Source organism: Pseudomonas sp. B707, assembly GCF_022496685.1.
Classification (GTDB): Bacteria; Pseudomonadota; Gammaproteobacteria; order Pseudomonadales; family Pseudomonadaceae; genus Aquipseudomonas; species Aquipseudomonas paraglycinae.
In genome coordinates, this window is the sequence record NZ_WTVE01000004.1 from 227,916 (window position 1) to 285,122 (window position 57,207).

Genomic DNA, 57,207 nt, shown 5'->3' on the forward strand with positions numbered 1-57,207 from the left:
CAGGCGTGGCAGCGAATGGCCGATGAGCTTGAACGACGCCGGCGGCATCGAGGGCGACTCGGATTTTGCATAGTGGTGCAGATCGACATGCTGCACGGCGTCGGCGTAGGACATGCGTTGCCCGGTCGGGCCGAGAATGCTGCCGTCGCGAGTCGTCAGCAGCGCCGGCGCAACGTTCCAGCTGCGCCCGGCCGACTCCAGCAGCATCTCGCGCACTTGCGCCGCCGCGTTGAACAGCGCCGTGCCGCTGTCGAAAATCGTGTGGCTGCCGGCGGTGTAGCCTTCGTTCGGCGTCAGTGCGGTGTCGGCGGTGAGCAGGTTGATCGCGGTCGGGGCGACCTCCAGGCGTTCAGCGGCAATTTGCAGTAACGCGGTTTTGACCCCGGTGCCCAGTTCGACCTTGCCGGTGTAGACGGTGATGCCGTCGGGGCCGACGCGGATCCAGGCATCGAGCCAGGGGTTGGTGCGCAGGCTGCCGGGCAGGTCCGGTGCCAGCACCACAGTGCCCAAGGTATCGACTTCGGTGTCGGCCAGGGCGCGGCGTGAGACCGGCACCAAAGCAAACGCTACCAGCAGGGCGCCCCCGCGCAGGAACGCACGGCGACTCTGATCGACCTCATTGATCGTTGTCATTGCGCACTCCCGTTTTGCCGGGCGACAAGGTTGATCGCCTCGATGATGCGCAAATGCGTGCCGCAGCGGCACAGGTTGACGGACATGTGTTCGCGAATGGTCTGCTCATCGGGATGCGGATTGCTTTCGAGCAGTGACTGCGCACGCATCAACATGCCGGCGATGCAGTAACCGCATTGAGCGGCCTGTTTGTCGATGAACGCTTGCTGCAGGGCGCCGGGGCGTTCGGCGGTTCCCAGACTCTCGACCGTCCGCACCTTTTTGCCTTCAAGGCCGGCGCAGGGTGTCAGGCAGGAAAACACCGGTTGGTCATCGACGATGACGGTGCAGGCACCGCATTGGCCCAGACCACACCCGTACTTGGCGCCGTTGAGGCCCAGGTGATTGCGCAGCGCATAGAGCAGCGGCATGTCGGGTTCCAGCTCGAGAGCCCGGGAAGATCCGTTGACGTTGAGGGTGATCTGAGTCATTTCGTCTCCTTACGTAGCGCTTCGAGGGTGGCGGAAAGGTCGGTCCACGGTTGATCGGGGCTGGCCTGATGGCGCAGGTAGACGGCCAGGGCGTTGAGTTGGGTGTTATCGAGACTGGCGGCGAACGAGGGCATCACCGGTCCCGGTTGGCCGGGTTCTGCCGGGATGCCTTCGAGTACGGTTTTCACAAAGTTGCGCGGGCTGGCGGCCTGCAGCGCCGAGGTGCCATCCAGTGCCGGGCGGCCGTCGATGTCACGCATCGGCGCGCCTTCGGCATGGCAGCCGGCGCAGGCACTGGCGAACAGCAGCGCGCCAGAGGATCGATCCGCAGATTCAGCGCTGGCGCTCGGAATTTCGTTGATCGCGGTTTTCGCCGGCAGACTCAGCAGGTATTCGGCAATCGCCTGTGCATCTTCCACGGGCAAGCGCGCCAGACCGAGACTGACCGGGCGCATCGGGCCCGCTGCCGTGCCGTGTCCGTCGACCACTTCGGCCCGCAGGTAACTCACCAGTTGCTCGCTGCTCCACGGGTTTGCCCGGTGCGCCATGCCCAGCAGTGACGGCGCGTCCCAGCCATCCACGCCGCCGCCGGCCAGGTTTTCGCCGGATTTCTCGGCGCCGATCAGGTTTAACGGCGAATGACAGCCCGCGCAGTGACCGGGCCCCTCGACCAGGTAACGCCCGCGATTCCACATCTGCGATTGCTCCGCCAGTGGCGTCAGCGGTTTTCCATGCAGGAACAGCAGGTTCCAGAACGACACCAGTGGCCGGATGTTCATCGGGAAGTTCATGCGGTTCTGTTGTGGCGGCGAGTCCACCGCCGGGCCGCTCATCAGGTACGCATAGGCGTCGGCGATGTCGTCTTCGCTCATGCGCCGGTAATGAACGTAAGGGAAGGCCGGGTACAGGAAGTGGCCATCGCGGGAGATCCCTTCACGCATCGCCCGCTCGAAGGCCGGCAGCGACCATTGGCCGATGCCGGTCTGTGGATCCGGGGTGATGTTGGTGCTGTAGAGGGTGCCGAACGGCGTCACCAGCGGCAGTCCACCGGCCAGGTATTGGCCACCGGGCCGCGTGTGACACACCGCACAGTCGCCAGCCTCGACCACTCGTGCGCCGCGTTGCAGTTGCGCGGAGTCGAAGGTTTGCGGGCGTTCGACCGGCGCAATTGCCGGCCGCCACATCAGCGCCAGGGCAGCGATTGCACCGATCGACGCGAGGGCTGCCGCGCTGATCCACAGCGCTCTGGATCTCATGAAATGACCGTTCATGAGCGGCTGCCCAAGCGGCACGCGGTGGGCGTGAGGGACGGATTCGGCATCTTCGACAACTCCTTGAACGACCGGGGAAGGGCGCCGATGCAAAGCCCTGCGCCTGGTGCCCAAGGGTAGAGAAGGTGCAAACGTCCGAGTATTGCTGGACCGCGCAATAGCACGTTGCGCCAAGTGCAACGCCGAGGGTCGTTGCATTTGGCGCATCACTCAATTGCCCGAGGGATGGATACTCGAACGCCCGCACAGCCCCTAGCCTTGGCGTCACTTTCCCAACTCATTGAGGTGTCATCATGCTTACGGGCAATCCGGCAGCGGCGGCCAAGGCCGAACCATCCGCTTCTCTTTCCGGCCTGATGGTCGCGTTCCTGGCATTCTGCTGCGGCGCGGTCGTGGCCAACCTTTATTACGCTCAGCCGATCGTCGAACTGATCGCGCCGCAGATCGGCCTGTCCAGTGCCAATGCCAGTCTCATCGTTTCACTCACGCAGTTCGGTTATGCATTGGGCCTGCTGTTGCTGGTGCCGCTGGCCGACCTGATGGAAAACCGCCGGCTGGTGGTGGGCTTCACCCTGGCGGCGAGCGTGACGCTGTTGTGCGCCGGTCTGACGCATTCGCCGTCGATGTTCCTGGTCCTGTCGTTGCTGATCGGCCTGACTTCGGTGGCGGTGCAGATTCTGGTGCCGTTGGCCGCGCATCTGGCGCCCGAGGCAACCCGTGGCCGGGTGGTGGGCAACATCATGAGCGGCCTGTTGCTGGGCATTCTGCTGTCGCGGCCACTGTCGAGTCTGCTGGTGGAAGTGTTCGGCTGGCGCGGGGTGTTTTTCAGCGCAGCGGCGCTGATGGCTGTCATCGCCCTGATCATGGCGATTGCCTTGCCGCGCCGCGTCCCGAGCCATCAGGCGACGTACGCTGCGCTGATTGGCTCGGTGTTTGCGCTGGCCCGTCGGCACGCGGTTCTGCGTCAGCGTTCGCTGTATCAGGGCTTGCTGTTCGCCAGCTTCAGCCTGTTCTGGACCCTCGCACCGATCGAGTTGATGCGGCACCACGGTTTCAGTCAGGCACAGGTGGCGATATTTGCCCTGGTCGGCGCCGTCGGCGCGGTCGCAGCGCCGATTGCCGGGCGGCTGGCCGATGCCGGGCACGGTCGGCGCGGGACGCTCGTGGCACTGTTGCTGGCGCCGGCCTCGTTGCTGATCGCCGCGCTGCCGGGCAGCAGCTATATCTGGCTGGTGGTTTGCGCGGTGCTGCTGGATTTCGCCGTGCAACTGAACATGGTGCTGGGCCAGCGCGAGGTGTACGCCATCGACCCGCACAGCCGGGCTCGCCTGAATGCCGTGTACATGACCAGCATCTTCGTCGGCGGTGCTCTGGGATCGCTGGTCGCCAGTCCGCTCTACGAGCATTTCGGCTGGAACCTGTCCGCCGTGACCGTGGCGTTGCTGCCGGCCCTGGCTCTGGCGCTGTTCCTGAGCCGCAAGGCCGATGCCTGAACCTCAGGCACCGCTGAGTCCGATGAAGCACGGTCTTACAAGACGATCGGCGAACGGTGATGCACAATCATCACCGTTTCCTTTCGATCGGGCTCCACTTATGGACAAGTTGCTGGCACTGAAGATGTTCGTTGAAACCGTCCGTTGCGGTGGTTACTCCTCGGCGGCGCGCAAACTCGGCATCTCCACCTCTTCGGTGACGCGCCAGGTGGCGGGGCTGGAACACGAGTTGGGCGCGAGCCTGCTCAACCGCACCACACGCAACACCAGCGTGACGGTCGCCGGCCAAACCTATTTCGAGAAAGCGGTGGCCATTCTCGATGCCATCGATGAGGCCGACGCGGTGGTTGCCGACCGTGGCAGCGAGGCGCAAGGACGCCTGCGCATCAGCGTGCCGGTGGAATTCGGCCGACAGATCATTGCGCCGCAACTGGGGGTATTGCTCGACCGCCATCCGGGGCTTGAAATCAGTGTGTCGTTGAGCGATCAGGTCAGCGATCTGCTGAGCGAGCAGATCGATGTCTCGGTGCGCCTGGGATCGTCGGTGGTCAGTGACGATATCGTCAGCAAACGCGTGGGCGGCTTCCAGCGCTGGGTGGTGGCGAGTCCGGATTACCTGAGCGGTCACGCTGTGCCGGCGCATCCACGTGACTTGCTTGAGCATCAATGCCTGCGCTTCGACTACGGTGGTTCGCACCAGCACTGGACGTTCCAGGGCGACGAGGAAACCATCCAGCTCAATGTCCATGGCCGCCTGCAAAGCAACAATGCCGATATCCTGCGCGAAGCGGCGGTGGCGGGGCGCGGGGTGGCCCTGCTGGCGGACTGGCTGGTGCGCGCTGATGTTGAGGCGGGTCGGTTGATGCGGCTGCTGGAGGGGTATGAAGTCAACCCCGGTAATGCGAGCTGCTGCATCAATGCGTTGTATCTGCCCAATCACCGTGGCTCCAGTCGTATCAATGTGTTCATTGATTTTCTGGAAGACATTCTGGCGCGTCCCTGCGCTCAGAAGACCTAGAAGGTGTACTTGGCCGTCAGCATCATGTTGCGCGGCGTGCCATAGCTGTCGCCGCCGTAGCTGACGGAGTTGGCGATGGTGGAGTAGTACTTGCGGTCGAAGATGTTGTTGGCGTTGAGTTGCAGGTCGAGGTTGTCATTGACCCGGTAGCCGGCCATCAGGTCGGTCACGGCGTACGCGCCTTGCTTGAGGCGGTAGTTGCCGCCATCGAGCAGTTCGATGTCGTTGTACATGCGGCTCTGCCAGGAGATGTTGCCGCCCACACGCAGTTTTTCCAGCGGGCCCTGGAAGTTATAGCGGGTGGTGAGCTTGAACAGGTGCTCCGGGGTGTCGGTGTCGAACTGCTTGTTGACGTTCTGCGGGTTCGCCTCGTCTTTGATGGTGTGCGTGCGGGCGTAGGTGTAGCCGCCGCCGATCTGCCAGTTGTCGGTGAGCGCGCCTTGCAGCTCGAGGTCGATACCCTGGCTGCGGATCTCGCCGGAGGCGTCATAGCAGGAAGACTGCGGGCAGTTCGGCACGAACACCTGCACCGCGCGGTTTTCCTGATCGACACGGAACACGGCGAGGCTGGCATTCAGCGCGCCGCCCAGGTATTCGCCCTTGATGCCGACCTCGTAGTTCTTGCCCACGATCGGCTTGACCGGGTTACCGGAGGTGCCCTTGTTGCTCTGCGGGGTGAAGATGTCGCTGTAGCTGGCGTACACCGAATGATGGTCGTCCAGCTCGTAGATCAGGCCGGCATAGCGGGTGACGTTGCGGGTGACTTTGTAATCGCCGTCGCCATCGCGGTTGTCGTAGTCGTACCAGTCCAGACGCCCGCCGAGGATCAGCTTCAATGGGTCGGCCAGGCTCAGGCGGGTGGTCAGGTACACGCCGTCCTGAGTGGTGACTTCACGTGTGTTGTTGGTGTGGACGAAGTCCGGCTTGCCGGCGTTGATCGGCCAGTTGGTGTCGTACGGCGAGTAGTTGTGGGTGGTCAGGTCGTAGATGCGTTTGCTGGCGCCGACCACCAGTTCATGGCTGCGTCCGAAGGCTTCGAACGGGCCGCTGAAGAAGGCGTCGAGACCTGCCTGGTTTTCATCGGCCTTGGACTGGTAAACCGTGCGGGCCAGGGTGTCGTTGACCCAGCGCGACTGGTACGAGCCGGAGAACAGCGCGTTCTGCTCGGAATAGTTGGCGTTGACCTGCAGCTTCCAGTCGTTGGCCAGTTGCTGACGGATCTCGGCGAAGACGGTGTTGATTTCCTGATCCTTGTCCTCCCAGGAAGTGCCGGGGTTATACGAGCGCGGCAGATCAAGGTGATGGCCGTCGAGGCCGATCATCGACGAGCCCCAGAAGTAGTTGGTCCTGTCCTTCTGGTGCGAGAAACCGAGGGTCAGGGTGGTGTCGTCGCTCAGATCGGCTTCGGTGACGGCGTAGAACAGGTTGTGTTGCTCGTCGACGTCATCGATGAAGCTGTTGGCGTCGTGGTAGGACGTGACCACCCGGCCGCGCAGGGTGCCGCTGTCGTTGAGCGGGCTGGAAGCATCGAGCTCGCCGCGATAGTTGTCCCAGGTTCCGGCGGCGCCGGTCAGGGTGACGCGCTGCTCGGCCAATGGCCGTTTGCGCACCAGGTTGATCGCCGCCGAAGGGTTGCCGGCGCCGGTGACCAGACCGGTCGCACCGCGGACCACCTCGACCCGATCGAACATCGCCAGATTCGGCTGGGACCCGACGTTCACGCCGTCGTAGCCGCTTGGAATGCCGTCGTACATCAGGTTGTCGATGTTGAAACCCCGGGCTTTATAGGCCTGTCGGCCTGGGCCGTTGGAGTAGTCGAGGAACAGCCCAGGCGTGGCGTTGACCACGTCGTTGATGCTGGTCATCGCCTGATCGTCCATGCGCTGGCGGGTGATGACGGTCACGGCTTGCGGTGTTTCGCGCAGGGTCAACGGCAGTTTGGTGGCGGTGGCCATGGTGCCGGTGGTGTACGACTCCGAGCCTTCGGTGGTACTGCCCAGTTGGGTGGATGTGATTGCAGTCGCGCCGAGTTCGAGGGTGGCGGGTGGGGCAGAGTCCTGCAGCTCGCGGGTTTCTTCGGCCAGCGCCGGGGTCATGACTGCCATGCAGATGGCCATGGACAGGAGGTTGCGTGACGGGTTGAAACGATGCGGCGAGGTTGGGCGCGACATTGAGGCTTCCTGATTTTAAATAGCAAACAAAGAGCAGTTGAGAATCATTGACAATAATTGTGTCAGGGTTTTTTACCGCAACAAAGCGCTTCGTGAAAAAAATGTGAAATTGCGCAATGGGAGAGGGCGGTAGGCTTGAGTCATTACCGAACCGCTCAAGCACGGACGTTGCAGCACAGCCAACCGAAAAGCCGTTTGTCAGCTTCCTATGCAATCCAGCAGGTTGGCGTCTACTTTTGTGGCCGGGTCAGCCAAATGACAGGCGAAATTCTGAAGTCATTGAAGCGAATTCGAACTGGCCCCGTGACGTTGATTTCAGGATGGATCTTGAATGAGGCGCGGAGCGTCGCTCCGGCGATGCTTAACGGAAACCCGCGCCTTTGAACTCGTTAAGGAGAACGCAGATGGCAATCAGCCGAGTCACCGAAACAACCGATAAAACAGCGCTGGTGCAAGCCGAGGTGTACCGCTGGTACAACCTCTTTTTCCCGTGGTCGCGCGGCGTGGCTTCCCAGTCGGAAGAGGCGATCAAGCCTTTGTACGATGCCCTGGCGAATGATTTCCGGGTGGTGCTCACGGACGGTCAGATCATGGACCGCGAGAACTACTGGGAACGCCTTTGGGGGCTGCACGGCAAACGTGCCGGAAGCCCCGAATCACACATCATCAATCTCTCGATCACGCCACTTCCCGGTGACTGCTTCCTGACGGTTTTCGACCTGGTCAAGAACGGGATCACCAAGAAGAAAGTCGACTCGGCGCTGATGCGCCTCGACCCGGATTCGCCATCGGGAATCTCGTGGATTTACGTCCACGAAAGCGAGCACGAGACGTCGTTTGCGTAAATCGTTGAATGACCGTTTCGCTCCTCTGGTTGTTTGAACCGGAGGAACGGCATCGCTCCAACCCTGTAAAAAGAACCGCCCGAAGCCGTGCATCGGGCGGTTTGTCGGATCAAACAGGGCTGATTCAGATCAGCCGCAGGGTGACGTCGATGTTGCCGCGAGTGGCCTTTGAGTAAGGGCAGGTCTGATGCGCAGCGTCCACCAGCGCCTGAGCGACCGAAGGCTCCAGCCCCGGCAGGCTGACACTCAAGCGCGCTTGAAGAAAGAATGCATCGCCGGCCTTGCCCAGATCGATTTCGGTTTCGACCGCCACATCCGCCGGAAGCCTGATCTTCTGTGCCGCGGCTGCCTTGCCCATGGCGCCGATGAAGCAGGCCGACCAACCGGCTGCCAACAGCTGTTCGGGATTGGTGCCGCTGCCATTTGAACCGGGTGGCGAGAGCTTGATGTCCAGGTTGCCGTCCGAACTGCGCGATGCGCCATCGCGCCCGCCGGTGGTGCGGGTCTTGCCGGTGTACAGCACGGTGTCGAGTTGATTGATCATGGAAATACCTGCCTGAGTGATGGGGGATGTCGGACAGCGGAGGTTCCGATGGCTCACACTTTTGCATTGGCATGTACCCGAGATGTGTCGTGCAGCGGAGTTTTTGTATCGCTCTGTAGCCTGTATCGGCGTGGAAGGGGTCAAGGGCGCAACCAGGCTGGATGCATGTGGGAGAGGACTTGCAGGTGGCGTTAGTCCAGAGTGAAACAGATAGAGTTGACTGGCGGTTGATCTCGTATTCACACCTGGCCGTTTTTAACCGGGTGCAGCGCAGGGGGGGAGCCGAAAGCCCGGACCTTGCCGGGCGGATGATGGACATATTCAGCGCGAATCGGCATTTCGCGTACGTTGCGTTGCAGATGCTTCGCGGGGCCTGCGAAGCCACGTGATGACAGCATGTACCGGGTGGAGGACGGCGACGAGAACGCCAAGCAGCATGATGGTGAAGATGATGATCAGCGGGATGCTTTCATGCGAGAACATGGTGGGTAACTCCTGTAGTCACTATGTCGGAACCCGCAGACTAGACGCTTGGAGCGATGTTTTAGATGAATGTATGTTCATTCGACGAGGTGTGGAATGTGGTACGGCGCAAGGGCGTTTCCACACGCAAGTCGATGGCTCTCGTCGGGTTTTCCTCTTAACGCATCTGCAGGATGATCGGACTGCTGCTGGCCGGATCGGTGTGCTCACGCAGTTTGCCAACCGTGTTCGCATCCACAGCGTTGCCGTGATTGCCCCAGGTGCTGCGCATAAAAGTCAGCACCTCGGCGATCTGCTGATCCGACAGCTGCTCACGGAAGGCCGGCATGCGATAGGCATCCGGTACGCCGGCCGCCACCACTCGTTGCGAACCATTAAGAGTGATGTTGATTGCCGAGGCACTTTCCTTGGCCAATGCCGAGGTGGCGCCCGCCAGCGGCGGCATCCATTGCGATTGACCCTTGCCGTCCAGACCGTGGCACGACGCACAGCGCGTCACGTAGGTATGCGCACCGGGCGAGTCCAGACGTTGCGCTGCCGAAACCGCTTGATACTGCCAGGGTGCGCCATCCCGTTCGCGATCCCCGGGAAGCGACTTCAGGTAATGGGCAATGGCCGTCAGATCGTCATCGCTCATGAACTGCGTGGAGTTGTTGAACGCCTCGGTCATCGAGCCGTAGACCACCGCGTGCTGGTTGCGACCGGTCTTGAGGAACTGCACGATCTCTTGCTCGCTCCAGCGGCCCAGCCCGGTGTTGTGGTCATCGCGCAGGCTCGGTGCGTACCAGCCATCGAGCAAGGCGCCGGCGAGGTATGGTTTGCCGGACTCATCCAGTGCTTTTTCGTTGAACGCCAAGCCACGCGGCGTATGGCAGCTGCCGCAGTGTCCGGCGCCCTGAACGAGGTAAGCGCCACGGTTCCACTGTTCATCCTGCGACGGTTTAGTCACATAAGGTTCGGCGTCAACAAATACGCCGTTCCACAGCGCAATCGGCCAACGCAGGTTCAGCGGAAACGGAATCGCACTGGGGATATTCGCCTGTTTGACCGGCGCTACGCCTTTCATGAAAAACGCATACAGCGCTCGTACGTCTTCATCACTGAGCTTGGCGTAGGACGGGTAGGGCATCGCCGGGTACAGACGGCGACTGTCGGGCGCCACGCCGTGGCGCACGGCACGGTCGAAGTCCGCCAGGCTGTAGTGGCCGATGCCGGTTTCCGTGTCCGGGGTGATATTGGTCGCATGGATCGCGCCCAGCGGCGTGGCCATTTCCAGCCCACCGGCGAATGGCGCACCGCCCGGCACGCTGTGACAGGCTACGCAATCGCTGAGCCTGGCGACGTATTCGCCACGGGCGACCAGCGCCGGGTCGATGTCGGCCACGGCGATCTGATGGTTCTCCAGGCGCGAGACTGGCTCGCGGGTGACGTACCAGGCCAGGAGGCCTGCCGCGAGCAGGCACGGCACCGCCAGCCAGCCAGCGGTTCTTGCAAATCGGCTGTTATTCATGAACGCTCCGGCGCTGATCAGGTGAAGGTGTGTCGGCTCATGGGCAGGCTGCGCACCCGCTGACCGGTCAGCGCTGCCACCGCATTGGCGACAGCAGGTGCGACGGCAGGCAACGGCGGCTCACCGATGCCACCCATTTTTTCCCCGCTCTCGACCACGCGCACATGGACCCGTGCCATTCGCGCAGGCGGCAGGATCGGATACAAGTCGTAGTTGCGCGCCCGGGGTTTGCCATCGATCCACACGGCTTCTTCCACCAGCGTCTGCGACAGTCCCAACGCCACGGCGCCGTTCACCTGAGCCTCGACAATCGCCGGGTTGACGATGCTACCCGGATCAATCGCTTGCCAGATGTCATGCACCTTGACCTGGCCGTTCTCGATGGACACCTCGGCGATCACCGCCGTCTCCGTACCAAACGGCGAAGCCATGGCCACGCCGCGCGCACGTTTGCTGCCATCCTCGGCGGTAAACGGCCCACGTTTCCAGCCGCCCGACAGTTCACCCACGGCTTGCAGCAGTGTGGTCAGCCGTTGGTTGTCACGCAGCAAATGCAGGCGCAGGTCGAACGGGTCTTTGCCGCCCTTGTCGGCCAGTTCATCGAGGAACGATTCATAGAAGAAGTCGTTGAGGGAATTGCCCACCGAACGCCAGTAGCCGAGCATCGCCGGACCCTTGACGTAGATCTGTGCGATGCGCTTGTTGGGGATCGCATAGGACTTGCCCGACAAGCCTTCAAGCGCCGTCGGATCGAGCTTTTCACCTTGCTTGCCGGCGAGGGCTTCGGTCGGGCCTTCGGTGGCACTGATCGCTTCGATTGCCAGCGGCCAGCCGTCGTTGTCCAGCGCGGCACGGAAATTCACCGCCGCCACCGGTCGAAGCACGTCACGCAGGAACTCTTCTTCGCGACTCCAGATCAGTTTGACCGGGCGCCCAACCGCTTTGGCCAGCGCGATGGCCTGAGGGTAGGGACTGGCCGAGTCGTAGAGGAAATGCCGACCGAAGAACCCACCCAACAACGGCGAATGCAAGGTGATGCGTGACGGATCGAGCCCGGTGCGTTTGGCGATGTCGGCACGGAACATGTCCGGCGCCTGATTCGGCAGCCAGACTTCCAGCGAACCGTCCGGATTGAATCGGGCCAATGCCGACGGAGGCTCCAGTTGGCCGTGGTTCAAATACTGGTTGTGGTAAGTGGCATCGATCAGGGTTTTGCTTCCCTTGAGCATCGCAGCCACGTCGCCTTCGTTTTCATCATCTTTGGCCGGGCCCTTGTCTTCGGCGAGGCGCTTGAACCAGGCATCGCTGGAAAAGTCGGCGGGCATCGGCCGCACTTTGCTGTCGGCCGTCGGCTCTTGCCAGTCCACCTGGATCGCCTCGACGGCACGTTTGGCGTGCCACCAGCGCTCGGCAACCACCGCCACGGCACCCGGCAGACGATGCACGGAATGCACGCCTTTCATCGCCTTGACCTGATCTTCGTTGCGCAGGTTGCCCACGGTCATCCCCAGGCGCGGGGCATGTTGAACGGCGGCATGCAGCATGTCGTCGACTTTCAGATCGATGCTGTACAGCGCCTTGCCCGTGGATTTGTCGTAAGCGTCGAGACGCTTCACCGGTTTGCCGATCCAGCGGAACTGACTCGGATCGCGCAGCTTCACCGAGGCCGGATCGGGTACCGGCAGATCCATCGCGCGCTCGGCCAGTTCACCGTAGGCCAGCGAGCGGCCCGACTTGGCGTGCACGACTTTGCCAGGCTCGGTGGTCAATTCACTTACCGGCACGCCCAGTTGCTGCGCGCCGGCCTGCAACAGCATGGCGCGGGCAAGGGCGCCGAGGCGACGCATGACCGGGTAACTCATGCGCACCGACATACTGCCGCCGGTGATGCGCATGCCGTTCTCCATGACTACGTAGGCCTCGCCGGGCGGGGCGGCTTCGACCAGGAAGGTCGCCGGATCGGCATCCAGTTCTTCACCGACGATCTGCGCCATGGCGGTGAACGTCCCTTGTCCGCCTTCCATGAACGGGCAGAGCAGACGCACGCGGTTGTCCGGACGGATCTCGAGAAACGCCGGGACCTGCGTGCCACGCTCGGCCGTCGTCGCCGCTGCAGCTTGCACGCGTGTCGAACCGAGTGGGAGACCGAAGCCGAGCACCAGCGCGCCGACGGCGGTACCGGTCAGGAAGCGTCTGCGCGACACATTGATCGGTTCGTGCAGATCCAGTAGTGAAGCGTGTTGTGAAGGGTCGATACGAACGTTCATCACGCGTCCCCCTTGCCGGCAAGTTCATGCACGGCGGCATGAATGGCGTTGTAAGTACCGCAGCGGCACAGATTGACCATCGCCGCCTCGATCTGCGCATCACTCGGTTTGGGGTTCTGCTTGAGCAGCGCGGTGGCAGCCATCACCTGCCCGGACTGGCAGTAGCCGCACTGGGCGACCTGCAGATCGACCCAGGTCGAGACGACTCGTTTGCCCACGTCGTCGGTTTCGATGGCTTCAATGGTGGTGACCTCGCGACCAACCACACCCGCCACCGGCGTGACGCACGAGCGCACGACGTTGCCGTCCACCAGCACCGAGCAGGCGCCGCATTGCGCCAGTCCGCAGCCGTACTTGGTGCCGGTCATGCCCAGATCATCGCGGATCACCCACAGCAGGGGCGTATCGGCGTCGGCATCGACCTGATAGGTCTTCTGGTTGATTCGTAGTTCCATGGTTCACCCGCTTGATCATCGGTTGACGTGCATTGTTATGAGCGGTGACACGCGGCGAGGCGCATCACCGGTTTTCGTTCAATTCGCGACTGTGCCGAGCGCTTCTGCCTCGAAGGGCTGCCCGCGCAAAAGGGCCATGTCACGACTCGGCGCGGTGCCGAACAGACGGCCGTATTCGCGGCTGAACTGCGAAGGGCTTTCATAGCCGACCGCAAACGCCGCGCGCGAAACGTCCAGGCGCTCGACCAGCATCAGTCGGCGCGCTTCGTTGAGCCGCAGCCATTTCTGGTACTGCAGCGGACTGATGCCGGTGAGCTGGCGGAAATGATGGTGAAAGGTCGGCGCGCTCATCTGCACCCGCGCGGCCAGATCATCGATGCGCAGGGCATCGGTGTAGTTGACCTTGAGCCAGTCGATGGCCTTGGCGATGCGATAACCCTGACCGTCGACGGCAGTGATCTGCCGCAGTCGCGGGCCTTGGTCGGTGTGGAGCAGCCGATAGTGGATTTCTCGCAGAATCAGCGGCGCCAGGACCGGGATCGCCTCGGGTTCATCGAGTAATGCCAGCAGGCGATCGAGCGCGTCCTCCAACGCTGACGACAGGCTGCCAATCGCAGCGCCCGTACCCGTTGATGGCTGGCGTTTCGAGGGCAAGCCGCTCTTGGTAATGACCTCGGCAAGCATGCTGACATCCAGTTTCAGCACAAGGCCGACACAGGGCCATTCGGGAGTGGCGAGCATCACTTCGGAGTTGGCGGGCAGGTCCAGCGACGTGACCAGAAACCGCGACGGGTCATAGCTGTAGCCCTCACCGCCGACCCACAAGCGCTTTTCGCCACGACCCACGAGAATCAGGCTGGGTTCGATCATGCACACAACGGGGGGCGCCGGCTGGTCGCGACGAAACAGCGACAGCCCGGGTATCGACGTGGCGAAGTCACCCGGCGCGTTCACACGCGGGTCGATGTGCCGCGCCAAAGGTGATTCCTGGGGCAGAGGGGTCGGGATCATGTGGGCTCACTCCTTTGACCGGACTCTAATGCGCGCGCGCGACGTTTCCTATCCATCACCCTGCATCCCCAGAGGATCAGGCAAGCATTCAAGAGGAATGCACTAGGGAAGCACCGGATTGACCGGGAGAATGTGTCTATCTGTTACAGGGGCAGTGCCCGGACGGGCGACAAACTGCTTGCCCCTGCGCATCACCCCCCTACGTTTTTTCGCACCACAGGTAGTTTTCATGACGTTACCTTCTACAAAACCTTCTAAAAGAACGGGCGGCTGGAGCGCCGTGCTGGCCATGTCGTTGGCCGCATTCGCCCTGGTCGCTTCAGAGTTCATGCCCGTCAGTCTGCTGACGCCTATCGCGGCGGACCTGCATATCACCGAAGGTCAGGCCGGGCAGGGGATTTCCGTGTCCGGTGCCTTTGCCTTGATCACCAGTCTGTTGATTGCCTCGGTCGCCGCTCGCATCGAACGCAAGAAGCTTCTGCTTTGCCTGACCTTGTTGATGATCGTCTCCGGAACGGTCGTCGCACTCGCCCCGGGCTACCCGTCGTTCATGTTCGGACGTGCGTTGATCGGGATTGCGATTGGTGGTTTCTGGTCGCTGTCGGCGGCGACTGCCATGCGCCTGGTGAAGCCTGAACAGGTTTCCCGTGCGCTGGCCATCGTCAATGGCGGCAACGCTTTGGCCACGGTCATCGCCGCTCCGGCGGGCAGCTTTCTCGGCTCGTTGATCGGCTGGCGCGGTGCATTCTTCTGTGTGGTTCCGGTCGCGGTGCTTGCCGCCGTGTGGCTGCTGATCAGCCTGCCGTCCTTCAAGGCCGAACGCCAGGCAGGTAGCGGCAACGTTCTGCGTCTGATGAAGCAATTGCCAGTAGCTTTGGGCATGGTCGCCGTCAGCGTCTTTTTCATGGGCCAGTTCATGCTGTTCACCTACCTGCGACCATTTCTTGAGGGCGTGACGGGCGTCAGTGTCTCAACCTTGTCGTTCATGCTGCTGGGGCTTGGAGTGGCAGGTTTTATCGGCACCTTTCTGATCGAACGGTTTGTGGGGCGCGGCCTCTACCGCACGTTGACCGCCATTCCGCTGATCATGGCGGTGATCGCGCTGGCGTTGGTCAGCTTCGGCAAATCGCCGGTGCTGACCGCCGTGCTGCTCGGACTCTGGGGGCTGGTTGCCACGGCCGCGCCGGTCGGCTGGTGGACGTGGCTGGCGCAGACGCTCCCGGATGATGCGGAAGCCGGAGGCGGCTTGCTGGTAGCCATCGTCCAACTGGCGATCGCAGGCGGCGCAATCATTGGCGGTCTGGCCTTTGATTTGAGCGGTTACAAAGCCACCTTCGAGCTTAGCGCCGCTGTCCTGGTCGCCGCTTCCGTGCTGGCCTGGCTGGCCGGACGCAATGCCACGCAAATTCATCTTGTCGAGTCGAGCGCGACAGCCTGACGAGATCACCTGCAACCTTCCTTATGGCTCAAGCATCAAACTGCGCCAAACGATAACGGGCGGTTGAACCTGCACATCATCCGGTTGAAGCGCTTGCTGCTCCTCTGGCGAAATCACTTCGGCTGAGGGCCGCTCCAGCAGTAAAGGGTGTGCAGTGTCTACGTTCGATTCAGGAACAGGCGGCGTGGTCATTTGAGCGCAACAACGACCTTGCCCTTGGCGCGTCCCCGCTCAACGTACTTCAATGCCTCGGCCGTTGATTCAAAGGGGAAGGAGCGATCAACCACAGGTTTGATGATTCCGTCCTCAACGAGCGCGGTGATGCGTTGCAGTTGAGCGCCATTGGCCCGCATGAACACGAACGCATAGCTGACGTCCTGCTTGCGCGCTTTGCGACGAATGCCAAGGCTCAGCAGGCGCATGACTTGCTGCAATGGCCAGGACAATCCTTGCTCCCTCGCGAACTGCACAGTGGGTGGGCCCGAGATGGAAATGAGTTGGCCGCCGGGCTTGAGGACCTTGAGTGACTTCTCCAGCACGTCGGCGCCGAGGCTGTTAAGCACCACGTCGTAGTCTTGCAGCACATTTTCGAAGTCCTGCTGTGTGTAGTCGATCACCAGATCGGCCCCCAGCGCCTTGACCCATTCGACATTGGCGGTGCTGGTGGTTGTGGCGACAAACGCACCGAGGTGTTTGGCAAGCTGAATGGCAATGGTGCCGACGCCGCCTGAGCCTGCGTGAATCAGCACTTTCTGGCCCTTTTGCAGCCGGGCGGTTTCAACCAGTACTTGCCAGGCGGTCAGTGCAACCAAGGGCAGGGATGCGGCTTGCGCCATGTCGGTATTGGCGGGTTTCAGGGCAACCGCGTTTTCGTTCACGGCGATCAATTGGGCGAACGTCCCGATCCGCGCTTCGGGCGGGCGAGCGTATACCTCGTCTCCCGGTTTGAAGCGTGTCACCTGCGGGCCGACTTCAACCACGACACCCGCCAGGTCATTGCCCAATATCAACGGAAAGGCGTAGGGCAGGATCAGCTTGAACTCGCCTTTGCTGATCTTCGAATCCAGCACGTTGACACTGCTCGCATGGACCTCGATCAAGATGTCGTGGGCACCGACTGCAGGGGCGGGTGCTTCGCCAATGCGTCCGGGGTTCTTGCCATAGCCATCAATCAGAAATGCTTTCATCGTGGTGCGGCTCTTGCTGGTTGTACGGAGGGTAGTCGGTGGGTTGCCGTGTTGCTGCGTGACGTGATCAAGCATCGAGAAACGCCTGCGCCTTGGCCACAAAGTCGGCGTGATGCTGGAAAATCCCGCCGTGCCCGGCATCCTCATAAATCACCAACTGTGCGTCGGGGATAAGCCTGGCCAGTTCAAACGAGTTAACGCTGGGCACCATGATGTCGTTGTCGCCGTTGACGACCAGCGTCGGTGTGCGCAAGCGTCCAAGCGCTTGCCGCGGTTGTTTGCCCCACGCCGTGATGGCTTTCAATTGCCGCAGGAAGGCGCGTGGCGTCGGGCCCTTGTCGCGATTGTTCTTGCGTGCCTTGAGGCGCCTTAAATACTGCGAGGCAGACCGTCGTCCATTGGCCGACGAGGTGAAGAAAAGGTAGAACTTGGGATCGCGCAGGGTCAGCAAGCCTTTGAGGATCAATGGCCATGACACTGTGCCGACCTTGTCGATGCCGGTGCCGCCCGCCGGTCCAGTACCGGTCAGAATCAACCGGCGTAACAAGTCAGGCGCCTTGAGGGCAATGTCCTGAGCGACGAAACCTCCGAGGGAGAAACCGAGCACATCCACGGTTTTCAGCCCCAGCGCCCTGATCAGCTGGATGGCATCGTCGGCCATTTCACCCACCGTCAGTGGCGCGGTGCCGCCCGAGTTGCCGATGCCGCGATAGTCGGTGGTGATGACGCGTCTGGTTTGCGCCAGGCCATCGATGATCGCGGGGTCGAAGTTGTCCAGCACCGCGCCCCAATGATTGAACAGCACGAGGGGCACGCCGGTTGCGGGCCCGGTGTCGCGGTAGGCGAAGGGAATGCCGTTGACCGTGATCGACTGGTTCGCCGCGTCGATGAATGACGTCGGCGAACCCGAGCGGGAATTTGTCTGTATTGAACTCATTGTCACTCCGGCAAGCCAGCAGGATTCGATGCAATGCCCTGTGCCTGCATCGAATCCGGCGCGAATGCTCGCTAGCAAAAAATCACTGTGGCGTCTGATAGCGCTGGGCAACCGCAGACTGACGGATTTGCCCCAGCAGGCCCTGACGTGCGCCCTGCAGTTCATCCCAGCGCTCGGCTTCGTGCAGCGGCGGGATGGTCACAGGTTCGCGACGATCAAAACCGACCAGTGCAGCATCCACCAGATCACCCACTTCCATGATTTCGCTCAGGGTGTTGATGTCGACGCCGGAGCGATCCCAGATTTCCGTGCGAGTGGCGGCGGGTAGCACGGCTTGCACATAGACGCCCTGCGGCGACAGTTCCAGGCTCAGGCCCTGGGACAGGAACAGCACGAAGGCCTTGGTCGCACCGTAGACGCTCATGCCGAACTCCGGCGCCAGGCCCACCACCGAACCGATGTTGATGATTGCGCCGTCGCCGGCCTTGGCCAGGCGTGGGGCGATGGCGCTGGCGAGCCGCACCAGCGCCGTGGTGTTGAGGGCAACCAGTTGCGCGACGCTGTCGGTGCTTTGGTCGACGAAGTGGCCGGACAGCGCGGCGCCGGCGTTATTGACGAGAATGCCGATGCGGGCGTCGTCGCGCAGGCGGCTTTCAACGGTGGTCAGATCGGCGAGTTGGGTCAGGTCCGCCGGGATAACATCGACGGCGACGTCGTGCTCGCTGCGCAAGCGCGCTGCCAGTGCGTCCAGGCGAGCCTGATCGCGGGCGACCAGTACCAGATCGTGACCACGTTTGGCGAAGCGTTCGGCATAGACGGCGCCAATGCCGGTGGAGGCGCCAGTGATGAGAACAGTAGGGCGAGTGCTCATGGGGTATCTCTCTTTCAGGAGGTGAGAAACGGAACGCGCTCAGCTTGCGCTGACGCTCGATTCAGCCAGCGTCGGGTAGTCGATGTAGCCCGCCGCGTCGCCGCCGTAGAGGGTGGCGGGATTGAACGCGGACAGCGGCGCACCCTGCTTGAGGCGCTCCACCAGATCCGGGTTGGCAATGAACGGGCGACCGAAGGCAATCAGATCGGCCTGGTCTTCGGCCAGCCGCGCAGTCGCCAGGTCCAGGTCATAGCCGTTGTTGGCGATATAGGTGTTTTTGAAGCGCTGGCGCAGGGCGTCGAAATTGAAGGGCGCCACGTCGCGCGGGCCGCCGGTCGCGCCTTCGACCACGTGCAGGTAAACCACGCCGAGGGCATCGAGTTGCTCGACGACGTAATTGAATTGCGCCTGCGGATCGCTGCTGGCCACGCCGTTGGCCGGCGACACGGGAGACAGACGCACACCGGTGCGATCTGCGCCGATCTCATTGACGACCGCCGCCGTCACTTCGAGCAACAGACGCGCACGGTTTTCAATCGAACCGCCGTAAGCGTCGGTGCGCAGATTGGCGTTGTCCTTGAGGAATTGATCCAGCAAATAGCCGTTTGCACCGTGAATCTCCACGCCGTCGAACCCGGCAGCGACCGCGTTGGCCGCGGCCTGGCGGAAATCGGAGACGATCCCCGGCAGTTCGTCGAGTTCCAGCGCGCGGGGTTCCGAGACGTCTTCAAAGCGGTTGTTGACGAACACTTTGGTCGCGGCACGCAGCGCAGAAGGGGCCACCGGTGCGGCGCCGTTTTCTTGCAGGTCAACGTGTGAGACGCGGCCGACATGCCACAGCTGCAGGAAGATTTTTCCGCCCTTGGCGTGGACGGCATCAGTGACTGTGCGCCAACCGTCAATCTGTGCCTGGGTGTAGATCCCGGGGGTGTCCTGATAACCCTGGCCCTGTCGGGAAATCTGCGTCGCTTCGCTGATCAGCAAACCGGCGCTGGCGCGCTGGCTGTAATAGACGGCCGCGAATTCGCTGGGGACAAAGCCCTGGCCTGCGCGGTTGCGTGTCAGCGGTGCGAGAACAACGCGGTTCGACAACGTGAGACTGCCTAGCGTGTAAGGGGTGAACAGAGTCTGTTTGGTCATCTGATGAATCTTCCGTGCCCGTTGATGGAGATCGGTGGGGTGTGAAATTAGGATGATGATCGAAATCTAAACTGTCAACGGTTTTGATTATGGCCGACATCTATGTATCATCGGACGCAGGAATTACCGCTAAACGCGAGGTATTGCACGTGAGAGTGACCAAGGCCCAGGCGCAGGCCAATCGAGAACACATCGTTGAGACGGCCTCAGAGCTGTTCCGTGAGCGTGGCTTTGACGGCGTCGGTGTGGCCGATCTCATGGCGGCTGCCGGGTTCACCCATGGAGGCTTCTACAAGCACTTCGGCTCGAAGGCTGACCTGATGGCCGAAGCCTCGGCCTGCAGTCTTGGCAAATCGTTGACCGGCGCCCAGGCGCTCGACGTGCCCGGTTTCATCAACGTCTACGTGAATCGAGAACATCGCGACGGACGCGGCAGCGGTTGCACGATGGCCGCACTGTGTGGCGACGCGGCGCGTCAGTCGGACGATGTGAAAGCCACGTTTGCCGAAGGCATTGAACGCACCCTGCAAACTCTGGGGGAAAAATATCCGACAGGGCCGGATGCCGCGGAGGGTGAGGGAAGAAGGAAAATGATCGACTTGCTGTCGCGTGCGGTCGGCGCAATCATCCTGTCGCGCGCCTGTCCGGATGATTCCGCCTTGGCGGATGAAATCCTTGAGGTATGCCGCGCCGAAATGTTTGCTTCATTGCCGGTGTTGCCGGTCGATGAAGTGGAAACGCCGTAGAAGGGCCGATCCACCCTGTTCGATGACTTGAACGTCAGCCCGTTTCAGACAGCCGTTTTTCGTGAATATGTAGTCTATTGGTCACGATTTGTAAGACCTCGACAGGGTGAGTAAGCTACGCCCATGAATCAGCCATCCATATCTTCGCCCGGCCCACGTGGCCCAGTCGATCACGAGATTCGTGATCAGATTGTCGCGGCAGCCAATGAACACTTCAGCCAAAACGGCTATGGCAAAACCACGGTTTCCGATCTGGCCAGGGCCATCGGTTTTTCCAAGGCGTACATCTATAAGTTCTTTGATTCCAAGCAGGCGATCGGCGAAGCGATCTGCTCGAATTGTCTGGGGCAAATGGTTGCAGCGGTCGAACAGGCTGTTAACGCAGAGGGGATTTCGCCGACCGAGCGTTTCCGCCGGCTGGTGAAGACCGTGATTGCCACGGGTGTGGACCTGTTCTTCAATGATCGCAAGCTCTACGACATCGCGGCATTCTCGGCAGCGGAGCGTTGGCCATGTGCTCAGGTGTATGAGGAGCAGATCAAGCGCTTTATCTTCGACATCGTGCGTGAAGGGCGAGAGCTCGGAGAGTTCGAGCGCAAGACCCCGCTGGACGAGACCGTCGAAGCGATTCATCTGGCCCTGCGTCCCTTCGTCAATCCGTTGTTGCTGCAGCACAATCTGGGTTTTATCGAGGTAGCGCCCACGCTGACCTCCAACCTCATTCTGCGCAGCCTGATGCCCTGACCTGAAAGCGATCTGGTGGTGCTGCTCAGCGTGCCGCTACAGGTTGTGATTCAGTGGGTTGCCAGCCCCCGCCCAGCGACTTGAATACCGCCACCGCCGCACGGGCCGATTCGGTCCGCGCCTGCGCTCTGGCGTCGGAGGCCTGCAACAGTGTTTCGTCGGCGTGCAGGACATCGATCAGGCTGGCGGTGCCTTTTTCATAGGCGGTGAACGAGGACTGGCGAGCTTGAGTCAGCGCGGCTTCGCCGCCGGTAAGGGTGGTGGTCTGAGTTTGCCGATTCACCAGTGAGGAAAGCGCGTTCTCTACATCTTCGGTGGCGCGCAGTACCGACTGGCGATAGGCGGCCAATGCTTCAGATTCCTGGCCTTTGGCCTGATCGATCCGGGCGTTGATGCGTCCGAAGTCGAATAGCCTCCAGCGCAGACCCAGGACAGCGCTCGACTGGCTCGCGCCGCTGGTGAAAAGATTGCCGCCGGAGACGGCGGTCGCGCTGCCGAGCAAGGCGCTGAGGGAAAATTTCGGGTAGTACTCGGCAATCGCTTCGCCTATACGCGCGTTAGAGGCCGCAAGGCGGCGTTCGGCGACGATCAGGTCCGGTCTGCGCCGCAGCAGATCTGCCGGTGTGCCCAGCGCAGTCAGCGACGGCACATCGGGAATCTCGCCCTCACGTGCCAGTTGCGTGCGGTGAGTGCCGGGAGGCGTGCCGAGCAGCACGTCCATCGCATTCATGGCCGCCTCCAGACCGCTTTGCAGTACCGGAACGCTCGCCTGGACTTGCGACAACTCACCCTCGGCCTGGCGCACCTGATACTCCGCGGCCAGCCCTTTGCCGTAAAGCAACTGAACCTTCTCCAGCAATGCGCGCCGGGTGTCGACTTGCCGGTTGGCGATGTCCAGCCGCGCCTGTAATCCGCGCAGGGTGATGTAGATATCGGCTGTTTGCGCAGCGATTGCCAGCCTCGTCGCCGTGAAACCGGCTGCTGAGGCCTGATACTCAGCCAGTGCCGCCTCACGCCCGCGGCGCAGTCCGCCAAAGACATCGACTTCCCAGCCCGCCTCGAGATTGGCCTCGTAGGCATTGCCGTAACGGTCGTAGCCGGGTGTTGAATTCAAGACTTGGCCCAGTGGTGTCTCGACGGACTGATAAGCGCGTGCCGCCTGTGCGCTGATATTCGCCGAGGGCAGCAGTGCTGCATTGGCGGCGCCCAGGCCGGCCCTGGCCTGGGTGACGCGCGCTGATGCCTGTGCAAGGTCCAGATTCTGCTGCAAGGCCTGGTCGATGAGGTTGCTCAGTAGCGGATCGTTAAAGCTTTCCCACCAGGCGGCAAGGCTGTCCGGTGTCGATCCTGATCGCGGTTCGACAGCAGACTGCCCGAGGTAATGATCTGAAAGCGGGGCGTCCGGACGATGGTAATCCGGACCCACCGCACAACCTGCCATGAGGCTGGCGGTAACCAAAAGAGCAATCGGGCGCAGGGGAGGCATCGGCGTTCCTTAACGAGATTTTCGTGACCATATTACGTAATGGTCACAACGTGTCAATTAAGGCTTGAAAAGGCAATCACGGTATTAATGAAAAAAATGGAGCGTCGAATATCTCATGGAATGTGACTGTTGACGATATTGGTCACAAAGATGAGAATATGATGGTCATCCTATTTCAGTAAGTGAACCTATGCGCCGGCTTCGAATTTCCCCTATTGCCGCATGCCTGTTGCCACTCGCCCTGGCGGCGTGCGGTGATTCCTCATCCGTTGCAGACCCGCGCACACAGGCGCCTCTGGTCAGGTTCACCGCCGTTCAGGCTGCGGGCGACGGTTCCCGATCTTTTACGGGGGTGGTGACGGTGCGCATTCAGGGCGATCTGGGGTTTCGCGTTTCGGGCAAGGTGCTCGAGCGTCTGGTTGACACGGGGCAGAGCGTCAAACGCGGTCAGCCGCTGATGCGGCTCGACCCCATCGACCTGGGGTTGCAGGCACGCGCGCAGCAGGAGTCGGTCATCGCCGCACGGGCCCGGGCCAGGCAGACAGCCGATGACGAAGCCCGCTATCGCACTCTGGTCAGCGCCGGCGCCATTTCCGCATCGGCCTACGATCAGATCAAAGCCGCCGCAGATACCGCCAAGGCGCAACTCAGCGCCGCTGAAGCGCAGGCGGACGTTGCCCGCAACGCTTCCGGTTATGCGGTGCTGGTTGCCGATGCCGACGGCGTTGTGGTGGAAACACTCGCCGAACCCGGACAAGTCGTCAGCCCTGGACAACCGGTGGTTCGGCTGGCGCGGGCAGGGCAGCGCGAGGCCATCGTGCACTTGCCCGAGACGTTGCGCCCCGCAGCAGGATCCACCGCGCAAGCCACGCTCTATGGCGACGCCTCGGGTGCTGTTACCGCGAAACTGAGGTTGCTTTCGGATTCGGCGGACCGCACGACGCGTACGTTCGAGGCGCGCTATGTACTGGAAGGCGCGTTGGCCAATGCGCCGATAGGTTCGACAGTCACCCTCAGAATCGCCGAGGGTTCGACACCTGCCGCATCCTTGCAAGTGCCCATCGCTGCGCTTTACGACGCCGGTAAAGGTCCTGGCGTGTGGGTCATCGCCGGTACACCGCCAACCGTGACCTGGCGACCGGTTCAGGTGTTGGGGTTGAGCGACGATTCGGCACGAGTCGCTGGCGATCTCCGGGTCGGCGAACAGATTGTGGCGCTGGGCGCTCACCTGTTGCGCGAAGGCGAAGCAGTAAGAATGCCCGTGCCTGATGCGGCGACCGTTGCCGGGAGTCGTCCATGAGCGAGGGACGATTCAACCTTTCTGCCATCGCCGTTCGCGAGCGTTCGATCACGGTCTTTCTGATTTTCCTGATCGCCGTTGCCGGCACCCTGGCATTCTTCCAGCTGGGGCGTGCTGAAGATCCTCCGTTTACGGTCAAGCAGTTGACCGTCATCACGGCTTGGCCGGGGGCGACCGCACAGGAGATGCAGGATCAGGTCGCGGAGCCACTGGAAAAACGCCTGCAAGAACTCAAATGGTACGACCGCTCGGAAACCTATACGCGGCCAGGGCTCGCTTTCACGATGGTCTCGTTGCTCGATAGCACGCCGCCCTCGCAAGTGCAGGAAGAGTTCTATCAGGCGCGTAAAAAACTCGACGATGAAGCGATCAAGTTGCCAGCGGGCGTCATCGGGCCGATGGTCAACGACGAGTATTCGGACGTGACCTTTGCGCTGTTCGCCCTGAAAGCCAAGGGCGAGCCGCAGCGTCTGCTGGTCCGCGATGCGGAGTCCATGCGCCAGCGCCTGTTGCATGTGCCGGGGGTGAAGAAGGTCAACATCATCGGCGAACAAGCCGAACGGATATTTGTTTCTTTCTCGCATGACCGGTTGGCGACCTTGGGCTTGTCACCGCAGGACATTTTCGCCGCGCTGAACAGTCAGAACGCACTGACCCCGGCCGGATCAATCGACACCAGCGGGCCACAGGTTTTTCTGCGCCTCGATGGTGCGTTCGACAAGCTGCAGAAAATCCGTGACACCCCTGTAGTCGTGCAAGGGCGGACACTCAAGCTGTCTGATGTGGCGACTGTCGCACGCGGTTATGAAGACCCGGCTACCTTCCTGGTGCGCAATAACGGCGAAGAGGCGCTGTTGCTCGGTGTGGTGATGCGTGAGGGCTGGAACGGTCTTGATCTGGGCAAGGCGCTGGATGCCGAGACCGTCAGGATCAACGAGGAAATGCCCTTGGGTATGACCCTCTCGAAAGTCACCGACCAGGCGGTGAATATCGACTCCGCCGTTGGCGAGTTCATGGTCAAGTTCTTTGTCGCGCTGCTGGTGGTCATGCTCGTCTGCTTTCTGAGCATGGGCTGGCGCGTTGGCGTGGTGGTCGCCGCTGCGGTGCCGTTGACCCTGGCGATCGTGTTTGTGGTGATGGCGGCCACCGGCAAAAACTTTGACCGTATTACCCTGGGGTCGTTGATTCTGGCGCTCGGGCTGCTGGTCGATGACGCGATCATTGCCATTGAAATGATGGTGGTGAAAATGGAGGAGGGCTACGATCGCATCAAGGCCTCTGCCTATGCCTGGAGCCACACGGCAGCGCCGATGCTGTCCGGAACCCTGGTGACGGCGATCGGTTTTTTGCCGAACGGTTTTGCTCAGTCCACGGCCGGCGAATACACCAGCAACATGTTCTGGATCGTGGGCATCGCTCTCATCGCTTCGTGGGTCGTGGCAGTGGCGTTCACCCCTTATCTGGGCGTGAAACTGTTGCCGGACATCAAGGCAGTCGAGGGTGGACATGCGGCGATCTACAACACGCCGCGATACAACCGCTTCCGTAGGATTCTGACTCGGGTCATTGCGCGCAAATGGTGGGTCGCGGGTATGGTTATTACGCTGTTCTTCGTTGCGGCGGCAGGCATGGGCCTGGTGAAAAAACAGTTCTTCCCGACCTCTGACCGTCCTGAAGTCATGATCGAGGTGCAAATGCCCTACGGCACCTCCATCGAGCAGACCAGCGCCACGGCCGCCAAGGTCGAAGCCTGGCTGCGCCAGCAGGATGAGGCAAAAATCGTCACGGCCTATATCGGCCAGGGTGCACCGCGTTTCTTCCTGGCGATGGCACCGGAACTGCCCGATCCGTCGTTCGCCAAGATCGTTGTACTGACCGACAGTCAGGAAGCACGGGAAACCCTCAAATTGCGTTTTCGTGACGCGGTGGCTCAAGGGCTCGCCCCGGAAGCGCGCCTCAGGGCATCGCAAATCGTGTTTGGTCCTTATTCACCTTTTCCGGTGGCCTACCGGGTGATGGGGCCTGATCCGGCAAAGTTGCGCGTGATCGCCGAGCAGGTGCGGGGTGTGATGCAGGACAGCCCGATGATGAGAACCGTGAACACCGATTGGGGGCCGCTGACTCCGTCGTTGCATTTCAACCTGGATCAAGATCGTCTGCAGGCAGTGGGGCTGACATCGACTGCGGTTGCACAACAATTGCAGTTCCTGCTCAGCGGAGTACCGATCACGGCGGTGCGTGAGGATATTCGTTCAGTACAGGTCATGGGGCGGGCAGCGGGCGATGTCCGGCTCGATCCACAGCAAATCGAAGGCTTCACCTTGGTCGGAGCCTCGGGGCAGCGGGTCCCGTTGTCGCAGATAGGCGAGGTCGATGTGCGCATGGAGGATCCGATCCTGCGCCGGCGTGATCGCACCCCGACCATCACCGTGCGCGGCGACATTGCCGAAGACTTGCAGCCACCGGATGTTTCCAGTGCGCTGCTGAAGCAACTGCAGCCGATCATCGAGAAGCTGCCTTCCGGTTACCGGATCGAGCAGGCGGGCGCGATTGAAGAGTCCGGCAAGGCCGGCAAGGCGATCCTGCCGTTGTTGCCGATCATGATCGCCATGACCCTGGTCATCCTCATTGTGCAGGTCCGTTCGATCTCGGCGATGATCATGGTGTTCCTGACCTCGCCGTTAGGCTTGATTGGCGTGGTGCCGACATTGCTCATCTTCAATCAGCCGTTTGGCATCAATGCGCTGGTCGGGTTGATTGCACTGTCGGGGATCCTGATGCGCAATACGCTGATTTTGATCGGCCAGATTCATCACAACGCGCAAGAAGGGCTGGATCCGTTTCACGCGGTCGTCGAAGCCACGGTGCAACGTGCGCGACCGGTCCTGTTGACGGCCCTGGCGGCGATCCTGGCGTTTATTCCCCTGACACACTCGGTGTTCTGGGGGACGCTGGCCTATACCCTGATTGGCGGCACGCTCGTCGGCACCATCATGACGCTGGTGTTCCTGCCCGCGATGTACTCGATCTGGTTCAAAATCGGTCCTGACGCCAGGCCGCCGGCTGCAACAGTCAAACCGGAGTAGCCATCAGTGCTGAAAATCGAGGCCTGGGTTCACCTGGCAGATCGATGCAGACATTCATGTGATGTGAGCGCCTACCGCCTTCGTTGGGCTTTCAAGAACGGCCCTGAGTGATTACTGGTCGACCCAGGTGCTTTTCATAATGACGAAGAAAGTGTTGCCACTCCGGTTCGCTCCAATAGGAATGGCGTCTGAGTTGCAAAATGTCGTGCCGAGCTGCCCGCAATGAGCTGATTCGCCCATGGGACTTCTCGAGATCGAGCAGCGCAAGCTCGAACTCGGGATCGCTCGACGAATTGCGAACTTTGATAAAAATGTGCTTTGAGCGCATGCAGCCATGTTGCCAGCGGCCGAGATGCATTCGTGCCATCAATGACGCGAGTATTTCGAGCACATTGTCCAGTTGCTTGGGCGTGTATTGGTTTTTTGCACCTTCGTTGTACCAGGATTCCAAATCCTGGAAACCGTTCAAGTCCTTGGTGACCAAGATGCCGTGCCAGACCCCTTTGATTTTTTGCGCACCGTAGTAAACCGGTTGAGGGGCGTTGACCCCAAGGTGGAGTAACTTTGTGAGCGCGCGGCCTTCGCGCAAGGTAGTGGGGCGCCCCAGAGGATATCTCAGGCTGCGAAACAAATGACCCGTCTGACGCTTAACGTACACAGTCGCACCGTTATGCAGAACTCGCTGCACTCCGCTCGTGCCACTCCTGCGTACGTTGGGTTCTTCTACCCAAGGGCCTGATGTATTCCACCAATAGGAAAAAATTTGGTCGGTTTGGCTCATCGCGCACTCCATTCTTGTGTTGTTATCAGCTGCGCCATCGGCCTTTTTGCTGGCTGGCATCATGCCGTTATTCAAACAGACGTTTCAATAATGGGCTAGTTCCTTTGATGACGCGCTTATCCATTATTGAGCGGCAGCTACGGTCCAAAGGCAGTCGTGAGAGATGAAATGGTTTCGGCCAGAACAGTCGACGGCTTTCAAGTCCGAAGATTAATCCATATATTTCAATGCCTTAACTTGTATTCGTTTCCGCTAGGCAGTATTGATTAATGCTCTGGAAGCCTCTGAAATCAAGGGGTGGATACTTATTTGCGGAAACGAAGTTGTCCGGTTATCTGGCGTTCTGGGTAGGCTCATGATCGCCCTGAATTTCATAGCTGCAATCGAGTGGTTGCGCTTGATGGAAAAGCGACTTTCATCTGAATTGGGATTTTCGCAGCCAACCTGGTCAGTCGTGACAGGCAGGACACGTCCAAAAGCAGACGATCGCTGGAACGCTACAGACTAGATGCTTTTCCAATCATGCTGAAATTATGATCATCGTCGCTGTTCAGGCGGCGTTGGAGGCTCATTGCGTCTTGGCATGTCGCTGCTTTGAGGTCTGAATCCCTCCCGACCTTTCAATAACATTCGATGCGGTTGCGCCCGGCACGCTTTGCGCAATAGAGCGCCTTGTCGCTGCGCGACAGGCTGGCCTCAGCGCTGACATCGGCTGAATGGAGGGCGGCGATACCTACGCTGACCGCCAGTGTCAGACGTTCGTCTCCGTGGTCTAGTGGCGCACTGGCCAGCTCATCCTGGACTCGTTGGGCGAAGATTTTGGCCTCGTCGACGGAAGCATCGCTCAACACCACTGCGAACTCTTCGCCGCCCATGCGACCGGCAGCATCGGTTCTGCGCAGCTGTGTGCAGAGAATGGCCGAGAAGTGCTGAAGCGCGAGATCACCTACCGAATGTCCCCAGCGATCATTAATGGCTTTGAAGTGGTCAAGGTCGAACATCAGGATTACCGCGGGATAGCCGGCAGAGCGCTGCACACGCGCCAACTCGCTTTCGAGGTGCTGCATGAAGTGGCGACGATTGGACAGTTGCGTCAAGGAATCCGTGCTGGCGAGCACCTGCAGTTCTGCTTCGATTAGCTTGCGCTCGGTGACATCGGTGATGATGCCGTGCCAGAGCACACTCCCGTCCGCCAGTGCCCTGGGACGCGCAGCACCATGACGCCAAGCGGCGCCCCCACCGGGCAGCAGTACCCGGTATTCTAGGTTCCAGGGATTGAGATCCGTCGCAGACGCTTCCAGGGAGCCGAGGTAGGCAGTCAGATCGTCCGGATGGATGATCATGTGCAGCATGTCGGCATCCTGCATCAGTTGCTCCGGCGTCACTCCATAAATGTCGCGGGCCCCGATGCTGACGAAGGAAAAGCTGTACTGTCCATGCAACTGCCGCAGACTCTGGAAAACCATGCCGGGGATTTCGTTGGTCAGGTCGGTCAGCAGAGCGGCGTTCAGCTGTATCTGTTCCGACAGGGCGTACATTGCAGTGACGTCAGTGGTGGTTCCGACCATGCGCGAGGGTTTGCCGGCACCGTCAAATTCGACCACCTTGCCGCGACTGCAGACCCACTTGTAACTGCCGTCCCGGCAACGTAATCGGTGCTCGACTTCGAAAACCTCGGTGCGCCCGTCGATGGCCTCCTGGTAGACGGCCAGCACGTATGCGAAGTCGGCAGGATGGATGCGGGTGTAGGCCTCGGCAGGGTCGCTGCCGATCTCGTTGTTGGTGTAGCCCAGCAAGGCCTTCCAACTATCGGAATAGTTGACTTTGCCGGTGAGCATGTTTCGGTCCCAAACACCGGTGCCGCTAGTGGCGATGGCCAGCGCCTTACGTCGATCGTTTTCGCTTGGAAGCTCAAACTCCGCTCGATCCGAATCCTTCAGCAGCAGCGCCCCAACTGCCAATTGAGCGAACTCCTGCAACCCTTTTTGTTGCTCGGCATCGAGCTCGCGCGGTTGGTCGTGAAGCAGACAGAGAAGGCCGAGCTGCCCTCCACCTGGCGCCTGCAGTGGGCAGGCGGCGAGAAAGCGCAGCGAGGGAAACGTTTTTGTCAGTGGGTGATTGCGCAGATGCTCGTCGCGGCTGATATCGGGTACAAGCAGAAGTGTATGGGCATTGGCATCGGAGGGAAGCGGCATGCGGAGGTCTGGCAGTGTGTCGCGCACAATCGGGCCGGCGCCAGCGCAAAAGCGCTGTAGATCCTGTGCGCCGGTTGTCAGCAGGACGGCCACGACACCGAACTGCCGCCTGACCATATGGAGCAGGCCGTCGAAGCGCTCGTCTCGGGAATCTTCTGACGACTTGGATCTGCTGGACAACATTCGGACTTCTCCACTCCGGGGTACGAGTTGTGCCTCCCGGCGATTATCGGCTTGGGGTTGGAAAACTTAACAATAATAGCTTTCTGCCGTCATCATTTCGTTAAACCGTGACGAATTGGCTGGCAGCCCCTGCCGTTGTCTCAGTGGAACCGAAAAGGGACGGACTCGAGTCCCTATATTCGCTGGCGATGGCCAACCCTCATCCGGTGAATAAATAGCTCTGGTTTACCTACTCCGTCAGCCCGACTCGGGTCATGACGAGCCAGCTGCTGGTTACAGACTTATGTTTACGATTTGACTGGCTGCTGGAGGTAAGGGGCCGAGTCGTCTGCCTCTGGTCGGTTTCTGCTTGTCGTAACGGGCAGCCGTTGTCGTCCAGAAAGCAGATGTAGATTTGTCTGAAGTGGCGAAATAGCTGCCAAAATCATCGTGTTAAAGCGCCGCCTGAAATGGCAGCTAGATAAGCGCGTAAGTGTTGTTGGCACTTGAGGGTACCGAAAATTCGTTCAGCGACTACGGCAAGCGTCATCAACGACTATAGTCATTGGTGAGCCAGAGCGAATCTGACCATTCCCCTGCCAACCTGGCCTAATCCAATTCCGCGATTACACGGCGGATCTTCTTGTGTTCCTTGATGCGGAACGTGAATGTTTCGCTGCCGAAATCACTCAGGCTCAGGCTGAGATCGAGGCAGCGTTGTCTTTTTTTGAACCCCTTGATGGTGGATGGAGTTATCCCGTCGGGCACGTCGCATCCCACTGAGCACGTCCCAACCACCCATCTATCAAGGTTCAAGCAATGAATACTTTAGAGTTCGATGATGCACAAAAAACCAATGGCGACCTGGTTCAGGGTCCGCTGCCGGCCGGCACTGTCGCGCCCGACTTCACTCTTCACGCAACCCCTGATCAACAGTTGTCGCTGCGTGAGCTAAAGGGAAATCCCGTGATACTGGCGTTTTATCCCGCTGACTGGACTTCGGTGTGTGGTGACCAACTGACCTTGTACAACCAGTTGTTACCCACCTTCAGAGAATACGGTGCGGTGCTATTGGGTATCTCGGTTGACAGCGCCTGGTGTCATCAGGCCTTTGCCAAAGATCGAAATTTCCACTTCAGCCTGCTGGCCGATTTCGAGCCCAAAGGGGCGGTGGCACGACAGTATGGAGCGTACGAGTCCCAGCTCGGAGTTTGTAAGAGGGCACTGTTCGTGATTGACAAGGAGGGGGTGGTTGCCTGGAGCTACGTCTCACCAATGGCAATCAACCCTGGGGCGGACGGCATTCTGGATGCGCTGGATGCTCTGGTGAATTCGCCACAAAGCACGCCAACCAAAAATTAACAGGTGATTACATGGCCACTCTCAAAGTCCCGGTAAGTGCCAACGACCATCGCCAGGGAAGTGCGCATGCCAAGGTCACCTTGGTGGAATTTGGCGACTATGAATGTCCCTATTGCGGTGAAGCTTATTGGATGGTCAAGAATCTGCAGCAGCATTTTCGCGATGATTTGCTGTTCGTGTTCCGTAACTTTCCTCTGACCACCGCTCACCCGCATGCATTGGGTGCAGCGGTCACCGCGGAGTATGCCGGGAGTCGAGGGTTCTTCTGGGAGGCCCACGACGAATTGTACGAAAATCAGGATCGATTGGGCCTGCCGCTGTATCGCGCGATCGTTCTCAAACACGGCCTTCCCAAGGAGGAATTCGATCTTGCAATGCAAGAGGATACTTACATTCCCAAAATACAAGCCGATTTCAACGGCGGTGTACGCAGCGGCGTGAATGGCACCCCAGCGTTTTACATTGACGGGCTTCGCTATGACGGAGTTCCAGAGTTCATCGGGATGAGTCAGATGATTGAGCTTTTGTTAGTGCGTGGACGAAATCGCTAGAGAGCCAAATCGGCTTGGCATCACCCACATCGGAGCCGAGGAAAAACCAACGTTAGCTTCCTTTTACATTAAAGAGGTGGACACGGAGCCGGCAACTAATGAAATCTTTGAAGTATTATGAAGAAAATCGACACGCCACATGGTTGGAGTTGTTTTTTGACCTGACTTTCGTTGTTACGATAGGCCAGGTTACGCACACTCTCGGACATGTTCATGACGGCCACTTTGAACACAAGCAATTATGGACATTCTTACTGCTTTTTGTACCGTTGTGGTGGATCTGGTCCAGTCACACGATTTACTCCAACAGGTTCGATACAGACAGCAATCTTCACCGTTTGGCAACATTATTCATAATGCTCCTGCTCATTGTGCTATCGGCACGGATCGGAGAAGACCTGGAAGTGAACTACCCGCTTATTATTGCCTGCTATTTTGGAATACGAGCGATCATCAGTGTTATGTATATTTCATCCATTAGTAAACTCGATTCTCGCGGCGAACTTTCCTCAAGGCTTGGTTTTGCCCTATTAGTTAGCGCAGTTATTAGCCTTTCATCCGTTATTTTTGACCCGCCCTTGCGTTACCTTGTTGCTTATATTGGGATTATTCTTGATATTCTGTTTCCTGTATTTTTCTGGACTAAACTAAAACCGTTGCCAGCACACACGGAACACTTGGTTGAGCGCATAGGTCTACTCACCCTAATCTTATTGGGGGAGTCAATTATTAGCCTTTCCGGAGGCCTGTCTAACATTCAATGGGGTTATTATAATGTGATGGCGGCCATCACCGGATTTATCATGATTTGCAGTATCTGGTGGATCTATTTTGATAGTTTTTACTTATTGAACAAACATCAAAGCAGTATGAGTGGGCACGCCTTAATCTACTCGCACCTTTTTCTTTTTATGGGGCTGGCACTTCTGGCAAATTTGATCAGGCATGCGATCCTGAACGACATTGCGATGCGCGATTTCCAGATTATGTCGATCACCGGCATGGTCTTGTTTTTCCTGGGGAAGCAATATGGCTATTTCATAGCTGTGAGTCGAATAAGGAAATACATACTGCAAAACACCTTGATCGTGTTTTCTTTAGGTGGGTTAGTTATATTTCTACCGCGTGTCGAGTACATATTGGTCGGCTTGACAGTCACCATGATCTGTTATGTTCTCCTGAATTTCAGATATCGTTGAGTCTTGATTATCAGGCCACAGCTCGGGAAAAGTGATCAAGCGGCTGGTCTGCGGTTTGCGCGCTGCCTACTACGTCATTCTCAGTGTCCAAGCGACATGCGACGCTACCCTTGGTCTCTTTGGGTTTGTAATCCTGGTGTCGTCGACCATAGTTAATTGCCGGATGCCCCTTTTAGCTATTGCGACCAGATAGCACCAGCCGCATCGTAACAACAGGAGCCACGTCATGGTCAAAGTAGCGTTGTTCGTTCGTCTGGAAGCAAAACCTGGGAAAGAGAAAGAGGTGGAGCGCTTTCTCTTGAGCGGCCTTCCTTTAGTGGAGGAGGAGCCAGGCACTACAGCCTGGTTTGGAATCCGCTTGGGGCCGTCTACCTTTGGCATCTTTGACGCATTCCCGGATGAAGCGGGCCGGCAGGCTCATCTTTCGGGCAAGGTCGCGGCGGCGCTTATGACAAACGCTGCCGAGCTGTTTGCCGAACCGCCATCAATCGAGAAGGTTGACGTCCTTGCGGCCAAGCTACCCTGAAAGGATACGCGCGCAAATCGTGTCCATGGACGGCGTGGAAGCCGCACAGAATCTGCAAGGCAATGTGCTCATCACGGGTTTAGGCTGGGTAGGGTAGATTGCTTGCCGGGCACCGGTCGCTCATGGCGCGAAGATCTCCATCATTGATGTAGATCCGGAGGTCATCCGCGCCGTGACACCTTATGGTTTCGTCAAGTGAGCATTCGTCGGCGTAGCAGTGACCGATGTTCAATGCGCTGCCGGACGCGGCTGCACTCCGAACTGCGCAACGATGTGCGTACCCAATTCCTCGATAACCTCCGCCGCAGGGCGCTTGCCATATTTGAGATTGAGAATGACGTGGTCCACGCCGATTTCCTCAAGCGACTCCAGCAAAAACCGTAGATGGTAACGTCCCAGTCTGAAACCCAAATGGATACGTGTGGGGGGCGTGGACGGATTTTCATCGAGATCGATGTACAGCGACTGAGTAAAGGGCTTGTACACAGAGCCACATTGTTTCGTGACCTCCAGTCGCCAATCTTCCACGACCAGCCGCTGCATGTTCGGAATGCGTGGATAGTTGATCCATCCGTTGCTCTCACGCGCGATCCAATCCAGTGACTGGCGACTGTTGCCGGTCACGAGCATTGGAATGAATTGGGTGGTAGGTTTCGGAATCAGGTCTGCGCCTTGCATTTCACCAGTGCTCCAGTGGATGGGCTCAAAACTGGTGCTGTGGGCGCGGCGAATCACTTCGTAGTGTTCTCGAAAGATCTCTCCACGCCTTTCGGGATCGACGCCAAACGCCGAAAACTCCACTGGCCGATCTCCCGAAGCAACCCCCAGAATCAAGCGACCAGTGCTCAACTGATCGACGCTGGCTGACGCCTTGGCCGTGTGCAGGGGATGGTGCAGCGGGATGGCGATGGAGGCGGTGCCAAGTGCAATCTCCGAGGTATGGGCGGCCATATAACCCAGGTAAACCCAGGGGTCGAAGACTTGGCCGACATCGCCGAAGCCAGGGTCGCGAAGCGGCACGTCGCGAAACCAGAGCGCGCAGAAGCCCAGCGCCTCGGCTTTTTTAGCCAGTGTGACCTGGTTGAGCATGCTCGGAGTGTCCCCGTCGAACGCCTCCATGGGAAAGAATAATCCAAGGCTCAAATGCCCCTGAGTGAAGGTTCGGCTGAACCCTCGATGCTGCTGGTAAGGAATCGTGCTCGGCCGGTACATACGGATTGACCTCATGGCAGAACGTTAACAGCGCCCCCGTTTCCAGAGGTGCTGCGGCATCGGTCGCTTTTGAACGGCAGGTGAAGGGACTGGGTCTGGCTTTTACCCGTTGCGCCGTACTGCTGGTCGTGTGGACCGGACTCAGGGGACAGTTGCTGGCGATAGGCGCGGGTTGGTCCGGGTGGGGGTTAACCGGACGGTCAAAGGAAGTCAGATCTCTCAGCTCTATACCACCAGATGGGCAAGGCGTTCGAGGAATCATTTTATAAGCGTAGGCGGTTTTGCAGCTCTCCGCCATATTCTTACAATCGAGCCACTGACGGGCGAAAGTCGCGTATCGAAGGCAGTTATCGGTCGTTTCCTGCCATTCCAGAACGGCCGCTATTGGCCGTTTTCTGCCCGTCGCGAGAGGCAGAAAACGACCCAATGCAGCCCTTCTTTTTCGTTGTGTCTGTAACTGTCGGCAGCCGACTGTCGGCTCTCGACAGGCCCGGCGCATCGGGCTTGCATTGAACTACTTGCGCTTCAATTGCTGCTGGGACTGTTTCACTCGAAAGGTCAGGTCAGGACTTAGGATGCGGCTGAGCGATTCTTTCCCTGCGTACACGGATTAAAAATCTGGCGAATACTCTCGCTGGTTCCTACATAGGTTTTGGTACCTGGTACCGCCACAGCCGAGTAATTCTTGCGATCGGTGACCTGAATAAAATTTCCTTGCGCAGCCGTGAAGCTCTCAGTGTTTGGCGGCACTAGCACGCTCAGGAACTGGGCTTTCTTGTCGAGGGCCAAAGCACCTCCCACGGTAATTGGCGCCAGCATGGCGGCCCAACGTTCACTGAATAGGTAGAAGGTATCGGCTGCGGCTCTGCCACTTTGCAGGTGGGCACACTGCACATCGCTGGCGTTGATGACTTCAGCTTGCTGGTAGATGCCGCCCTTATAGAAGGCCAGCACTAGCTTGCTCTTGGTCAGCACACCCAGGCCTTGCTTGGGTCTGCACACTTGCAAATCACCATAGGGAGATAAGCACCAGTTGGTTTCGGTGATAGTGACGATTTCGTCTGCGCTGAGCTTCAGATCGCGTTCAATATTGGCGCGGGCTTCCGGGGTTTCGTAAGGGATTGCGCATGCGCTCAATAGAGCTGCGAGGGTAAGGGCGAGTAGCGGGGTTCTCATCAAGCGTCCTTTGCTGCTGGAAGGTACATGTAAATGACGAATATTTTTTTGCAAATCTCTTCCTTCAACACTCTACGAGTCAAGCAATCGCCAGAGCAGGAGAAAAAAGCCGTCGTTGAGATTGGGTTCTGAGATAAGAACATCAAAGCGGACGATGTGATCGACAAACTCTGGCCGCTGATGACGGCTGAGCAGATCCTCCACCGGTCTACGCATCGGGAAAATTATACAGATCGCGCTGAGTTTAAAGAGCTGTTGGAAAATCTGCTAAAACTCGTCGTTTGAATTTCTCGACAGCTAGCGCGCGACTGAGATCCATTTTGGGTCAGACGCCGCGTCGTGCGCTGGCGTCCAAAAAGCAGCTATCGTGAGAGTCCGCTTTTGGCCGATTTCAGCCCTTCGCGACAGGCAGCATTCGTCCATAAGCGGACGCTCGGAAGCGACTGCTATCGGCCATAATAGGACTGTAATGATGAATCTTGAGGAGATTGAAGGCGGCAAAAGTTTTTTGGTTTCAATCTCTCCTTCACCGCCACATTCAGTAAACGCAACCCGCTAATTTTTTTAGAGAGAGTCGGGGGCTTGCGGTTTTTGACGTCTAAAAAAGGCCATATGAGACTGAGATGGCGCACTGTTCTGGTGCGGATAATGGAGCTATGTGTGCCTATCTCGGCCCTTGAGTGCTGCCGCATAAGCTAGGCTTTGCAAACCACTCATTTCCAGGATGGATCCCCTGTCAGATAACTCAGCCTCCAACATCGCCACTGCTGATGCGCTGACGTTGCTTCTGCACAACCAGCATGCCCTGGCGGCGGCAATAGTAGAGGTCACCGTATAGCTTTCCACATCTGGCGCATTAGATGTGGCCGAGAATGCCGTGGCGGCGCTGGGTACGCTGGATCAAAATGCGCAAGCGATTACTGAGGCGATCATGCTGCTGAGAAAATCGTAGTGATCTATCGGTAGACGGAATGGGTTTTTGATAAGCCGTGGCAGAGGAAGCACGCCGCGGCTTAGATCTTCTGCCCTGCGACACTTGCCCCCGTCATTAGCACCATCAACACATGGTCGACGAGTCCAATCAGTTGCTCACGCGAGATTGGTGAACCTGTAGGGCCAGCGTAGTAGGCCAAAAGCGCGACGACCGTATCACCCATCACCTTGAGCTCATTCTCAGCCAAGGGTGCGCTCCTCGCATCATTCGTGTGGCTAGCGAGCTTGCCCAATTCTGTTTGTAGAAACGCGCTAAAGCGTTCGGTTAAAGACAGGTAAAGATCAGGGTGCAGCCGAGCCATTTCCATCGTCGAAGTTACGATTTTTGGACGGTCTTCACACCTACTGACTTGCTCCATTAAGGCGATAAGATCGCTTCGTAGTGACGTACCTGGATACTCAGGCGGACTCAGTAAATCCAACGTATCAAAGGCATCGGTCACGAGATCCGATTTAGCTGTCCATCGCCGGTAAAGTGTAGCTTTCGACACTCCCGCTCGCGTCGCCACATCTGTCATCGTCAGGTGGTGATACCCCTTCTCCCATAGCAGCTCAAGTGCCGCTTTGATGATGAGACCGTCCCGACTTTTGTCTTGAGCGCGCCCCCGTTCTGCGGGAGGCAGGCGACGCTTATGGTGAATAGCTTGATCGTTCATGGAAGTCATCATAGAGGAATTGTTACGGAACACACGATTTCCGAAACTGTTGCGTTTCGTATTGGACAATCCTACCATGGCTGAACTCTTCCAGCGCTGAGCGCGCTTACTTTTTTGAGAGGCTGCTTATGTCTACTCCGATTACTTCCCCAATTCTCGTCATGGGCGCCACTGGCAAACAAGGTGGCTCAGTTGTCCGCGCGCTGCTGCGGGCGGGCCACCCTGTGCGCGCTTTTGTACGCGATCCTTCTTCTTCTGGGGCGCAAGCACTCGCAGCCCAGGGCGTCGAGGTTGTAAAGGGTGAATTCACCGATACGGCTAGCCTCGACTCGGCATTGGTAGGAGTGGGTGGCGTTTTTTCCGTGCAAATGGGATCACAGCCTAGTGATCCACATACTGAAGTTTTGGCCGGCAAGGCTCTAGTTGAGGCCGCTCATCGGGCAGGCGTACGTGTGATCGTCCACTCTTCGGTCGCTCGTGCTGGCGATCATGAGAGCTTTGTCGGCTGGAATGAGGGGCGTTGGGAGCCGCTGTACTGGCTAAATAAGGCGGCGGTGAACGAGATGGTGAAGACACAGGGCTTCACTCACTGGGTCATTCTGAAGCCGGCTATGATCATGGAGGACATTGTGCCGCCGCAGGCGGATTTACAATTCCCCACACTTCGCGAACGGGGTCGATTTGAAACTGCAATAGCATCGGACACTCTCATTGACTGGATCGCGGTGGAGGACATCGGTGCCTTTGCGGCGGCTGCCTTTGCAGAGCCCGAGCGTTTCCATGGCCATGAAATTGACCTCGCCGCAGAGTCATTCACTTTGCCCGAGGTCGCTGCCAAGATAACTCAGGTCACTGGCAAGTCGGTTTCGGCTGTCACCTTATCGAAAGAGGAGGCGCTCTCTAGACCCTATGGCGAGCTGTACTCCCAAGCCGAGTCATGGAACAACGTTGAGGGCTATAAGGTCGATCTCGATGCCGTTCGTACCTGGGGCGTTCAACTGACGACTCTCGACCAATTCATTCACCAACACCGCGATAAGTTCATCATTGGCTAACGCGTAGAATTCCAGCCTATGTTCAATCGGCCCCCACACCTAGCTCCTGTGCGTGGGCCTTTTCTTGCGCGCCTGGCGATCACGCCGGCCCGTGTTGTTCTACCATCTCCCGGCCAACTGGAATCACGGCACATCTTCTAGACCATGATGTGCGCATGAATGCGACCTCCGCCAGTGCCGGCGGTATGTGCAGTGCCAGCGATTGTGCCGCCGGATTTGTAATCGGACTGGAGATGGTCGAAGTGCGGGACGCGGCCACTCTCAATGGGTTGTACCAGGCTATTGACGAGGCAGCTGCGGCTCGGCGAGTAGGAGCCGCAGTGATCGGTGAGGGTGTTCCAAGCCCCCCCCCTTTGCGGATTGCTGCCGATCACGAATGGCAGCTTTTGGCCGAAAGCGGTCCTTTCTGATGGGTGTTTTTTTGGCCGAAGGGGGACGATAAAAAAGGCGGCGGAACATTATCAAACCACCGTGGGCCGCAACTCTTGCGCCAGTTCAATCAGTGCGCGCAATCGCGCCGGCACGAAGCGATGGCCCGAGTAGTAGAGCCTCAACCCGCCAAACGACGGGCACCATGACATCAACACCGGCACCAGGGCGCCGCTCGCCAGTTCTTCTTGGATGAACCACTCGGAAATGAAACCAATGCCAAGGCCCGACACCACGGCCTGTTTGATGGCCAGCAACTCGTTGGAGGCGAAGCGCACCGGCAGATCCATCTGCAGCTTTTGGCCATCGCGCTCCAATTCCCACTGGTAGAGGCCACCGTGGGCCATGCGCATGCAGATGCTCTGGTGGGTAAGCAGATCTCGCGGATGCTCGGGCACGCCGTGGCGTTCGAGGTACTCGGGCGTTGCTACCACGAGCATCCGGATGTCACCTGACAGTGGCACGGCAATCATGTCTTGCGGCACAGACTCCGCCAGGCGGATCCCGGCGTCGAAGCCACCGGCGATGATGTCGACCATGCTTGATTCGCTGACGATGTCGATGCGCACTTCGGGATAGCGCTGAGCGTACTGCTTCAATAGCGGATCCAACAGCAGGTAGGCCGCGCCATGCGGTGCATTGATGCGCAATGTGCCGCTGGGTTCATCGGGGCCGAGGCTGGCTTCTTCGCCGGCACTTTTGATCTGCGCCAATGCAGGGGCGATACGTGCCACATAGCGTTGCCCAATGTCGGTGAGGGCCACGCTGCGCGTGGAGCGATTGAACAGGCGCACTTTCAGGCGTGCTTCCAGGCCGGCCACCGCGCTGCTCACGGCGGTGGTGGACATGCCCAATTCCTGTGCCGCGCCGCGAAAACTGCTGCGGCGCGCCACGGCCAGAATCACTTCCAGCTCGGTCATTCCTGTTCTGTGCATGGATTGTCCTGAATATGCGGATGCTTCATAAGCCAAAAGGTGGCTTATCGGAATAATGAACCCTTCTTAGACTTCATCACAGAGGCTCGATTCAGGCGAGTCGTTTTTGAGCGAGGAGTCGCCATGCAACTCATTGAACATATCTACATCGACGGCGAGTTCGTCATTCCGCACGGTCAGGAATGGTTCGACCTTCATAACCCGAGCACCGAGGAAGTCATCGGTCAGGTTCGGCTGGGCGATGCATTGGACGCACAGCGTGCGATCGCAGCCGCCAAGGTTGCGTTCCCGGCGTGGGCTCGTACTAGCCGGGGGGAGCGCATTGCGGCACTGCAACGCATGCACCGGGCCATGGCGGCAAGGGAGGAGGAACTGTTGGAAGCCATCCTCGTGGAATACGGCGCGCCTGCGGTTCGCGGGCGCTGGATGGCGACTTATCCGGCCGATGTGATTGCGCAAGCAATCGATGCACTGGAGGCGTTCGATTTCGAGGAACAGGTCGGCGTGGCCAGGGTCATTCTGACGCCCGTGGGCGTGACCGGTCTGATCACACCCTGGAACAGCAATGCGGGCTTCATCTGCAACAAGCTGGCCACTGCGCTGGCGACAGGCTGCACCGCGGTCATCAAGCCCAGCGAGATGAGCGCGTTGCAGACGCAGGTCGTGGTCAGAGCGTTGCACGATGCGGGGCTGCCACCGGGTGTATTCAATGTCGTCAACGGACGGGGCGATGTGGTTGGCGAGGAGATCGCCCGTCATCCCGACGTTGCCAAGATCTCGTTCACGGGTTCGTCCGCTGTCGGTCAGCATCTGGTAAGAACCGGTGCCGACACCATGAAGCGCGTGACGCTCGAATTGGGCGGCAAGTCCCCCACCGTAGTGCTTGACGATGCTGATTTCCAAGCGGTCATGCCGTTGGTGCTGCAAGCCGGATTTCTCAACAGCGGCCAGGCTTGCATCGCGGGCACTCGCATCCTCGTGCCGCACAGCCGGCTGGCAGAGTTTGAGCGGATTGCGAAGGAGGGTGTCTCACAGATTCAATCGGGCGATCCACGCAGCGCCGACACCGACATCGGTCCGATGGTGAGCCAGAAACAATGGGAGCGGGTGCAGCGCTACATCCGTACCGGCCACGAAGAAGGCGCGAGGTTGCTGGCGGGTGGCGAAGGTCGCCCGGAAGGCTTGCATGCCGGATGGTTCGTTAAGCCCACGATCTTCACTGATGCCACCAACCGGATGCGCATCGCGCGTGAGGAAATTTTCGGCCCCGTGCTGACGATCATCCCCTACGAGGATGATGCCGATGCGATCAGCATTGCCAACGATACGGACTATGGGCTGAGCGCCCTGGTGCTGGGAAAAAGCTCCGAACGTTGTATGAACGTCGCCCGTCAGATCGATTCGGGACGCGTGCTCATCAACACCCTGGCCCACGAACCGCGTGCCCCCTTCGGTGGATTCAAGCATTCAGGCCTTGGGCGCGAAATGGGCAGGTGGGGGATGAGCGCGTATTTGGAGCCAAAGACGTTGATCAGCTATGACCCATTGAAATGACTGGTTCAGGTTCCTGTCTGGGAGCACTGGATGAGGAATGGCAGTTAGCGTCCGCTTTTGGCCGAAAGCAGCCTACTGCTCCACTCAAAATTCGTCTGTCGCATTAAATTTGGCAATTGAAATTGACGGGAGGAGGGCGGTCTGAAAAGTAGGGTCGCGGAAATGGCCGAAAAGATGCGGAAACGATCTATAAAGAGAAGAGCAAAACTCCTGAAAGCCAGAAACGACAAAGCCCTGAATAATCAGGGCTTTGTCGTATCAAATATGGCGGAGGCGATGGGATTCGAACTCATGGACCTGTTACAGTCGACGGTTTTCAAGACCGTTGCCTTAAACCACTCGGCCACACCTCCGTTGCGTTGCGGGCGCCATAATACCTGAATGAAACACACTGTCAAACTCTGTGCATGGCTTGTTACAGAGCGTCTGTTATGATCTTTGCGACTGAACGTTTCAAACCAACAGGAGTGTCGCCATGCGCGAACAGGATTACGCAGTTCACAACAGCGTGCAGGCTGAGCAGCTAGAGGTTAGCCGCGTCCTGCGCAACACTTACGGTCTACTGGCGCTCACCCTCGCATTCAGCGGTGTGATGGCGTTCGTGGCCCAGCAGATGCGGGTCGGCTACCCGAATATTTTCGTGGTGCTGATCGGTTTCTACGGGCTGTTCTTCCTCACCAACAAGCTTCGTGATTCCGCCTGGGGCCTGGTGTCGGCGTTTGCCCTGACCGGTTTCATGGGTTTCCTGCTCGGCCCGATCCTCAACCGTTACCTGGGCATGCAGGGCGGCGCTGAAGTGGTCAGCTCCGCGTTCGCGATGACCGCACTGGTGTTCGGTGGTCTGTCGGCTTACGTGCTGATCACCCGCAAGGACATGAGCTTCCTCGGTGGCTTCATCACCGCCGGTTTCTTCGTCCTGCTGGGCGCGACGCTGGCAAGCATGTTCTTCCAGATCAGCGGCCTGCAACTGGCTATCAGCGCAGGTTTCGTGCTGTTCTCCTCGGTTTGCATCCTGTTCCAGACCAGCGCCATCATCCACGGCGGCGAGCGCAACTACATCATGGCGACCATCAGCCTGTATGTATCGATCTACAACCTGTTCGTCAGCCTGTTGCAGATCTTCGGCATCATGAGCCGCGACGACTGATCGCTGCACTGCAATAAACAGAAAACCCGCGAAAGCGGGTTTTTTGTTGCCTGCGAAAAAGAGAGCAGCGATCAATTGATCACGATGCTGCCATCGGCCTGTTGCTTGTAGATCGTGTAGGGCAGCAGCAACGTATCGAGCACTCCCGACACGGCCGCGTCCACCAGCAGACCCGGCGTCGCGTTCTTGTAGTTGAACGCATCGACGTCATCCGGCTTTTCGGCGTGCAGCATGCAGAAGTCGTACGTCACGCCACTGTAGATGCGCGGTACAGCGCCGCAGTAGGATTTGTTCGCTTTCAACTGCTCCGTGGAATGCTTGTCACTGAACGCTACGGTCTGCACCGTCCCGCACCCAGCCAGCATCAACGCTGCCAGCATCGTTGCCTGAATTTTCATGCCGCCAATCCTTCGCCGGAAAAAACTCAATCTACGCCGCTCACGCCATCGGCGGCAATCGACGTTTTACCGGGGTCTTCTTGACGATCGCTGTATTGGTTTCTGCCAACGTATTCAACCGGTCGAGCAAGGTGTCCAGCTGTTCCATCGAGCGCACATGCAGGCGGGCGATAAAGCAGTCTTCGCCGGTGACCTTGTCGCACTCGGTGAACTCGGGAATCGACATGATCTGCCGCTCGACTTCCTGCAATTGCCCCGGCAATGGCCGCACCCGGACAATCGCCTGCAACTGATAACCGAAGCACTTCGGGTCAATCTCCACGGTGTAGCCCTTGAGCACACCGCGTTCTTCCAGGCGGCGCAAACGCTCGGCCACGCTCGGCGAAGACAACCCGCTGATCTGCGCCAGCGCCTTGAGCGAGCGCCGTGAATCCTCCATCAGTGCCCCGATCAGGATCTGGTCGATATCATCGGTCATACAAAAACTCCTCATTAGGCGAATAACGCAAATAACCCTCGATAAAAAAGGTAGAAATCGAGTTTAGCCTGCTTTTTGCGCTGGAGAAGCCCCGGTCACGCTTGGCATACTTTTGCCACACATTAAGGAGATTGATGATGGACAAAACAATCCGTCGCGGCTCATTTGAAATGACCGCCGCCATGCTGATATCCGGGACGATTGGCTGGTTCGTGCTGGTGTCCGGGCAACCGGTGCTGGACGTGGTGTTCTGGCGCTGCGTGTTCGGCGCCGGGACTTTGCTGCTGATCTGCGCCGCCTTCGGCTTTCTGCGCCCCGGCATTCTGACCCGCACCACCTTCCTGCTAGCGGTGCTCAGCGGGGTGGCAATCGTCGGCAACTGGGTGCTGCTGTTCGCCTCCTATTCACGGGCTTCGATTGCAATCGGCACGGCGGTGTACAACGTGCAGCCGTTCATGTTGGTGGGGTTGGCAGCGCTATTTCTAGGCGAGAAGATCACCCTGCATAAGCTGTTCTGGCTGGCGATTTCTTTCATGGGGATGCTGGCCATCGTCAGTGCCCACGGCGGGCAGGGCGAGGGCGGAAGTGATTACCTGATGGGGATCGCGCTGGCGCTGGGGGCGGCGTTTCTGTACGCCATAGCTGCGTTGATCATCAAGCGCCTGACCGGCACGCCGCCGCATCTGATTGCGCTGATCCAGGTCTGCACCGGCGTGCTGTTGCTCGCGCCATTCGCGCATTTTTCAGCAATGCCCGAGGCGCCAAGTGCCTGGGCCAGTCTGGTGACGCTGGGCATCGTCCACACCGGTCTGATGTACGTGCTGCTTTACGGTGCGATCCAGAAACTGCCGACTGCATTGACCGGCGCTCTGTCGTTTATCTACCCGATTGCGGCGATTTTCGTCGACTGGTTTGCCTTCGGTCATCAACTGCAAACCCTGCAATGGATCGGCGTGGCAGCGATCCTGTTGGCCGCTGCCGGCATGCAACAGGGTTGGGGATTGAAGGCGCGGCGCCTGGCCGCGCAGTAAATCTCAGATGTTCCAGCGCGGCGCAGTCTTCGCCAGGCGCTGGCGCATTTCGCCGATGTTGGCCGCCAGTTGCCGGGTCAGCAAACGGTAGCCGTCCAGCGGGCTGTAGACCGGCGTGTCGAGGCTGGCGTCCGGCAATTCCACCGGGCGTCCCAATCGACCGGACGCACCGGTTTTCAACGCTCGGGCCATGCCGATCAATTGCACGCGAATGTGCCGGTGTTCGGCCTTGAGCGCCGCTTGCAGGTGCGTCATGGCGTCGGGGTCGTTGGCGTCCGGGCGGATGTTGCCGAGGATTTCCAGGGTGCTGATGCACATGCGCAGGTTGCGCTGGATGGCGTCCAGTTCGGTCATCGAGACTTTGACTTCCTTGGACACCGACGGCATCAGCGAGCGCAGTTGCACCATCACCGCGTTCAGCCGGTTCATCAACTTCAAGTGTTCGTCGGCGGTCACCGGTTGGCCGCCGATAATCCGTCCGTACACCGTCGCGCAATCGCGCAGCGCATCGGCCAGGTTGTAGCGCCACGAGTACACCGCGTACAGCGGCAGGGCGAACGAGAAGGCCAGGGCCAGGGCGATACCGATCAGGATATCGACCCCGCGCCACAGCCCGTCGGTGATCGGGTTGTCGCCATGCCCGGCGACGATGAACACGGTGATGGCCGAGAGCAGGGCGGTGTAGCCGCCCTTGCCGATGGCATGATACGAGAAGAATCCGCACACCACCGCCATCGCAAAATAGGTCAGCCACGGCATGCCCAGCCACGCCTGTTGCGCCACGATCAACAAACCGACGCCGGCGCCGATCAAGGTGCCGGTGGCGCGTTCGGCGGCTTTCTTGCCGATGTTGCCGTGATGCTGCAAACCGCCGATCACCACCAGCATGGTCACCGACGCCCATTCGCCGTGGGGCAGTTTGATGCCGGTGGTCAGCAGGATTGTCGCCAGCAACCCCAACGCGACCCGCACCGCGTGAATCGTTCGAGCATGGCGATAACGTCGATACGGGTCTAGCAACGGCCGCAGGATCCGCCGCAACAGCGGCGGCCAGCGGTGGGGGCTGAAAGTGCTCAGCGCTGATTCCTCCTCAGAAGATGTAGTCGGTGGCGATGAAGTTCGAATCGCGCCCGCGAATGATTTCGCTGATCAGATCCTTGTTGGGTTCCTGGAACTTGGTCGCCACCAGGGTGCGGATCGAAAACACCCGCAGTGCATCGTGTACCGACAGCGTGCCTTCGGCGGAGTTCTTGCGACCGTTGAACGGGTAGGTGTCCGGGCCGCGCTGGCACTGGGCGTTGAGGTTGATCCGCCCGACCTGGTTGGCGAAGGTATCGACCAGTCGGCCGACCGCCACCGGGTTGGTGCCGAAGATGCTCAGTTGCTGGCCGAAGTCCGATTCCAGCACGTAATCGATCACGGTATCGAGGTGACGATACGGCACGATCGGCACCACAGGCCCGAACTGCTCTTCCTGATACACGCGCATCTGCGGCGTCACCGGGTACAGCACCGCCGGATAGAAGAACGATTCCCGCGACTCGCCACCATTCGGGTTGACCACCTGGGCGCCTTTGCTCTGCGCGTCAGCCACCAGCCCATGCAGATAATCGACCTTGCCCGACTCCGGCAGCGGCGTCAGCGAAACCCCGCTGTCCCACGGCATGCCTGGTTTGAGGCTGGCCAGTTTGGCGTTGAATTTCTCGATGAAGCTGTCCACCACATCTTCATGCACGAACAGAATCTTCAACGCGGTGCAGCGCTGGCCGTTGAACGACAGGGACCCGGTGACCGCTTCGCTGACCGCGTTATCCAGATCGACTTCCGGCAGGACGATGCCGGGGTTCTTCGCATCCAGCCCCAGCGCGGCGCGCAAGCGGTGTGGTTTCGGGTGCAGCTTCTTCAGGTCGCTGGCGGCCTTGTTGGTGCCGATGAAGGCGAAAATGTCGATCTTGCCGCTGGCCATCAGCGCGCTGACGGTCTCGCGGCCGCTGCCGTAGATCACGTTGATCACGCCGGTGGGGAAGCTGTCGCGGAAGGCTTCAAGCAAAGGACGGATCAGCAGCACGCCGAGCTTGGCTGGCTTGAACACCACGGTGTTGCCCATGATCAGTGCCGGAATCAGCGTGGTGAAGGTTTCGTTCAGCGGATAGTTGTAAGGGCCCATGCACAGCGCTACGCCGAGCGGTACGCGGCGGATCTGGCCGAGGGTGTCCTGTTCCAGCTCGAAACGGCTGGAGCGGCGGTCGAGTTCTTTCAGCGCATTGATGGTGTCGACGATGTAGTCGCAGGTGCGGTCGAACTCTTTTTCCGAGTCCTTGAGGTTCTTGCCGATTTCCCACATCAGTAGCTTCACCACGGCGTCGCGCTGCTGGCGCATGCGCCCGAGGAAGGCCTCGACGTGCTGGATGCGTTCGGCCACGCGCATGGTCGGCCACAGGCCCTGGCCCCGGTCGTAGGCGCGGACGGCGGCGTCGAGGGCGGTGAGGGCGGTGTCGGCGTCCAGCAGCGGCGTGCTGCCGAGGATCACTTGTTCATCGCCGTTGTCGCCATGCAGATAGACCGGGCTGCGCACGGTGGCGAGCGGGCCGTCCCAGCGGCGCAACTCGCCATCGACCAGGTATTCGCGTTGCTCGACCTGACCGTCGAGGCGGTATTTTTCCGGGATGTCGCTGACAGAAGGGAACAGGTTGCCAAGGATGTTTGCTGTGGTCATGTCGCTACCCCGTGTTGATGTCCGCATGCAGATCAAAAAGTCTCAACAGGTTATACGCCTGAATGCGCGGAAATTTAAACCCGCAAATGTCACGCGAATGTCACGCGAAACCGCACAGCAGAGCGGGCATCCACACATGATCGTTCCCACGCTCTGCGTGGAAATGCCTCAAGGGACGCTCCGCGTTCCAAGCGGACGCAGAGCGTCCAGGGCTGCATTCCCACGCGGAGCGTGGGAACGATCGTCTTCAGGTAATGGGCTGGCCCCGTTTGCCCCCCTCAATGTCCCGCAATGCCCTCAACCCGCCGACCCGCCTGCCTTAAGGTGTGACCACAACAATAAGCGAGGCCGTTATGCGGGCAATCCGACTCACATTATTACTGGCGTTGGCCATGACGCTGCCTGGCTGCGGCGAAGACCCCAAACCCCCGGCCAGCACCAACAACACCATTCCCAAAGACCCGGCGCTGGCGCAGATCTACGCCAACAGCTGCCAGCTCTGCCACGCCAACCCCGCCGCGAATGCGCCGCTGACCGGTGACCGCAAGGCCTGGGAACCGCGCATCCAGCAGGGCGCCGACACGCTGCTCGACCACGCAATCAATGGGTATAACGGCATGCCGCCGATGGGTCAGTGCGTCGAGTGCTCGGAAGAACAATTTCTTCAGTTGATCGGCTTCATGGCCGATCAGCCGCTCCCTCAATAAGGATCCTGGCATGCCGATAGATCTGACACGCCGGCAGTTGTTGCAACGGGCAAGCATCGTCGGCGCGTTCAGCGCGCTGGCCTGCAATCCGGCGCTGGGCCAGTTGATGCGCGCGCCGCGACTGATTCCCTGGCGCAACTGGTCGGGCGGGCAGAGTTGCCTTCCGGCGGCGCGGGTGGCGCCGAAGAATCTGGACGAATTGACGGCGGTGATTCAGCAGGCACCGGGCAAGATTCGCCCGGTCGGCTCGGCGCATTCCTTCAGCGCGCTGGTGCCCACCGACGGCACGTTACTGTCGCTGAGCTACTTCAACGGCCTGCTCGACCACGACCCGAAAACCCTGCAAGCCGAATTCGCCGCCGGCACGCCGATGTCGCGCATGGGCACGCCGCTCAAGGACATCGGCCAGGCCCTGCAAAACATGGCCGACATCGATTACCAGACCCTCGCCGGGGCCATTTCCACCTCGACCCACGGCACCGGCAAAACCTTCCAATCCTATTCCGCACACGTCTGCGGGATGCAACTGGTGACTGCCAGTGGCGAGGTGCTGGACTGCGACAGCCAGCGTCATCCCGAAGTATTCAACGCCGCCCGGGTATCCCTCGGCGCGTTGGGCGTGGCCACCAAAATCCGTCTGCAAAACCGCCCGGCCTATCGCCTGCGGGAAACCCAGTGGATCGCCAAAACCGAAGAACTGCTCGAAGACCTGGACAAGAACACGAGCGAAAACCAGCACTGGGAAATGCTCGTCGTCACCCATTCCGACTACGCCTTGTCGATTGCCCTTAACGAAACCACCGACCCGCCCACGCCGCCGATCCCGCCTGAAGAGGAGGGCGGCAACGAATTTGTGACCCTGATCGAGAAGATCGACAAGTACGGCAGCGATTTCCCGAACTTGCGCAGTTCGCTGCTCAACAGCCTGCGGCATCTGGCGAGTTTCGATGATCGGGTCGGCGACTCGTTCGACATCTACGCCAACGTGCGCACCGTGCGTTTCAACGAGATGGAATATTCGGTGCCCGCCGAACACGGCCCGGCCTGCCTGCGGGAGATTCTCAAGCTGATCCGCGACAAGGACCTGCGCACCTGGTTTCCCATCGAGTATCGCTACGTGAAGGCCGACGACATTCCGCTGAGCATGTTCGAAGGTCGCGACAGCTGTTCGATCTCGGTCCACCAGCATTACCAGATGGACCACCACAACTTCTTCGCCGCCGTCGAGCCGATCTTCTGGAAGTACAACGGCCGCCCGCACTGGGGCAAGTTGCACACGCTCAATGCCCGCACGCTGCAAACGCTCTATCCGCGCTGGCAGGAATTCATTCAGGTACGCCAGGCCCTGGACCCGAGCGGCAAGTTTCTCAACGGGCATCTGTCGTCGATTCTGGGGGTGAGCTGATGGCGGTCAATCGACGTAATTTCGTGCTCGGGACGTTGGGTGTCGGCGCTTTGCTGGTGGGCGTTGGCGCATGGCTGCGGCCGGGAGATCGCGGCGGGCCTTACAGCGAATACTTCCGGGCGCTGAACAATGAACTCAAGACCAAAGGCCCGATGCGCCCGGTGTTGCTGATCGATCTTGATCGACTCGACCACAACATCGACGTGGTGATGCGCTCGGTCAAACGCGCGGGCAAGCAGTTGCGGTTGGTGGAGAAGTCATTGCCATCGCCGGGCCTGCTCAGCTACATCGGCCAAAGGGCAGGGACGCAGCGACTGATGTCGTTTCATCAGCCGTTTCTCAATCACGATGCACAGGTTTACCCGCAGTCCGACATTCTGCTCGGCAAGCCGTTGCCGGTGCGCTCCGCCGAGATTTTCTACCAGACCCACAAAGGCCCGTTCGACCCGACGAAGCAACTGCAATGGCTGATCGACAACCCCGAACGCTTGCAGCAATACCTCGCACTGGCCCAGGGCTTGGGCACGCGGATGCGGATCAACATCGAGCTGGATGTCGGCCTGCACCGGGGCGGCGTCAGCGATTTGAACGTGCTCGGGCAGATGCTCGCGCTGATCGCCGCCAACCCGCAGCACCTGGAGTTCGCCGGCTTCATGGGTTACGACCCGTTCGTGGGCATGGGCGTGCCGGGGATTCTCGGTTCGCCCGAGGAACTGTTCGCCAAGGTGATGGTGATTTATCAGCGCTGCGTCGATTTCACCCGACAGCAATACCCGGCGCTGTGGCATGACGGCTTGTGCCTGAATACGGCCGGCAGCCCGAGTTATCGCATGCATGAAAACGAAAGCCTGAGCAGTGAAGTGTCGGTGGGGACGGCGATGCTCAAGCCGACTCATTACGACTTGCCGTCGCTGGTCGAGCACGAGCCGGCTGCATACATTGCAACGCCGGTATTGAAAAGCACCGGGGCGGTGAACATTCCGGCGCTAGATGACAAGTCGAGGCTGTTTTCGTGGTGGGACACCAACCAGCGGCAGACCTTTTTCATCTACGGCGGTAACTGGATGGCCGAATTCGAATCACCGCCCGGATTGCAGAGCAATGGCGTTTACGGGCGCAGTTCGAATCAGGAAATGGTCAATGGCTCGAATGCCGTTGGGCTGACGGTGGAGGATCAGGTGTTCTTGCGCCCGACCCAGACCGAAGCCGTCCTCCTGCAATTCGGCGACTTGCTGGCGGTGCGTGGCGGCAAGATCGTCGACATTTGGCCCGTCTACACCTGACGGAATGTTTTTCTGAAAACACCCCATAACCCTGTGGGAGCGGGCTTGCCAGCGATGACGGTGTGTCAGCCAAGTAAATGTTGCTGACCTGACCCCATCGCTGGCAAGCCAGCTCCCACAGTATTTGTGCTGTCTGCAATTCCCCGATCAATTTCTGTAATGAAGCTTTTATGACAAAAGTTCGGTAGCACATCGCCAGTCCGGTCATGCCTATGTAACGCGCTTGAGGGGCCCTTTGGGCGCTTTTCACAAGCCGAGGCGGGACGCCGGGAGTGAGGCAATGGGGACTATGGAACGCTACTCGAAAGTGGGCATGCAGGAACTCGATCAACGCCTGTCGAAGATCGTCGAAGCCGCGCGCAAGAAGCCGGTTTCGGTGTATCGCTACGGCGCGCCGTGGGTCTGGATCGTGTCGCAGGATGACTGGCAGGGCGCCTTGAAAGAGGTCTCCAGCTACATTCCGCCGGGGCATTCGCTGGTGCTGCTGCGCCCGCAGATCGATGACTTGCTCGATGCCCACCGCGATCTCCTGCACGACCTCAATGCCCGGCCCGGCATGCTGATCGCCCCGCAGACGGTCATGCACATCCTGCTGCTGCAACTGCTGTATTCGGTGCCCAGCGAGCAGCAACTCTACGAACAGCTCAATTACAACCTGCTGTTCCGCTGGTTCGTTGGCCTGGGCCTGAACCAGAAAGTCTGGAGCTTCAACGTCCTCAGTCGCGACATCGCCACGCTGCTCAACGAGCCGCGTGCGGTGCAGCTCATCCAGAAAATCATCGGTGAAGTGTTCTGCGGCGCGCTGCTGCAAATGCCCGAGTTCTCGCTGAACTTCGCGCTGCTGCACACCTGGCTGGGCAAGCACACCGGGGCCAGCACTTCAGCAATCAAGAACGCCAGTAACTGACGCACACGCAAGGCGCATGAGCGCCAACAGGTCATCGCGAATTTCAGGGGGTAGTGTGGATCAGATTTTCACGTCACGGCTGGCGCTGTGGGGCTGGCTGCTGGTGACGGCCGGCGCGCAGCCGGCGTTCGCCGATGAGGCCGAGAACGCAGCGGCGCAGCGTCTGGTGGACGTCAACGAATACTTCGTGCGCGGCAACACCGTGCTCGATGCGCGGGCGATCGAAGAAGCGGTGTACCCGTTCCTCGGCCCGCAAAAAGCCTTGAGCGACATCGAAGGCGCGCGGGATGCCTTGCAGAAGGCCTATCAGGAACGTGGCTATCAATCGGTGTTCGTCGAACTGCCGGAGCAGGCGGTGGCCGACGGCATCGTCTACCTGCAAGTCAGCGAAACCAAGGTCGGCCGGGTCCGTGTGGTCGGCGCCAAACACTATTCGCCGCTGGACATTCGCGACAACGTCCCGGCGCTGAAGGAAGGCGAGGTGCCGGACTTCGCCAAGGTCCAGGGCGAACTGGCGCAACTCAACAAGACCCCGGGCCGGCAGGTGATGCCGCTGGTGCGCGAAGGCCAGCGCCCCGGCACCATGGACGTGGACCTGCAGGTCGAAGACCAGAACCCGTGGACCGCCAGCGTCGGGCTGAACAACGACTACAGCGCCGACACCGAAAAACTGCGCACCGTCACCAGCCTCGGCTACAACAATCTTTGGCAGTTGGGGCACAGCGTCAACCTGACGTTCTTCACCGCACCGCAAGAGACCGACAACGCCAAGGTCTGGTCCGGCTCGTACACCGCGCCATTGACCGAGCGCTGGAGTGTGCAGTTCTCCGGTTACCAGTCCGACAGTAACGTCGCCACCATCGGCGGCAGCAACGTGCTCGGCAAGGGCCATTCCTACGGCGTAGCGGCGATCTACACGATCCCGTCCAGCGGCAACTGGTCGAACTCGCTGTCGGCGGGCATCGACTTCAAGGACTTCGACGAACGCCTGACCCTGTCCGGCGAGAGCGACAAGGTGCCGCTGAAATACGCGCCGTTCACCTTTGCCTACAACGGCTACCGCTACAGCGAAAAGAGCCAGCTCGGCCTCGGCCTGAGCCTGGTCGCGGCCACTCGCAGCATCTTCGGCTACGGCAGTTCCGACGAAGACTTCGACTACAAACGCTACCGCGCCAACCCGAGTTTCGCCGTGCTCAAGGGCGATACCAACTTTACCTGGACCTTCGACAGCGACTGGCAGAGCGCGAGTAAAGCCGCGTTCCAGCTGGCGTCGGGGCCGCTGGTTTCCAACGAACAATTCTCCGCCGGTGGCGCCACTTCGGTACGCGGTTATCTGGCTGCCGAACGCACCGCCGATGACGGCTTCCTGTTGAGCGAAGAGCTGCGCACACCGTCGCTGGCCAAATACGTCGGCGGCTGGATGCAGGACTGGCGCTTCTATGCCTTCGCCGAAGGCGCGCAACTCTACCTGCGCGACGAACTGCCGGACCAGGACGCCAATTACGCCCTGGCCAGTGTCGGCCTCGGCACCCGCGCCAGCCTGAGCAAATGGCTGTCCGGCAGCCTCGACTGGGGCTATCCGCTACTCGAAGGGCCGAACACCTCGAAACAGGAATCGCGCCTGCACTTCAACCTTCAGGCCACTTTCTAACAAGGAGCACTTCCATGCAGCGCCTTTTCCTTTCGTTGTTGATCTGCCTGGGCTTCGTGCTCCCGGCCACGGCTCAGGCCTGGTGGCAGGACGACTGGCATTACCGCAAACAGATCGCCGTCGACACCACGCCGCAAGGCGCCGCGATCAATCAGGCCCTCGGTCGTACCGCGCTGCTGGTGCGCCTGCACACCGGCAACTTCACGTTTGATGGCGTAAAAGAGGACGGCTCGGACCTGCGCTTCGTCGCCGCCGATGACAAGACCGTGCTCAACCACCAGATCGAAAGCTTCGACGCGCTGATGGGCATGGCGCTGATCTGGGTTGATGTGCCGAATGTCGAGGGCGGTCAGCGTCAGGACATCTGGATGTACTACGGCAACCAGAAGGCGCCGGCCACCGGCAATGGCCAACTGACGTTCGATCCGAATTACACCGCGCTCTATCACTTCGACGGCGCTACTGGCACCCCGGCGAAAGACACCACCGCTTACGGCAACACCGCGCAGAGCGCGACCGGCGCCGCCATCGACGGCGTAGTAGGGCGTGCCTTGCAGTTCAGCGGCCAGCCGCTGCTGTTGCCGGCCAGTCCGTCGCTGCAGCACAACGCTGGCAGCGCTTTCACCTTCAGTGCCTGGCTGCGTCTGGATCAGGCCAATGGCGAGCAACTGATCCTGGCCCGCCGCGAAGGCTCCAACAGCCTGCTGGTTGGTGTGAATCAGGGCGTGCCATTTGTGGAAATCGATGGCCAGCGCGCCGTCGCTACGCAGCCACTGAATCCGGGCCAATGGCAGCACGTCGCACTGACCGCTGAAGGCGCGAAAGTGACGCTGTACATCAACGGTCGCGAAGGCGCGGCACTGGCTCAGGCGATGCCGGCCTTCAATTCGGTCATGGCCATCGGCGCCGATCTTCATGAAGGTCCTTTCCAGCCGTTCGTAGGCGCCATTGACGAGTTGCGGCTGTCGAAAGTCGCCCGCCCGGCGCCGCTGCTTTTGGCCGACGCCACTTCCCAGGGTGCCGAGTCGAAACTGGTCGCCTATGGCGTCGATGAAGAACAGTCCGGCTTCGGTTTCGGCAGCCTCGGCTTCCTGCTCAACGCGGTGCCGGTGGATGCCTGGGTGATCATCGCGGTGCTGGTGCTGATGATGTTCCAGTCGTGGATCATCATGCTGCGCAAGAATCGCACCCTCAGCCGTGTCACCGCCGCCAACGAAGACTTCCGCGTGCAATTCGCCAAGGTCGGCACCCGCCTGGAAATGTTCGCCGACGACACACAACTCGCCCAGCGTTTGCAGCACTCGCCGCTGTGGCGCCTGTATCAAGTGGCGGTGAAAGAAATCCGCACCCGCCGCGAGCAGGGCGCCGATACCTCGTCCGTTTCCGCCGCAACCATCGAAGCCATCCGCTGCTCGATGGACGGCGTGCGCACCCGTGAAAACCAGCAGCTCAGCTCGAAACTTTCGACCCTGTCCAACGCCATCGCCGGCGGCCCGTACATCGGCCTGCTCGGCACGGTGCTGGGGATCATGGTGGTGTTCCTCGGTACGGCCATGGCCGGCGACGTCAACATCAACGCCATCGCGCCGGGTATGGCGGCAGCCCTGCTGGCCACGGCCATGGGCCTGTTCGTCGCGATCCCGGCGCTGTTTGGCTACAACCGCCTGATCACCCGCAACAAGGAAGTCAGCGCCGACATGCGCGTGTTCGTCGACGAGTTCATCACTCGTCTGGCGGAGATGCATGGCGAAGGCCAGTCCAGTGAAGCGGCGCATCAGCGCGGTCATCACGCCAACCACTCCGTACCGGCCTGAGGAGCACTGACATGGCGTCCGTAAATGCCTCCCACGACGATGACGAAGATGCCGCAGTGGACAGCATCAACATCACGCCACTGGTGGACGTGCTGATGGTGGTGCTGGTGATGTTCATCCTCACCGCTACTGCGCAGGTCTCCGGGATCCAGATCAACCTGCCCAAGGCCAGCGCCGCCGTGTCGCTGTCGGAGGCCAAGACCAAGGCGATTTCGGTCAACGACGGCGGCCAGGTGTTCCTTGACGCCTACCCGGTGACCTTGCCGGAGCTGGAAGAACGCCTGCGCATCGAGAAAGCGCAGAACCCGGACTTCCCGGTGATTGTGCGCGGCGACGCCACGGTGCAGTACCAGAAGGTCATCGAAGTGCTGGATCTGCTGCGCCGGCTCGAACTGTCCCAGGTCGGTCTCGTTACCGGCAAACCGACGCAGGGCTGAGTGATGACTGCACAACTGCCAATCGAGCCTTTGCCGGTGAAGAAGTCGCCACTGCGTTACGTGAAGTGGGGCGCCGGGCTGCTGTTGAGCGCCGTCGTGGCATTCCTGTTGTGGCAGTGGGCCAACGACATGAGCGGCATCCGCCGGGAAGCGCCGAAGGTGCCGACGATCATCCCGTTGCCGCCACCTCCACCTCCGCCGCCGGAAAAACCGCCGGAGCCGGAAACCCCGGTCGAGGAAAAAATCGTCGAGCCCGAGCCAGCGCCCGAGCCGCAAGAGGTCAAGCCCGAGGAAGAAGCACCGCCATCGCCGGCCGACGACCTGGCCAACCCGATGCAGATTGACGGTGACGCCCAGAGCGGCAGCGACGCCTTCAACATCGGCGCGGGCAAGGGCGGCGGCATGGCGGGTTCCGGCGGTGGGCGACTGGGCAACGGCACCTACAGCCAGTTCCTCGCGTTCACCTTCCAGAAGCTGCTGCGCGAGAACCCCGACCTGCGCAACCTGGCGTTTTCGCTGCAGGCCGATGTGTGGCTGAGCAGCGTCGGGGAGATCACCCGGGTCGAGCTGATCAAGTCCAGCGGCAACCCCGAGATTGACAGTCAGGTGCTGGCCGCCTTGCGTAACGCGCCCCACCTGAGCGAACGGCCACCGGCCTCCTTCACCTTGCCTGTGCGCATGTCCCTGCAAGGGCGGCGTCCGGGTTAACCGAATTCATAAAGCTGTATGAAAAGGAGTTGTGTGCAGATGATTTCCAACGTGAATCGATTGTCCCTGGCGATCGGCATGGTCATCGCGACCCTGGTCGGTCAGGCCGCGGCAGCGCCTGCGCCCTCGGAGAACGCCACGATCAATCTGATCCGCTTGCTGGTCGAGCAGGGCATTCTGAAACAGGACAAGGCCGACGCACTGATCGCCCAGGCCCAGAACGAAGCGGCCCAGGCCAAACAGGCTGCGGCGTCTACCGCTGTGGCCGCCGGGCCGGTCGCCGCGCCGGGCGATGTGCGGGTGCAATACGTGCCAGCCGCGGTGCGCGACCAGATCCGTGATCAGGTCAAGGCCGAGGTCATGGCCACCGCCAAGCAGGAAAACTGGGCGGCGCCCAATACATTCCCGGACTGGGCGTCGCGCATCAGCTTCGACGGCGACATTCGCCTGCGTGACGAATCGCGCTACTACTCGGGCAGCAACAGCAACGAAATCGTCGACTTCGCCAAGCTCAACAACAATGGCCCGTACGACGTGAACCCCAACAGCAGCACCGCGTTGCCGCCGTTGCTCAACACCCGCGAAGACCGCGAAAACCTGTTCCGCCTGCGCGCCCGGCTGGGCATGAAAGCG

At 59.9% G+C, this 57,207-nt stretch carries 50 protein-coding genes, 1 tRNA gene and 3 pseudogenes (2 of these 54 running past the window's edge); 28 read left to right on the top strand and 26 right to left on the bottom strand.

The annotated features are described in order from the left end of the window. The 3 genes in view from GQX66_RS01060 to GQX66_RS01070 are tightly spaced (each overlapping or abutting the next) and all read right to left on the bottom strand, a layout consistent with a single transcriptional unit that may run on beyond the window. Positions 1-633 carry the 5' end (the start) of a molybdopterin cofactor-binding domain-containing protein gene (locus GQX66_RS01060; RefSeq protein WP_240865255.1) on the bottom strand. The gene continues 1,605 nt to the left of window position 1, outside the view, so 633 of the gene's 2,238 nt are visible here — the first part of the coding sequence; the start codon lies at positions 631-633; its stop codon lies beyond the left edge, outside the window. Next, entirely contained in the window at positions 630-1,103 is a 474-nt protein-coding gene (locus tag GQX66_RS01065; RefSeq protein WP_240865257.1) for a (2Fe-2S)-binding protein, read from the bottom strand. Before GQX66_RS01065 ends, GQX66_RS01060 begins: the two co-directional genes overlap by 4 nt. Beyond that, positions 1,100-2,359, bottom strand: coding sequence for a c-type cytochrome (locus GQX66_RS01070; RefSeq protein WP_240865267.1), 1,260 nt, complete (start codon positions 2,357-2,359; stop codon positions 1,100-1,102). Before GQX66_RS01070 ends, GQX66_RS01065 begins: the two co-directional genes overlap by 4 nt. A gap of 308 nt (positions 2,360-2,667) precedes the next feature. Between GQX66_RS01070 and GQX66_RS01075 the strand changes: the two genes are divergently transcribed. After that, positions 2,668-3,867 carry an MFS transporter gene (locus GQX66_RS01075; protein WP_129973639.1) on the top strand — a complete coding sequence of 400 codons (1,200 nt, stop codon included), beginning with the start codon at positions 2,668-2,670 and terminating at the stop codon, positions 3,865-3,867. 100 nt (positions 3,868-3,967) lie between these two features. After that, a complete protein-coding gene (locus GQX66_RS01080; RefSeq protein ID WP_240865269.1) occupies positions 3,968-4,885 on the top strand; it encodes a LysR family transcriptional regulator in 918 nt (305 codons plus the stop codon). Here the strand turns inward: GQX66_RS01080 and GQX66_RS01085 are convergent. After that, positions 4,882-7,056 (bottom strand): TonB-dependent siderophore receptor, encoded by a 2,175-nt coding sequence (locus GQX66_RS01085; protein WP_240865271.1) that lies wholly within the window; start codon positions 7,054-7,056, stop codon positions 4,882-4,884. The two genes, GQX66_RS01080 and GQX66_RS01085, sit on opposite strands and share 4 nt — an antisense overlap. Positions 7,057-7,460: 404 nt before the next feature. On the opposite strand from GQX66_RS01085, the gene GQX66_RS01090 reads away from it, so the two are divergent. After that, the gene (locus GQX66_RS01090; RefSeq protein WP_085747376.1) at positions 7,461-7,901 is read left to right on the top strand and encodes a hypothetical protein; all 441 of its coding nucleotides are present in this window, start codon (positions 7,461-7,463) and stop codon (positions 7,899-7,901) included. A 124-nt stretch (positions 7,902-8,025) separates the two neighbouring features. On the opposite strand, the gene GQX66_RS01095 is transcribed toward GQX66_RS01090, so the two are convergent. The 6 genes from GQX66_RS01095 to GQX66_RS01120 form a co-directional block, all read right to left on the bottom strand. Continuing rightward, positions 8,026-8,445, bottom strand: coding sequence for an organic hydroperoxide resistance protein (locus tag GQX66_RS01095; protein ID WP_085611780.1), 420 nt, complete (start codon positions 8,443-8,445; stop codon positions 8,026-8,028). 321 nt (positions 8,446-8,766) lie between these two features. After that, positions 8,767-8,928: a hypothetical protein gene (locus tag GQX66_RS01100; protein WP_166673447.1), complete on the bottom strand. Its 162-nt coding sequence runs from the start codon at positions 8,926-8,928 to the stop codon at positions 8,767-8,769. 157 nt (positions 8,929-9,085) lie between these two features. Further along, positions 9,086-10,438, bottom strand: a complete 1,353-nt coding sequence (locus GQX66_RS01105) for a cytochrome c (RefSeq protein ID WP_240865274.1) — start codon at positions 10,436-10,438, stop codon at positions 9,086-9,088. Positions 10,439-10,455: 17 nt separating this feature from the next. Continuing rightward, positions 10,456-12,705 (bottom strand): molybdopterin cofactor-binding domain-containing protein, encoded by a 2,250-nt coding sequence (locus tag GQX66_RS01110; RefSeq protein WP_240865298.1) that lies wholly within the window; start codon positions 12,703-12,705, stop codon positions 10,456-10,458. Then, positions 12,705-13,160, bottom strand: coding sequence for a (2Fe-2S)-binding protein (locus GQX66_RS01115; protein WP_085611777.1), 456 nt, complete (start codon positions 13,158-13,160; stop codon positions 12,705-12,707). The genes GQX66_RS01110 and GQX66_RS01115 overlap by 1 nt, the downstream gene beginning before the upstream one ends. Positions 13,161-13,238: 78 nt before the next feature. After that, the gene (locus GQX66_RS01120; protein WP_240865306.1) at positions 13,239-14,171 is read right to left on the bottom strand and encodes an AraC family transcriptional regulator; all 933 of its coding nucleotides are present in this window, start codon (positions 14,169-14,171) and stop codon (positions 13,239-13,241) included. A 229-nt stretch (positions 14,172-14,400) separates the two neighbouring features. Here GQX66_RS01120 and GQX66_RS01125 point away from each other — a divergent pair, with 229 nt between their 5' ends. Beyond that, complete coding sequence (locus GQX66_RS01125; protein WP_236188716.1) at positions 14,401-15,609, top strand: MFS transporter; 1,209 nt, start codon at positions 14,401-14,403, stop codon at positions 15,607-15,609. A gap of 188 nt (positions 15,610-15,797) precedes the next feature. Here GQX66_RS01125 and GQX66_RS01130 read toward each other — a convergent pair whose 3' ends face one another. The 4 genes from GQX66_RS01130 to GQX66_RS01145 form a co-directional block, all read right to left on the bottom strand. Next, on the bottom strand, positions 15,798-16,796 hold the full coding sequence (locus GQX66_RS01130) for an NADP-dependent oxidoreductase (protein ID WP_240865447.1): 999 nt from the start codon (positions 16,794-16,796) through the stop codon (positions 15,798-15,800). Between the two features lie 67 nt (positions 16,797-16,863). Further along, positions 16,864-17,733, bottom strand: coding sequence for an alpha/beta hydrolase (locus GQX66_RS01135; RefSeq protein WP_240865308.1), 870 nt, complete (start codon positions 17,731-17,733; stop codon positions 16,864-16,866). Positions 17,734-17,815: 82 nt separating this feature from the next. Beyond that, on the bottom strand, positions 17,816-18,604 hold the full coding sequence (locus GQX66_RS01140) for an SDR family oxidoreductase (protein WP_085747367.1): 789 nt from the start codon (positions 18,602-18,604) through the stop codon (positions 17,816-17,818). A 39-nt stretch (positions 18,605-18,643) separates the two neighbouring features. Then, on the bottom strand, positions 18,644-19,744 hold the full coding sequence (locus GQX66_RS01145; RefSeq protein WP_085747366.1) for an alkene reductase: 1,101 nt from the start codon (positions 19,742-19,744) through the stop codon (positions 18,644-18,646). 149 nt (positions 19,745-19,893) lie between these two features. Here GQX66_RS01145 and GQX66_RS01150 point away from each other — a divergent pair, with 149 nt between their 5' ends. Together GQX66_RS01150 and GQX66_RS01155 are read left to right on the top strand one after the other, a co-directional pair. After that, a complete protein-coding gene (locus GQX66_RS01150) occupies positions 19,894-20,490 on the top strand; it encodes a TetR family transcriptional regulator (RefSeq protein ID WP_178082631.1) in 597 nt (198 codons plus the stop codon). Between the two features lie 123 nt (positions 20,491-20,613). After that, positions 20,614-21,234, top strand: a complete 621-nt coding sequence (locus GQX66_RS01155; RefSeq protein WP_240865310.1) for a TetR/AcrR family transcriptional regulator — start codon at positions 20,614-20,616, stop codon at positions 21,232-21,234. A 25-nt stretch (positions 21,235-21,259) separates the two neighbouring features. On the opposite strand, the gene GQX66_RS01160 is transcribed toward GQX66_RS01155, so the two are convergent. After that, the gene (locus tag GQX66_RS01160) at positions 21,260-22,720 is read right to left on the bottom strand and encodes an efflux transporter outer membrane subunit (RefSeq protein ID WP_134023352.1); all 1,461 of its coding nucleotides are present in this window, start codon (positions 22,718-22,720) and stop codon (positions 21,260-21,262) included. A gap of 190 nt (positions 22,721-22,910) precedes the next feature. Here GQX66_RS01160 and GQX66_RS01165 point away from each other — a divergent pair, with 190 nt between their 5' ends. Further along, positions 22,911-24,020, top strand: a complete 1,110-nt coding sequence (locus GQX66_RS01165) for an efflux RND transporter periplasmic adaptor subunit (RefSeq protein ID WP_240865317.1) — start codon at positions 22,911-22,913, stop codon at positions 24,018-24,020. Further along, positions 24,017-27,106, top strand: a complete 3,090-nt coding sequence (locus GQX66_RS01170) for an efflux RND transporter permease subunit (protein WP_240865320.1) — start codon at positions 24,017-24,019, stop codon at positions 27,104-27,106. Before GQX66_RS01165 ends, GQX66_RS01170 begins: the two co-directional genes overlap by 4 nt. A 91-nt stretch (positions 27,107-27,197) precedes the next feature. On the opposite strand, the gene GQX66_RS01175 is transcribed toward GQX66_RS01170, so the two are convergent. Next, positions 27,198-27,887: a lipopolysaccharide kinase InaA family protein gene (locus GQX66_RS01175; protein WP_085747360.1), complete on the bottom strand. Its 690-nt coding sequence runs from the start codon at positions 27,885-27,887 to the stop codon at positions 27,198-27,200. A gap of 620 nt (positions 27,888-28,507) precedes the next feature. Then, complete coding sequence (locus GQX66_RS01180) at positions 28,508-30,265, bottom strand: diguanylate cyclase (protein WP_240865322.1); 1,758 nt, start codon at positions 30,263-30,265, stop codon at positions 28,508-28,510. A 472-nt stretch (positions 30,266-30,737) separates the two neighbouring features. Between GQX66_RS01180 and GQX66_RS28555 the strand changes: the two are divergent. The 6 genes and pseudogenes from GQX66_RS28555 to GQX66_RS01210 all read left to right on the top strand — a co-directional run. Further along, positions 30,738-31,027 (top strand): annotated as a pseudogene (locus GQX66_RS28555) (TolC family protein); the annotation flags it as partial. Between the two features lie 36 nt (positions 31,028-31,063). Beyond that, entirely contained in the window at positions 31,064-31,606 is a 543-nt protein-coding gene (locus tag GQX66_RS01190; protein ID WP_102687725.1) for a redoxin domain-containing protein, read from the top strand. A gap of 11 nt (positions 31,607-31,617) precedes the next feature. Further along, entirely contained in the window at positions 31,618-32,157 is a 540-nt protein-coding gene (locus GQX66_RS01195) for a DsbA family protein (RefSeq protein ID WP_078047886.1), read from the top strand. Between the two features lie 98 nt (positions 32,158-32,255). Beyond that, positions 32,256-33,356: a low temperature requirement protein A gene (locus GQX66_RS01200; RefSeq protein ID WP_102718341.1), complete on the top strand. Its 1,101-nt coding sequence runs from the start codon at positions 32,256-32,258 to the stop codon at positions 33,354-33,356. 226 nt (positions 33,357-33,582) lie between these two features. Further along, positions 33,583-33,882, top strand: a complete 300-nt coding sequence (locus GQX66_RS01205; RefSeq protein ID WP_240865323.1) for an antibiotic biosynthesis monooxygenase — start codon at positions 33,583-33,585, stop codon at positions 33,880-33,882. A 7-nt stretch (positions 33,883-33,889) separates the two neighbouring features. Beyond that, positions 33,890-34,072, top strand: a pseudogene (locus GQX66_RS01210) (potassium transporter); the annotation flags it as partial. 38 nt (positions 34,073-34,110) lie between these two features. Here the strand turns inward: GQX66_RS01210 and GQX66_RS01215 are convergent. Together GQX66_RS01215 and GQX66_RS01220 are read right to left on the bottom strand one after the other, a co-directional pair. Then, positions 34,111-35,094, bottom strand: a complete 984-nt coding sequence (locus GQX66_RS01215; protein WP_102687722.1) for an LLM class oxidoreductase — start codon at positions 35,092-35,094, stop codon at positions 34,111-34,113. A gap of 570 nt (positions 35,095-35,664) precedes the next feature. After that, positions 35,665-36,324 (bottom strand): hypothetical protein, encoded by a 660-nt coding sequence (locus tag GQX66_RS01220; protein WP_240865325.1) that lies wholly within the window; start codon positions 36,322-36,324, stop codon positions 35,665-35,667. 679 nt (positions 36,325-37,003) lie between these two features. Between GQX66_RS01220 and GQX66_RS01225 the strand changes: the two are divergent. Next, positions 37,004-37,222: pseudogene (locus GQX66_RS01225) on the top strand (hypothetical protein). Between the two features lie 61 nt (positions 37,223-37,283). Here GQX66_RS01225 and GQX66_RS01230 read toward each other — a convergent pair. Then, entirely contained in the window at positions 37,284-37,919 is a 636-nt protein-coding gene (locus tag GQX66_RS01230; protein ID WP_240865332.1) for a TetR/AcrR family transcriptional regulator, read from the bottom strand. Positions 37,920-38,047: 128 nt separating this feature from the next. Here GQX66_RS01230 and GQX66_RS01235 point away from each other — a divergent pair, with 128 nt between their 5' ends. Beyond that, positions 38,048-38,974, top strand: coding sequence for an NmrA/HSCARG family protein (locus tag GQX66_RS01235; RefSeq protein ID WP_085747354.1), 927 nt, complete (start codon positions 38,048-38,050; stop codon positions 38,972-38,974). A 461-nt stretch (positions 38,975-39,435) separates the two neighbouring features. On the opposite strand, the gene GQX66_RS01240 is transcribed toward GQX66_RS01235, so the two are convergent. Then, positions 39,436-40,338, bottom strand: coding sequence for a LysR family transcriptional regulator (locus tag GQX66_RS01240; RefSeq protein WP_240865340.1), 903 nt, complete (start codon positions 40,336-40,338; stop codon positions 39,436-39,438). Positions 40,339-40,461: 123 nt separating this feature from the next. On the opposite strand from GQX66_RS01240, the gene GQX66_RS01245 reads away from it, so the two are divergent. Continuing rightward, positions 40,462-41,892 carry an aldehyde dehydrogenase family protein gene (locus GQX66_RS01245; protein WP_102687719.1) on the top strand — a complete coding sequence of 477 codons (1,431 nt, stop codon included), beginning with the start codon at positions 40,462-40,464 and terminating at the stop codon, positions 41,890-41,892. Positions 41,893-42,157: 265 nt separating this feature from the next. Here GQX66_RS01245 and GQX66_RS01250 read toward each other — a convergent pair. After that, positions 42,158-42,245 (bottom strand) — tRNA-Ser (locus GQX66_RS01250). Positions 42,246-42,367: 122 nt separating this feature from the next. Between GQX66_RS01250 and GQX66_RS01255 the strand changes: the two genes are divergently transcribed. Further along, positions 42,368-43,039 carry a Bax inhibitor-1/YccA family protein gene (locus tag GQX66_RS01255; protein WP_007955123.1) on the top strand — a complete coding sequence of 224 codons (672 nt, stop codon included), beginning with the start codon at positions 42,368-42,370 and terminating at the stop codon, positions 43,037-43,039. Positions 43,040-43,110: 71 nt separating this feature from the next. On the opposite strand, the gene GQX66_RS01260 is transcribed toward GQX66_RS01255, so the two are convergent. Together GQX66_RS01260 and GQX66_RS01265 are read right to left on the bottom strand one after the other, a co-directional pair. Continuing rightward, positions 43,111-43,437, bottom strand: a complete 327-nt coding sequence (locus GQX66_RS01260; RefSeq protein ID WP_102687648.1) for a YceK/YidQ family lipoprotein — start codon at positions 43,435-43,437, stop codon at positions 43,111-43,113. Positions 43,438-43,477: 40 nt separating this feature from the next. Beyond that, positions 43,478-43,915, bottom strand: a complete 438-nt coding sequence (locus tag GQX66_RS01265) for an Lrp/AsnC family transcriptional regulator (RefSeq protein ID WP_007955121.1) — start codon at positions 43,913-43,915, stop codon at positions 43,478-43,480. A gap of 137 nt (positions 43,916-44,052) precedes the next feature. On the opposite strand from GQX66_RS01265, the gene GQX66_RS01270 reads away from it, so the two are divergent. Beyond that, the gene (locus GQX66_RS01270; RefSeq protein ID WP_240865347.1) at positions 44,053-44,946 is read left to right on the top strand and encodes a DMT family transporter; all 894 of its coding nucleotides are present in this window, start codon (positions 44,053-44,055) and stop codon (positions 44,944-44,946) included. A 3-nt stretch (positions 44,947-44,949) separates the two neighbouring features. Here the strand turns inward: GQX66_RS01270 and GQX66_RS01275 are convergent, their stop codons facing one another. Together GQX66_RS01275 and GQX66_RS01280 are read right to left on the bottom strand one after the other, a co-directional pair. Then, complete coding sequence (locus GQX66_RS01275) at positions 44,950-45,987, bottom strand: FUSC family protein (RefSeq protein ID WP_240865376.1); 1,038 nt, start codon at positions 45,985-45,987, stop codon at positions 44,950-44,952. Between the two features lie 49 nt (positions 45,988-46,036). Further along, positions 46,037-47,662, bottom strand: a complete 1,626-nt coding sequence (locus tag GQX66_RS01280) for an NADP-dependent glyceraldehyde-3-phosphate dehydrogenase (protein WP_074690886.1) — start codon at positions 47,660-47,662, stop codon at positions 46,037-46,039. 353 nt (positions 47,663-48,015) lie between these two features. Here GQX66_RS01280 and GQX66_RS01285 point away from each other — a divergent pair, with 353 nt between their 5' ends. The 9 genes from GQX66_RS01285 to GQX66_RS01325 all read left to right on the top strand — a co-directional run. Then, the gene (locus GQX66_RS01285) at positions 48,016-48,369 is read left to right on the top strand and encodes a c-type cytochrome (protein ID WP_102687644.1); all 354 of its coding nucleotides are present in this window, start codon (positions 48,016-48,018) and stop codon (positions 48,367-48,369) included. A 76-nt stretch (positions 48,370-48,445) separates the two neighbouring features. Then, positions 48,446-49,774, top strand: coding sequence for a D-arabinono-1,4-lactone oxidase (locus GQX66_RS01290; protein WP_240865449.1), 1,329 nt, complete (start codon positions 48,446-48,448; stop codon positions 49,772-49,774). Positions 49,775-49,848: 74 nt separating this feature from the next. Beyond that, entirely contained in the window at positions 49,849-51,057 is a 1,209-nt protein-coding gene (locus GQX66_RS01295) for a DSD1 family PLP-dependent enzyme (RefSeq protein ID WP_240865450.1), read from the top strand. Between the two features lie 280 nt (positions 51,058-51,337). After that, the gene (locus GQX66_RS01300; protein WP_085747274.1) at positions 51,338-51,964 is read left to right on the top strand and encodes a transposase; all 627 of its coding nucleotides are present in this window, start codon (positions 51,338-51,340) and stop codon (positions 51,962-51,964) included. 55 nt (positions 51,965-52,019) lie between these two features. Continuing rightward, positions 52,020-53,615 (top strand): ShlB/FhaC/HecB family hemolysin secretion/activation protein, encoded by a 1,596-nt coding sequence (locus tag GQX66_RS01305; RefSeq protein ID WP_102687641.1) that lies wholly within the window; start codon positions 52,020-52,022, stop codon positions 53,613-53,615. 14 nt (positions 53,616-53,629) lie between these two features. Continuing rightward, the gene (locus GQX66_RS01310) at positions 53,630-55,429 is read left to right on the top strand and encodes a MotA/TolQ/ExbB proton channel family protein (RefSeq protein WP_240865378.1); all 1,800 of its coding nucleotides are present in this window, start codon (positions 53,630-53,632) and stop codon (positions 55,427-55,429) included. An 11-nt stretch (positions 55,430-55,440) separates the two neighbouring features. Continuing rightward, positions 55,441-55,866 carry a biopolymer transporter ExbD gene (locus tag GQX66_RS01315; RefSeq protein ID WP_007955109.1) on the top strand — a complete coding sequence of 142 codons (426 nt, stop codon included), beginning with the start codon at positions 55,441-55,443 and terminating at the stop codon, positions 55,864-55,866. Positions 55,867-55,869: 3 nt separating this feature from the next. Then, positions 55,870-56,574 (top strand): energy transducer TonB, encoded by a 705-nt coding sequence (locus GQX66_RS01320; protein ID WP_240865380.1) that lies wholly within the window; start codon positions 55,870-55,872, stop codon positions 56,572-56,574. Between the two features lie 39 nt (positions 56,575-56,613). Next, positions 56,614-57,207, top strand: partial view of a putative porin gene (locus tag GQX66_RS01325; protein WP_240865394.1) — the start only. 1,104 nt of this gene lie beyond the right edge of the window; only the first 594 of its 1,698 coding nucleotides appear in the window; its start codon is at positions 56,614-56,616; its stop codon lies beyond the right edge, outside the window.

Excerpts from the sequence above, each read along its gene's own strand:
- GQX66_RS01235 (WP_085747354.1), top strand. The coding sequence starts at position 38,048 with ATGTCTACTCCGATTACTTCCCCAATTCTCGTCATGGGCGCCACTGGC.
- GQX66_RS01310 (WP_240865378.1), top strand. The coding sequence starts at position 53,630 with ATGCAGCGCCTTTTCCTTTCGTTGTTGATCTGCCTGGGCTTCGTGCTC.
- GQX66_RS01205 (WP_240865323.1), top strand. The coding sequence starts at position 33,583 with ATGGTCAAAGTAGCGTTGTTCGTTCGTCTGGAAGCAAAACCTGGGAAA.
- GQX66_RS01265 (WP_007955121.1), bottom strand. The coding sequence starts at position 43,915 with ATGACCGATGATATCGACCAGATCCTGATCGGGGCACTGATGGAGGAT.
- GQX66_RS01315 (WP_007955109.1), top strand. The coding sequence starts at position 55,441 with ATGGCGTCCGTAAATGCCTCCCACGACGATGACGAAGATGCCGCAGTG.
- GQX66_RS01080 (WP_240865269.1), top strand. The coding sequence starts at position 3,968 with ATGGACAAGTTGCTGGCACTGAAGATGTTCGTTGAAACCGTCCGTTGC.
- GQX66_RS01180 (WP_240865322.1), bottom strand. The coding sequence starts at position 30,265 with ATGTTGTCCAGCAGATCCAAGTCGTCAGAAGATTCCCGAGACGAGCGC.
- GQX66_RS01095 (WP_085611780.1), bottom strand. The coding sequence starts at position 8,445 with ATGATCAATCAACTCGACACCGTGCTGTACACCGGCAAGACCCGCACC.
- GQX66_RS01200 (WP_102718341.1), top strand. The coding sequence starts at position 32,256 with ATGAAATCTTTGAAGTATTATGAAGAAAATCGACACGCCACATGGTTG.
- GQX66_RS01165 (WP_240865317.1), top strand. The coding sequence starts at position 22,911 with ATGCGCCGGCTTCGAATTTCCCCTATTGCCGCATGCCTGTTGCCACTC.
- GQX66_RS01125 (WP_236188716.1), top strand. The coding sequence starts at position 14,401 with ATGACGTTACCTTCTACAAAACCTTCTAAAAGAACGGGCGGCTGGAGC.
- GQX66_RS01215 (WP_102687722.1), bottom strand. The coding sequence starts at position 35,094 with ATGTACCGGCCGAGCACGATTCCTTACCAGCAGCATCGAGGGTTCAGC.
- GQX66_RS01170 (WP_240865320.1), top strand. The coding sequence starts at position 24,017 with ATGAGCGAGGGACGATTCAACCTTTCTGCCATCGCCGTTCGCGAGCGT.
- GQX66_RS01110 (WP_240865298.1), bottom strand. The coding sequence starts at position 12,705 with ATGAACGTTCGTATCGACCCTTCACAACACGCTTCACTACTGGATCTG.
- GQX66_RS01155 (WP_240865310.1), top strand. The coding sequence starts at position 20,614 with ATGAATCAGCCATCCATATCTTCGCCCGGCCCACGTGGCCCAGTCGAT.
- GQX66_RS01140 (WP_085747367.1), bottom strand. The coding sequence starts at position 18,604 with ATGAGCACTCGCCCTACTGTTCTCATCACTGGCGCCTCCACCGGCATT.
- GQX66_RS01240 (WP_240865340.1), bottom strand. The coding sequence starts at position 40,338 with ATGCACAGAACAGGAATGACCGAGCTGGAAGTGATTCTGGCCGTGGCG.
- GQX66_RS01255 (WP_007955123.1), top strand. The coding sequence starts at position 42,368 with ATGCGCGAACAGGATTACGCAGTTCACAACAGCGTGCAGGCTGAGCAG.
- GQX66_RS01085 (WP_240865271.1), bottom strand. The coding sequence starts at position 7,056 with ATGTCGCGCCCAACCTCGCCGCATCGTTTCAACCCGTCACGCAACCTC.
- GQX66_RS01115 (WP_085611777.1), bottom strand. The coding sequence starts at position 13,160 with ATGGAACTACGAATCAACCAGAAGACCTATCAGGTCGATGCCGACGCC.
- GQX66_RS01065 (WP_240865257.1), bottom strand. The coding sequence starts at position 1,103 with ATGACTCAGATCACCCTCAACGTCAACGGATCTTCCCGGGCTCTCGAG.
- GQX66_RS01130 (WP_240865447.1), bottom strand. The coding sequence starts at position 16,796 with ATGAAAGCATTTCTGATTGATGGCTATGGCAAGAACCCCGGACGCATT.
- GQX66_RS01260 (WP_102687648.1), bottom strand. The coding sequence starts at position 43,437 with ATGAAAATTCAGGCAACGATGCTGGCAGCGTTGATGCTGGCTGGGTGC.
- GQX66_RS01175 (WP_085747360.1), bottom strand. The coding sequence starts at position 27,887 with ATGAGCCAAACCGACCAAATTTTTTCCTATTGGTGGAATACATCAGGC.
- GQX66_RS01135 (WP_240865308.1), bottom strand. The coding sequence starts at position 17,733 with ATGAGTTCAATACAGACAAATTCCCGCTCGGGTTCGCCGACGTCATTC.
- GQX66_RS01120 (WP_240865306.1), bottom strand. The coding sequence starts at position 14,171 with ATGATCCCGACCCCTCTGCCCCAGGAATCACCTTTGGCGCGGCACATC.
- GQX66_RS01280 (WP_074690886.1), bottom strand. The coding sequence starts at position 47,662 with ATGACCACAGCAAACATCCTTGGCAACCTGTTCCCTTCTGTCAGCGAC.
- GQX66_RS01145 (WP_085747366.1), bottom strand. The coding sequence starts at position 19,744 with ATGACCAAACAGACTCTGTTCACCCCTTACACGCTAGGCAGTCTCACG.
- GQX66_RS01075 (WP_129973639.1), top strand. The coding sequence starts at position 2,668 with ATGCTTACGGGCAATCCGGCAGCGGCGGCCAAGGCCGAACCATCCGCT.
- GQX66_RS01160 (WP_134023352.1), bottom strand. The coding sequence starts at position 22,720 with ATGCCTCCCCTGCGCCCGATTGCTCTTTTGGTTACCGCCAGCCTCATG.
- GQX66_RS01285 (WP_102687644.1), top strand. The coding sequence starts at position 48,016 with ATGCGGGCAATCCGACTCACATTATTACTGGCGTTGGCCATGACGCTG.
- GQX66_RS01190 (WP_102687725.1), top strand. The coding sequence starts at position 31,064 with ATGAATACTTTAGAGTTCGATGATGCACAAAAAACCAATGGCGACCTG.
- GQX66_RS01105 (WP_240865274.1), bottom strand. The coding sequence starts at position 10,438 with ATGAATAACAGCCGATTTGCAAGAACCGCTGGCTGGCTGGCGGTGCCG.
- GQX66_RS01100 (WP_166673447.1), bottom strand. The coding sequence starts at position 8,928 with ATGTTCTCGCATGAAAGCATCCCGCTGATCATCATCTTCACCATCATG.
- GQX66_RS01070 (WP_240865267.1), bottom strand. The coding sequence starts at position 2,359 with ATGAGATCCAGAGCGCTGTGGATCAGCGCGGCAGCCCTCGCGTCGATC.
- GQX66_RS01245 (WP_102687719.1), top strand. The coding sequence starts at position 40,462 with ATGCAACTCATTGAACATATCTACATCGACGGCGAGTTCGTCATTCCG.
- GQX66_RS01270 (WP_240865347.1), top strand. The coding sequence starts at position 44,053 with ATGGACAAAACAATCCGTCGCGGCTCATTTGAAATGACCGCCGCCATG.
- GQX66_RS01195 (WP_078047886.1), top strand. The coding sequence starts at position 31,618 with ATGGCCACTCTCAAAGTCCCGGTAAGTGCCAACGACCATCGCCAGGGA.
- GQX66_RS01300 (WP_085747274.1), top strand. The coding sequence starts at position 51,338 with ATGGGGACTATGGAACGCTACTCGAAAGTGGGCATGCAGGAACTCGAT.
- GQX66_RS01320 (WP_240865380.1), top strand. The coding sequence starts at position 55,870 with ATGACTGCACAACTGCCAATCGAGCCTTTGCCGGTGAAGAAGTCGCCA.
- GQX66_RS01230 (WP_240865332.1), bottom strand. The coding sequence starts at position 37,919 with ATGAACGATCAAGCTATTCACCATAAGCGTCGCCTGCCTCCCGCAGAA.
- GQX66_RS01090 (WP_085747376.1), top strand. The coding sequence starts at position 7,461 with ATGGCAATCAGCCGAGTCACCGAAACAACCGATAAAACAGCGCTGGTG.